At 38.2% G+C, this 57,671-nt stretch carries 44 protein-coding genes (2 of these 44 cut by a window edge); 22 read left to right on the top strand and 22 right to left on the bottom strand.

Going from position 1 to position 57,671, the window contains the following annotated elements; genetic code table 11:
* Positions 1-221, bottom strand: partial view of a LytR/AlgR family response regulator transcription factor gene (locus H7U17_RS10740; RefSeq protein ID WP_186756722.1) — the start only. 457 nt of this gene lie to the left of the window's left edge; only the first 221 of its 678 coding nucleotides appear in the window; the start codon lies at positions 219-221; its stop codon lies beyond the left edge, outside the window.
* Positions 221-1,648 (bottom strand): sensor histidine kinase, encoded by a 1,428-nt coding sequence (locus H7U17_RS10735; RefSeq protein WP_186756721.1) that lies wholly within the window; start codon positions 1,646-1,648, stop codon positions 221-223. Before H7U17_RS10735 ends, H7U17_RS10740 begins: the two co-directional genes overlap by 1 nt.
* A 476-nt stretch (positions 1,649-2,124) precedes the next feature.
* Here H7U17_RS10735 and H7U17_RS10730 point away from each other — a divergent pair, with 476 nt between their 5' ends.
* Entirely contained in the window at positions 2,125-3,150 is a 1,026-nt protein-coding gene (locus H7U17_RS10730; protein ID WP_186756720.1) for a LacI family DNA-binding transcriptional regulator, read from the top strand.
* Between the two features lie 401 nt (positions 3,151-3,551).
* Here H7U17_RS10730 and H7U17_RS10725 read toward each other — a convergent pair whose 3' ends face one another.
* Positions 3,552-4,529: a M23 family metallopeptidase gene (locus H7U17_RS10725; protein ID WP_186756719.1), complete on the bottom strand. Its 978-nt coding sequence runs from the start codon at positions 4,527-4,529 to the stop codon at positions 3,552-3,554.
* Positions 4,530-4,663: 134 nt separating this feature from the next.
* Between H7U17_RS10725 and alaS the strand changes: the two genes are divergently transcribed.
* The 7 genes from alaS (at position 4,664) to H7U17_RS10690 (ending at position 14,542) form a co-directional block, all read left to right on the top strand.
* Entirely contained in the window at positions 4,664-7,294 is a 2,631-nt protein-coding gene (gene alaS, locus H7U17_RS10720; RefSeq protein WP_186756718.1) for an alanine--tRNA ligase, read from the top strand.
* Between the two features lie 91 nt (positions 7,295-7,385).
* Complete coding sequence (gatB, locus tag H7U17_RS10715; protein ID WP_186756990.1) at positions 7,386-8,849, top strand: Asp-tRNA(Asn)/Glu-tRNA(Gln) amidotransferase subunit GatB; 1,464 nt, start codon at positions 7,386-7,388, stop codon at positions 8,847-8,849.
* Between the two features lie 4 nt (positions 8,850-8,853).
* Complete coding sequence (locus H7U17_RS10710; RefSeq protein WP_186756717.1) at positions 8,854-9,972, top strand: TlpA disulfide reductase family protein; 1,119 nt, start codon at positions 8,854-8,856, stop codon at positions 9,970-9,972.
* 225 nt (positions 9,973-10,197) lie between these two features.
* A complete protein-coding gene (locus H7U17_RS10705) occupies positions 10,198-10,662 on the top strand; it encodes a nucleoid-structuring protein H-NS (RefSeq protein WP_186756716.1) in 465 nt (154 codons plus the stop codon).
* A gap of 25 nt (positions 10,663-10,687) precedes the next feature.
* Positions 10,688-11,266 (top strand): hypothetical protein, encoded by a 579-nt coding sequence (locus tag H7U17_RS10700; protein WP_186756715.1) that lies wholly within the window; start codon positions 10,688-10,690, stop codon positions 11,264-11,266.
* Complete coding sequence (locus H7U17_RS10695; protein ID WP_186756714.1) at positions 11,263-12,105, top strand: hypothetical protein; 843 nt, start codon at positions 11,263-11,265, stop codon at positions 12,103-12,105. Before H7U17_RS10700 ends, H7U17_RS10695 begins: the two co-directional genes overlap by 4 nt.
* On the top strand, positions 12,092-14,542 hold the full coding sequence (locus H7U17_RS10690; protein ID WP_186756713.1) for a leucine-rich repeat domain-containing protein: 2,451 nt from the start codon (positions 12,092-12,094) through the stop codon (positions 14,540-14,542). The genes H7U17_RS10695 and H7U17_RS10690 overlap by 14 nt, the downstream gene beginning before the upstream one ends.
* Positions 14,543-14,720: 178 nt before the next feature.
* Here the strand turns inward: H7U17_RS10690 and H7U17_RS10685 are convergent, their stop codons facing one another.
* The 3 genes from H7U17_RS10685 to H7U17_RS10675 all read right to left on the bottom strand — a co-directional run bounded on the left by H7U17_RS10685 (position 14,721) and on the right by H7U17_RS10675 (position 17,558).
* Positions 14,721-15,668 carry a formylglycine-generating enzyme family protein gene (locus H7U17_RS10685; protein ID WP_394353721.1) on the bottom strand — a complete coding sequence of 316 codons (948 nt, stop codon included), beginning with the start codon at positions 15,666-15,668 and terminating at the stop codon, positions 14,721-14,723.
* A 784-nt stretch (positions 15,669-16,452) separates the two neighbouring features.
* Entirely contained in the window at positions 16,453-16,908 is a 456-nt protein-coding gene (locus H7U17_RS10680; RefSeq protein ID WP_186756712.1) for a DUF1801 domain-containing protein, read from the bottom strand.
* 104 nt (positions 16,909-17,012) lie between these two features.
* Positions 17,013-17,558, bottom strand: a complete 546-nt coding sequence (locus tag H7U17_RS10675; RefSeq protein WP_186756711.1) for a ferritin — start codon at positions 17,556-17,558, stop codon at positions 17,013-17,015.
* A gap of 400 nt (positions 17,559-17,958) precedes the next feature.
* Here H7U17_RS10675 and kdsB point away from each other — a divergent pair, with 400 nt between their 5' ends.
* Positions 17,959-18,687, top strand: coding sequence for a 3-deoxy-manno-octulosonate cytidylyltransferase (gene kdsB / locus H7U17_RS10670; RefSeq protein WP_186756710.1), 729 nt, complete (start codon positions 17,959-17,961; stop codon positions 18,685-18,687).
* Here kdsB and H7U17_RS10665 read toward each other — a convergent pair whose 3' ends face one another.
* The 13 genes from H7U17_RS10665 to H7U17_RS10605 all read right to left on the bottom strand — a co-directional run bounded on the left by H7U17_RS10665 (position 18,688) and on the right by H7U17_RS10605 (position 31,044).
* Entirely contained in the window at positions 18,688-19,002 is a 315-nt protein-coding gene (locus H7U17_RS10665; RefSeq protein WP_186756709.1) for a DMT family transporter, read from the bottom strand.
* Positions 19,003-19,075: 73 nt separating this feature from the next.
* A complete protein-coding gene (locus H7U17_RS10660; RefSeq protein WP_186756708.1) occupies positions 19,076-19,636 on the bottom strand; it encodes a Crp/Fnr family transcriptional regulator in 561 nt (186 codons plus the stop codon).
* Positions 19,637-19,638: 2 nt separating this feature from the next.
* On the bottom strand, positions 19,639-20,343 hold the full coding sequence (locus H7U17_RS10655; protein ID WP_186756707.1) for a 16S rRNA (uracil(1498)-N(3))-methyltransferase: 705 nt from the start codon (positions 20,341-20,343) through the stop codon (positions 19,639-19,641).
* Positions 20,344-20,465: 122 nt separating this feature from the next.
* Positions 20,466-22,178, bottom strand: a complete 1,713-nt coding sequence (locus tag H7U17_RS10650) for a DEAD/DEAH box helicase (RefSeq protein WP_186756706.1) — start codon at positions 22,176-22,178, stop codon at positions 20,466-20,468.
* A gap of 450 nt (positions 22,179-22,628) precedes the next feature.
* A complete protein-coding gene (locus H7U17_RS10645; protein ID WP_186756705.1) occupies positions 22,629-23,915 on the bottom strand; it encodes a citrate synthase in 1,287 nt (428 codons plus the stop codon).
* Positions 23,916-24,220: 305 nt separating this feature from the next.
* Positions 24,221-24,640 carry a BrxA/BrxB family bacilliredoxin gene (locus H7U17_RS10640; RefSeq protein WP_186756704.1) on the bottom strand — a complete coding sequence of 140 codons (420 nt, stop codon included), beginning with the start codon at positions 24,638-24,640 and terminating at the stop codon, positions 24,221-24,223.
* A 22-nt stretch (positions 24,641-24,662) separates the two neighbouring features.
* The gene (locus H7U17_RS10635) at positions 24,663-25,007 is read right to left on the bottom strand and encodes a DUF59 domain-containing protein (protein ID WP_186756703.1); all 345 of its coding nucleotides are present in this window, start codon (positions 25,005-25,007) and stop codon (positions 24,663-24,665) included.
* 4 nt (positions 25,008-25,011) lie between these two features.
* On the bottom strand, positions 25,012-25,443 hold the full coding sequence (locus H7U17_RS10630; RefSeq protein ID WP_186756702.1) for a SufE family protein: 432 nt from the start codon (positions 25,441-25,443) through the stop codon (positions 25,012-25,014).
* The gene (locus H7U17_RS10625) at positions 25,440-26,663 is read right to left on the bottom strand and encodes a cysteine desulfurase (RefSeq protein WP_317172736.1); all 1,224 of its coding nucleotides are present in this window, start codon (positions 26,661-26,663) and stop codon (positions 25,440-25,442) included. Before H7U17_RS10625 ends, H7U17_RS10630 begins: the two co-directional genes overlap by 4 nt.
* A gap of 10 nt (positions 26,664-26,673) precedes the next feature.
* Complete coding sequence (gene sufD / locus H7U17_RS10620) at positions 26,674-27,963, bottom strand: Fe-S cluster assembly protein SufD (RefSeq protein WP_186756701.1); 1,290 nt, start codon at positions 27,961-27,963, stop codon at positions 26,674-26,676.
* A gap of 40 nt (positions 27,964-28,003) precedes the next feature.
* The gene (gene sufC, locus H7U17_RS10615) at positions 28,004-28,765 is read right to left on the bottom strand and encodes a Fe-S cluster assembly ATPase SufC (RefSeq protein ID WP_186756700.1); all 762 of its coding nucleotides are present in this window, start codon (positions 28,763-28,765) and stop codon (positions 28,004-28,006) included.
* Positions 28,766-28,863: 98 nt separating this feature from the next.
* Positions 28,864-30,309, bottom strand: coding sequence for a Fe-S cluster assembly protein SufB (gene sufB / locus H7U17_RS10610; RefSeq protein ID WP_186756699.1), 1,446 nt, complete (start codon positions 30,307-30,309; stop codon positions 28,864-28,866).
* A gap of 258 nt (positions 30,310-30,567) precedes the next feature.
* Positions 30,568-31,044 (bottom strand): Lrp/AsnC ligand binding domain-containing protein, encoded by a 477-nt coding sequence (locus H7U17_RS10605; RefSeq protein ID WP_186756698.1) that lies wholly within the window; start codon positions 31,042-31,044, stop codon positions 30,568-30,570.
* Positions 31,045-31,631: 587 nt separating this feature from the next.
* On the opposite strand from H7U17_RS10605, the gene H7U17_RS10600 reads away from it, so the two are divergent.
* Positions 31,632-34,448 carry a S9 family peptidase gene (locus H7U17_RS10600; RefSeq protein WP_186756697.1) on the top strand — a complete coding sequence of 939 codons (2,817 nt, stop codon included), beginning with the start codon at positions 31,632-31,634 and terminating at the stop codon, positions 34,446-34,448.
* Positions 34,449-34,502: 54 nt separating this feature from the next.
* Here the strand turns inward: H7U17_RS10600 and H7U17_RS10595 are convergent, their stop codons facing one another.
* Genes H7U17_RS10595 through H7U17_RS10585 form a run of 3 tightly spaced genes read right to left on the bottom strand, consistent with a single transcriptional unit; the run spans position 34,503 to position 38,458 of the window.
* Positions 34,503-35,921 carry a tagaturonate reductase gene (locus H7U17_RS10595; RefSeq protein ID WP_186756696.1) on the bottom strand — a complete coding sequence of 473 codons (1,419 nt, stop codon included), beginning with the start codon at positions 35,919-35,921 and terminating at the stop codon, positions 34,503-34,505.
* Between the two features lie 15 nt (positions 35,922-35,936).
* The gene (uxaC, locus tag H7U17_RS10590; RefSeq protein WP_186756695.1) at positions 35,937-37,382 is read right to left on the bottom strand and encodes a glucuronate isomerase; all 1,446 of its coding nucleotides are present in this window, start codon (positions 37,380-37,382) and stop codon (positions 35,937-35,939) included.
* A 35-nt stretch (positions 37,383-37,417) separates the two neighbouring features.
* Complete coding sequence (locus tag H7U17_RS10585) at positions 37,418-38,458, bottom strand: LacI family DNA-binding transcriptional regulator (protein WP_186756694.1); 1,041 nt, start codon at positions 38,456-38,458, stop codon at positions 37,418-37,420.
* Between the two features lie 731 nt (positions 38,459-39,189).
* On the opposite strand from H7U17_RS10585, the gene H7U17_RS10580 reads away from it, so the two are divergent.
* From H7U17_RS10580 to H7U17_RS10525, 12 genes are all read left to right on the top strand, one after another.
* On the top strand, positions 39,190-40,428 hold the full coding sequence (locus tag H7U17_RS10580) for a glycoside hydrolase family 88/105 protein (RefSeq protein ID WP_222439191.1): 1,239 nt from the start codon (positions 39,190-39,192) through the stop codon (positions 40,426-40,428).
* An 8-nt stretch (positions 40,429-40,436) separates the two neighbouring features.
* The gene (locus H7U17_RS10575; protein WP_186756692.1) at positions 40,437-41,414 is read left to right on the top strand and encodes a pectinesterase family protein; all 978 of its coding nucleotides are present in this window, start codon (positions 40,437-40,439) and stop codon (positions 41,412-41,414) included.
* 43 nt (positions 41,415-41,457) lie between these two features.
* Positions 41,458-43,092 (top strand): glycoside hydrolase family 43 protein, encoded by a 1,635-nt coding sequence (locus tag H7U17_RS10570; RefSeq protein ID WP_186756691.1) that lies wholly within the window; start codon positions 41,458-41,460, stop codon positions 43,090-43,092.
* A gap of 8 nt (positions 43,093-43,100) precedes the next feature.
* Positions 43,101-44,795 (top strand): glycoside hydrolase family 28 protein, encoded by a 1,695-nt coding sequence (locus H7U17_RS10565; protein ID WP_186756690.1) that lies wholly within the window; start codon positions 43,101-43,103, stop codon positions 44,793-44,795.
* A 2-nt stretch (positions 44,796-44,797) separates the two neighbouring features.
* On the top strand, positions 44,798-45,556 hold the full coding sequence (locus H7U17_RS10560) for a rhamnogalacturonan acetylesterase (RefSeq protein WP_186756689.1): 759 nt from the start codon (positions 44,798-44,800) through the stop codon (positions 45,554-45,556).
* A 17-nt stretch (positions 45,557-45,573) separates the two neighbouring features.
* On the top strand, positions 45,574-46,362 hold the full coding sequence (locus H7U17_RS10555; protein WP_186756688.1) for a rhamnogalacturonan acetylesterase: 789 nt from the start codon (positions 45,574-45,576) through the stop codon (positions 46,360-46,362).
* A gap of 40 nt (positions 46,363-46,402) precedes the next feature.
* A complete protein-coding gene (locus tag H7U17_RS10550) occupies positions 46,403-48,319 on the top strand; it encodes a pectinesterase family protein (protein WP_186756687.1) in 1,917 nt (638 codons plus the stop codon).
* A 416-nt stretch (positions 48,320-48,735) separates the two neighbouring features.
* Positions 48,736-52,023 carry a SusC/RagA family TonB-linked outer membrane protein gene (locus H7U17_RS10545; protein WP_186756686.1) on the top strand — a complete coding sequence of 1,096 codons (3,288 nt, stop codon included), beginning with the start codon at positions 48,736-48,738 and terminating at the stop codon, positions 52,021-52,023.
* 16 nt (positions 52,024-52,039) lie between these two features.
* A complete protein-coding gene (locus tag H7U17_RS10540) occupies positions 52,040-53,845 on the top strand; it encodes a RagB/SusD family nutrient uptake outer membrane protein (protein ID WP_186756685.1) in 1,806 nt (601 codons plus the stop codon).
* 32 nt (positions 53,846-53,877) lie between these two features.
* Positions 53,878-55,524 (top strand): DUF4957 domain-containing protein, encoded by a 1,647-nt coding sequence (locus H7U17_RS10535; RefSeq protein WP_186756684.1) that lies wholly within the window; start codon positions 53,878-53,880, stop codon positions 55,522-55,524.
* 74 nt (positions 55,525-55,598) lie between these two features.
* Positions 55,599-57,083, top strand: a complete 1,485-nt coding sequence (locus tag H7U17_RS10530) for a pectate lyase family protein (protein ID WP_186756683.1) — start codon at positions 55,599-55,601, stop codon at positions 57,081-57,083.
* A 238-nt stretch (positions 57,084-57,321) separates the two neighbouring features.
* Positions 57,322-57,671 carry the 5' portion of a VOC family protein gene (locus H7U17_RS10525; RefSeq protein WP_186756682.1) on the top strand. The gene runs 52 nt beyond the window's last position, so 350 of the gene's 402 nt are visible here — the first part of the coding sequence; the start codon lies at positions 57,322-57,324; its stop codon lies beyond the right edge, outside the window.

The raw sequence follows: 57,671 nt of genomic DNA, 5'->3' as shown, positions 1-57,671 counted from the left end.
ATTGGTTTATTGGCTGGGAGTATTGCAAATTCCGTCCCTGATATATCAGGCATTTTTATATCCAGGAATATCAGGTCTATGGGGTTGTCTTGGAGATAATCCAAGGCTTCAAAGGCATTGGTGAATAATTTTTCAAGTTGGATAAAGTTGACCTTGGAAGCATGGCTTTTTATCACTTCCAAGGCAAGGGGTTCATCATCTATGGCTATGGCTTTTAACATTAGCTTTTTGTCAATTGAATGGATAAATGTACGAAATATTCCAGATCATTTTCTCTTATAACCAGCTCATGCTTATCCGGATAGAGCAGTTTTAACCTTTGTTTTACATTTTGCAGGCCTATTCCTGAAGGGGAATGCTCAGGGTCCTCTGTGCTTTTGCGGTGTATACTGTTGTTGATGTCCAAGTGAAGTGAGCCTTCCAAGCATCTCATATTGATTTTGACCCAGGATTTTTTTTGCAGACTAATGCCATGTTTAAAGGCATTTTCTATAAAAGGAATCAATAACATAGGGGCAATGCTTCCTTTACAATGATCCTCATTTCTGCTGAAGAGTATTTCTATGTTTTCCTGCTCTTGAATCCTTAGTTCCTGTAGGTCCACATAATTGATCAAATAATCGATTTCCCTGTTTAACGGAATACTGTCTTGGGTATTTTCATGCAGCATAAATCGCATCATATCCCCCAGCTTTTGGACACTTTCGGCTGTTTTCTCTGCATTTTCTTGAAGAGAGATTCCATAAATGGTATTCAGGGCATTAAAGAGGAAGTGTGGATTGATTTGATTTCTGAGTTGTTTGAGATCAGTTGTTTTTTCTTCAAGCTGGATATTCAGGTTATCCAACGTTTCAATATAATGTTGATATTTCTTGAACAAGGCGTTAGAAACTGGATTGATGACTAGCATCAAGGCGAGGATGGCTACAAAACCAACAATGAGTGCCTCCTCTTCTTCAGACACGCCCGTAATGAAGATAAAAATCAAGGCAACCAATGAAGGTAAAAACCAATAATAGAATTTGGCCAATTTCACCTTTCCCAATTCCCTGTTCCTATACACCAAGAAATAATTATATAATAGGATTATTAGCAGGGATGGAATGACGAATAGGTAAATAATGGTAATGAAAAAGTGGAAAAACCGATGGAATTTGAATAAAAATATACAAAGGAAAATATAGGCAGTGGAAAGCCTTAATATATTATAGCTAAGGTAGTTGGGGGTATTACTGTTTAAAGTTAGGTTTTTGAAAAAGCTGACCACGATAAAGTAACTAATATATAGGGCTATTCCGGAAAAATAAAATGGAACAAATATATCTCTTCCAAAATCAGCACCAACATAAAAGGCTCCTACTAAAAACCATGAGCTGAAAAACAATAGAGCGCCGAATAAAATTAACTTCCATATTTTCTTCTCCTTATGGTAAATAGGGATGACCTTCATATGCATAAGGTAAAATGCCACAAACATAATAGAAGGTATGAATATATAAGCCAGGTACCTTGCCATATCACTGTGGTCGTGATTGAGATAGTCCAATCCAACTTTGGCTCCAAGGATATTGGATAAGATGATGAAGAAAAATGCAATGGCCACTAGCCATAGCTCAATAGGTCTAAAATTTAATAATTTCTCTTTCATGGTGTTTGTTTAAATAATACTAGGGCAATGATAGGGACTGCAGTAAGCTTCAACAAAAAAATGTGATCAAGCCTTGTATAAATGGGATAAAAAAAGGTGACCAATTGGTCACCTCATAGGGGTTTGATAGGTATGATTTAAATATTTTGAATTCAGGTTTACTAATGTACTTCAAAATATGGGGTATATGCAAGCGCGACATTCTCGCAATCGTTTGTGCAATCAATTTCGTGAGTGCTATTTAAATGTATTCTAAATTAATTAGATGGAGTTTTGTTTAAATGCGGGGGAATATGTATGTTAAAATTAGTTTTGTCCTGCTTGTTTAGTTAAAGGAAATCACCCAAAATACTTGGAATATATTGTGATCGATTAAAAAATATTGATTGTTCAATTATATCTCTAATATCAGCTTAATGACAGACAGGATAAATACTCGCAAGAAATTTTTAGATTTGATAAACTAAAGTAAGTTCATGTCGGAAAAGCATCAATTAACTCTAAAGGACATTGCCAAGGAATTAGGATTGGCAGTTTCTACGGTATCCAGGGCTTTAAAGTCACATCCTGATATAAGTAAGGAAACCATTAAGTTGGTGAAGGATTATGCGGACAAACACCATTATGTCCCCAATCTACTCGCTGTTAATTTTCGCAAGAGTAAAACTTATAATATTGGATTGGTCATTCCCGAGCTGGTACACCAGTTTTTTTCTACCATTATCAGTGGGGTAATCAAGGAGGCCAATGAATATGGTTATAATGTGATGATTTGCCAATCCAATGAACACGTCGATGATGAAAAGAAAGTGGCCAAGGCGCTATTGAATAGCCGGGTGGATGGAGTGATTATTTCTTTGTCCAATGAAACAGATGAAGTCAGCCACCTGAAAGATTTTATCGCAGCAGATATACCGGTGATTCAGGTAGATAAAATAAGTGATCAATTTGATACGCCCAAGGTAATTGTCAATGATTATGCAGGAGCATATCAGGCAGTAAGTTATTTGCTTGATTTGGGATATAAAAGAATCGCTCATATTAGAGGAAGGTTGATTGTACAACACTCAAACGAGCGCTATCGAGGCTATGCTGAGGCCCTTGAAAAACACGGGCAAAGTGTTAATGAGGATTACGTTAAAGTTTGTGATTTATTGACTGAAGACGAGGGATTCCATTTTGCCCAAGAATTAATGAGCCTTCCCGAACCACCAGATGCTTTTTTCTGTGTCACTGATTTGGTGGCACTGGGGGTAATGAAGTATTTGCGTGAAAAAGATATTAAAGTTCCAGATGAAGTTGGCATCATAGGGTTCAGTAATTGGAAATTGGGAGAAATAGTAAGTCCGACACTTTGTACAGTAGACCAGCCAGGTTATGAGATAGGGGAAAAGGCCATGCAATTACTTTTGAATAAAATCAATAATGGCATGGAAAGTCCCAATGAAAGGGTAGTACTTAATGCTGATTTGATCGTTAGGGAATCAGTTAAAAAACAATGAGTTAGGTAATTGATTTTTGTATATTAATTAATGGTAACTTTCGCTTAATCTTTGCTTAATTTAGGGGCTTGATATTAGGGCTAATCTCAAAAGAAATGTAACTTGATGAAAAGTTAAATGGACATGGAGATAGCGTTTACCCTGATAACTCTGACCCTGCTATTTGGACTGAGCTTATTGTCATTTTATCCAGAAAAGTATTTTAGAAAGTTAAGCTACAAATACTCGCATCAGCATTGGCCCGACTATAAAAAGCTACGATTATCCGAACCCTTCTTTTTTTGTTTTTTGGGTGGTTACATCATTGCCTTTGTAGCGGTTTATTTAATCTATTAAGAAAAATCCCCAGCAATTATATCTGTAAACTGCTGGGGATTTTTATGTCTTTGAAATCTTTTGATTTATGATAGGGATTGGTTTTCTCTGGAGGCAAGTTCCAGAATTTTATCAAATTCAGAAGGTTCGATGTCTTTGAAGAAATAGTTAACCGGGTTGATTTTTCGATTGTCCTTGATTACCTCATAATGAACATGGGGAGCCGTTGAGGAGCCTGTATTTCCAACCTTACCTATTTCATCACCTCTTTTGACAGTTTGGCCCTTTCTCACTGAGAATTCATTCAAATGACCATATCTGGTTTTAAAGCCGAAACCGTGGTCAATAATGATGGATTTTCCATAACCACCAAATTCAGTTTTAACCTCCACCACTTTTCCGTCTCCGGTTGCATAGACGGGAGTTCCTTTTGGCGCAGAGAAATCTATACCCGTATGCATTTTTCTTACTTTGAGAATCGGGTGCAATCTCATGCCAAAACCAGAGGCCAACCTGTTGAGGTCTTCATTGTGAATAGGTTGAATGGCTGGTATAGATGCCCAATATTCTTCTTTATTCAGTGCTTTCTCAGCTATCTCATCATAGGAAAGTGACTGCACGTACATTTGTTTTTTGAGCTTGCCTACTTTTTCCAGTACATCTATGATCAATTGCTCTTGTTTTAAGCCCTTCTCTTTTAGTTCAGTGTAACGGTCGCTACCTCCATAGCCAGCTTCCCTAATGGATCTAGGAATAGGTTCTGATTCAAAGATGACACGGTACAAATTATCATCTCTATCTTTCAAATCTCCCATCATACTGTTCAGACGGTCAATTTCGGTATTCATCATTTGGTAATAAAACTTTAGCTCTTCATTTTCCTTTTTCAGCAAAAGTTCCTTTGGACTGTCAAAATAATAACTGAAGACTAATAGGATTCCTACTGCCGTAATGGAAGAAAGAGAAAGAAAACCTAATACCCCCAAAAGCACATCCCATTTACTTTTAGTGTATCTTTCGTATTTACAGGTTTTTGGATCGTAGTAATATTTTATCCTACTCATTATTAAATCAATGGTAATTCTTCTATTTTTGTACCCCTATAGGTGGGTACGGGTGACTTAGTATAAAACGCTCAATTCGCCAATATAGACATATCAATTGTATTATCCGAATATTAATAAGCATAACTCATTACATGGACGCTAAAAGAATAAGAAGTACTTTTATTGAGTATTTCCAATCCAAGCAACATCAATTTGTACCTTCTTCACCGATCGTAGTGAAAAACGATCCAACACTGATGTTTACCAATGCCGGTATGAATCAGTTTAAGGATTATTTCCTTGGTAATGAGGTGCCTGCCTATACTAGAGCAACCAACAGTCAAAAGTGCTTGAGAGTTTCAGGCAAGCACAATGATTTGGAGGAAGTGGGGGTGGATACCTATCACCACACCATGTTTGAAATGCTTGGGAACTGGTCTTTTGGAGATTATTTCAAGAAAGAAGCAATCGCATGGTCCTGGGATTTGCTCACCGAGATTTATAAGCTTCCTAAAGAAAGGTTGTATGTTACCGTGTTTGAAGGGGATGAAGGTGATCAACTTGAAAAGGACATGGAGGCCTTCAGAATGTGGGAGGAACATGTAGAGAAGGATAGGATCCTTTTTGGAGACAAAAAAGATAATTTCTGGGAAATGGGAGATGTTGGGCCTTGTGGGCCATGTTCCGAAATCCATATTGACCTTAGATCGGAAGAGGAAATCAAACAGGTTCCTGGCAAGGATTTGGTCAATATGGATCATCCACAGGTGATAGAAGTTTGGAACTTGGTATTTATACAGTTCAACAGGCAAGCCAATGGTAGCCTTAGTGAATTGCCCGCTAAGCATATCGATACAGGCATGGGCTTTGAAAGGTTGGTAAGGGCTATCCAAAATAAGACTTCCAATTATGATACGGATGTCTTTACTCCATTTATAGAGGCGGTAGAGAAGAAATCCGGTAAGAAATACGGGGAAGATGAAAAGATAGATATAGCTATTAGGGTAATTGTTGATCATATTAGAGCAATCTCTTTTACCATTGCTGATGGTCAGTTGCCATCCAATAATAAGGCAGGCTATGTGATTCGAAGAATTTTGAGAAGGGCTGTTAGGTATGGATATACTTTTCTAGGTTTTCATGAACCTTTCTTGTACGAACTACTTCCGTTGCTATCTGAACACTTTGGCGAGATGTTTCCTGAGATAGCCTCTCAGCAAGAGTTTATTGCCAAGGTGATATTTGAAGAGGAACAATCCTTTTTGCGCACTTTGGATAATGGTTTGAAAAGGCTGGAACATATCAAAGCGGATATGGAAAACAAAGGAGAAAAGGTGATACCTGGACAAGTAGCTTTCGAGCTTTATGATACTTTTGGCTTTCCCCTTGACTTGACTTCATTGATTGCAAGAGAAAATGGTATCTCTGTAGATGAAAAAGGATTTGATCAGGAAATGACCAAGCAGAAGGAAAGATCCCGTGCTGCGGCTGAGCATGAGACGGGAGATTGGATGCTTGTTGGAGAAGACGGAGGAGTACAGTTTGTTGGATATGACAATCTGGAAAGTACCACCCAGATCATCAAATACAGAGAGATCAAAGAAAAGAAATCCACCAAATACCAACTGGTACTGGAGGAAACTCCCTTTTATGCAGAAAGTGGTGGACAGGTTGGAGATACTGGTGTTTTGGTGAATGACAAGGAAAGTATCAAGGTGCTTGACACCAAAAAGGAGAATGACCTTATTGTGCATTTTGTGGAGAAACTTCCCCAAGACCCTACAGCTAGCTTTACGTGCAAAGTAAATAAGAGCAAAAGGGAGCTGACCATGAATAATCATACTGCTACCCACTTATTGCATGCAGCTTTGAAGGAAGTACTGGGAGATCATGTTCAACAAAAAGGATCCTTGGTCAATGAAAATTTATTGAGATTTGACTTTTCGCACTTTAGCAAACTGACTGATGAGGAAATTGCTAAGGTAGAGCATATTGTCAATCAAAAGGTTAGGGAGAATATCCCGTTGAATGAGCAAAGGAATGTTCCTATAGAGGAAGCCAAGAAAATGGGGGCTACTGCTCTTTTTGGTGAAAAATATGGTGAATTTGTGCGGGTAATTACCTTTGGGCCTGAATATTCGGTAGAACTTTGTGGTGGTACCCACGTATCATCAACAGGTAAAATTGGCTTGTTCAAAATTGTATCAGAGGGATCTATTTCATCTGGTGTGAGAAGGATTGAAGCCATATCAGCAAAAGCTGCAGAGGATTTTGTTAGTGAACAGATATCCTTGGTAAAAGAATTGCAGGAGATGCTGAAAAATCCAAAAGACCTGAAGAAGTCCATTGAGGCCCTGATTCAGGAAAGAGGTGATCTTAAGAAAGAAGTAGAAGCTTTGCATCTTAAGCAAGCGGCTGGGTTGAAAGATGAGTTGATTAATGCTCAGGTAAGCAAGGATGGCTGTAATCAGATTATTGCCAAAGTTTCTTTGCCTTCTGCAGATGCCTTGAAAAAGTTAGCCTTTGAGTTGAAGAATGAGGTTGAAAATGTACTTGCCGTGATTGCAGCCGATATCAATGGCAAGCCTCAGGTAGCAGTAGTCATTGCGGATTCTCTTATTGCTGAAAAAGGACTTCATGCTGGAAATACGGTAAGGGAATTGGCGAAGGAAATCCAAGGTGGTGGAGGCGGCCAGCCGTTTTTCGCAACAGCTGGAGGTAAAAATGTAGCTGGTTTGGACCAAGTAGTGGTCAAAGCTAAGGAAATGTTTTCTTCCATATAATAAGTTTTCTCGGGTTGATGATTTGGTTTTGGGGTAAAACTCCACCATTTTTGGAAATCTGAAGCGTTTCATGAAAAATATTTTAATAAAAATGCCATCTAAGGAGATAAAAGATAAATATGAATTAGTCGTTGGACTTGAAGTTCACGTTCAGTTGCTTACCAAAAGCAAAATGTATGCGTCTGATTCAACAGAGTTTGGGAATCTTCCAAACACCAATATTTCAGTAATTACATTGGGTCATCCAGGAACCTTGCCAAAGGTAAACAAGCGTGCAGTTGAGTTTGCCATGAAGTTAGGATTGGCCTGTAATAGTGAGATTACCAGAACTAATATTTTTGCCAGAAAAAATTACTTCTACCCTGATTTGCCAAAAGGTTATCAGTTGACCCAGGATAAAAATCCTGTATGTGTTGGAGGATTTGTACCTGTAACTCTGGAGAAAAAAGGAGAGAAAAGAAATGTAGAGCTAACTAGAATTCATATGGAAGAGGATGCCGGTAAATCCATGCACCTTGCCGGAGAAGTGGATACTTTGGTTGACTATAATCGTGCTGGGGTGCCTCTTTTGGAAATTGTAACTGAACCATGTATCAAATCTTCTGAAGAGGCTTACCAGTTTATGGCAGAGATCAGGAAATTGGTACGTTATTTGGAAATCTGTGATGGAAATATGGAAGAAGGTTCCATGCGCTGCGATGCCAATATTTCTACAAGACTGAAGGGCGAGACTGAACTTGGAAAGAAAGTAGAGGTGAAGAACATGAACTCTTTCCGAAATGTAGCTAGGGCTATTGAACATGAGTTTGATCGCCAAATCGACATGTTGGAAAATAATGAGGAGATTATTTCCGAGACCAGAACATTTGATGCGACGACTGGTTTAACATCTAGTATGCGTACCAAAGAAGACTTGAATGATTACAGGTACTTTCCAGAGCCTGATTTGAGTCCAGTGGTAATTTCTGAGGAATGGTTGGAAAGCATCAAAGTAGGGATGCCTTCATTGCCGAGGGAATTACACAAGAGATTTGTGGAAGAATTTGGATTGCCAGAATATGATGCCAATGTGTTGACGGATTCCAAGGAAATAGCGCTTTATTTTGAGGAACTGTGTGCTGAAACCAAAAATTATAAAGCGGCGTCTAACTGGATGATGGGACCGGTTAAGTCTTATTTGAACGAGCTTACACTGCATATTTCTGATTTCCCAGTGTCGCCAAAACAATTGGCAAGTTTAATTTCATTAATTGATGAAGGGAAAGTAAACTTTTCGGTAGCCTCTCAAAAGATCTATCCTGAAATGTTAAAGGATGCTTCTCAAACGCCTTTGGAGATTGCGCAGAAGTTGAATTTGATCCAGGAAAGTGATGAAGGTTCATTGAAGCCGATAGTAGAAAGTGTCTTGGCTGAGAATGAAGCTAAAGTGGCAGAGTATAGGTCTGGGAAGAAAGGACTTCTAGGCATGTTCATGGGACAAGTAATGAAGAAATCCAAAGGAAAGGCGGATCCAAAAGTGGCGAATAAAATATTATCCGAACTATTAGATAACTAATTATATGAGGAATTACAATTATTATATTGCTTTACTATTTGTGGTATTGATCAGCTCATGTTCTAATGAGGTGAAAAAGTCTGTTTTTGATGGTGAAGTAATAGTGAGCGGTAAGCTCGAAAATCACCCAGAAGGTGATTTGATTTTGTCCAGGTATACTGATAATAGCATTGAAGTAGTGGATACCCTTTCCATTAAACAAAATGGTAAGTTTGAATACAAGTTGACCTTGGATGGGCCGCACTTTTATGAACTGGATTTATTTGGAGAGAAACAAGTGAAGTTGGCCCTGTACAGTGAAGACGTGGATATTGCTTATGACTTCAATAATGAAGAAAGTTTTGCTATCAGTGGTTCATTTGATACCCAGCAGGTAGCTAAGGTAGATCAGTTATCTGAGGATTATCAAGAGGAAATCAACCAGTTGAATTCTGAGTATTATGAAGCCCTTTCTGCAAAAGATGAGGCGGCCATTAAGGCTATCCAAGAAAAGGCAATGAAGCTTGAATCAGAGCATGCCCAGAAAGTAAAAAGTACGATTGATAGTATGGAGGGAAGCTTTGCGGCTTTAGCGGCTGTCGGTATGTTAAATCCAAGAAATGATTTTTCTTATATTGATAGTTTGGTTAGTCAGTTGGATATGAAATATCCTGATACCAAAATGATTTTGGGCTTAAAGCAGGAATTGGATGAAATGAGGGCCTTGTCTATCGGTCAACCTGCTCCTGAAATATCTTTGCCTAACCCAGAAGGTGAAGTCGTTAATCTATCTGATTTCAAAGGGAAATATGTATTGATTGATTTTTGGGCCGCTTGGTGTAAACCATGTAGAGAAGAAAACCCAAATGTGGTAAGATTGTACAATGAATATAAAGACAAAGGATTTGAGGTCTTAGGCGTATCGTTGGACAGAAGTAAAGATGCTTGGGTAGGAGCAATTGAGGCTGATAAGTTAAGCTGGGCACATGTTTCTGATTTAAAATACTTTAACTCAGAAGCGGCTGCTACTTATAATATTAATGCTATTCCGGCTACATATATGGTTGATCCTGAGGGTAAAATCATAGCAAAGGATCTTAGAGGTCCTAGTTTAGAAAATAAATTGAAAGAGATATTTGAATAATGGAATGCTTTTTGTTTAGAGAGCAAGAGCTTAAAAAGAATATCCATATTAAGTAAAAATTGATGATCAGGAATAATCTAATGGCTGAAGTTTTGAGTCAAAGCCATTTTTAATCCAGTTTTTGGTGAAAAAAGACCTTGATTTTCTATAAATTAATTACTGCTTTTATAGTGGATATTTAATCTTACTTAAAATTACCAACTTAAAATAATAATCTATTCTAACATGAAAAAAAGAAGTCTAAAATCACCTATCAGCAGGCTTATGACTTTGGCACTGTTTGGGCTATTGGCAATGGGCGCTTGTAAAAGTAAGAAAAAGGTAGTTGAAGCAGCCCCAGCTCCGGCTCCTGTTGAAGAACCAGCTCCAGCTCCAGCAGAACCTCAACCGACAGCAGAGGAGGTAGCAGTAGGTAAGCTCGAAAATTATTTTTCAGCGGTTGCTAATGCGAGCAGCGTACAAAGTGCAAATAGCTCTATTCAAGAAGCTTTGAGTATGTTCTCAAATCAAAATACTCCTGTTTTGATTGTTATCCACGAAGAAAATGGAATTAAAGATTACGATGAGCCGACCACCATCGTAAAGTATTTGAATTATTTGAAGGATACTAAGAAGAATTTAAATTTCATCAGTGACGTGAGACTTGATGGTAGCGGTAGAATCACTGAACTAGAACTTCGTAGAAGATAATTAACACACAGAAAAGAAACTAATTATGAAAAAGCATATTCAAGCATTTGTTTTATTGTTCTTTGCGACTACGCTTTTTGCTGCTGCGCAATCAGATAATATTAGTCCTCAAAGAAAACAGGCAATTGATTCTTTGGCCTTGGAAAAGGTAAAAGACCTTAGTAAATATATCAGTATCATCGGTAGTAAAGAAACGCAGTTTTCTGAAGCTAACCGAGTAATGGATAGAGCAGAAGAATTGTTTGCTCCAGGAGCAGAAATGGGCGTTTCTTCTATAAATTCTCAAGAAGTAGCCTACTATCCTGTAAGGAGATACTTTGAAAGATTGATGGCGCTTAATTATGATAATGTGAAAATCAGCTGGTATGATATCCATTATATCTCTGATTTGGAGAGGCAGCCTGATGGTCGCTATGTAGGAGTTGTAACCATTTATCAAAGATTTGAAGGGACTTCTGCTGAGACAGGTCTAAATTATAAAGATACTACCAAGAAAGATATCACCATTTACGTAGAGAAGAAACAAACTCAGGTAGCTGGTAGAACTATAGAGTTTTGGGACGTGATGCTGGGTGATATTAGAGTGACTGAAACTTCCGCATGAAGAGATTAAGCTTATTAGTAATTTTAATAATTACATCCATACAATTTGCTCCGGGGCAGGGTTTATACGGCCCCGGACAAATTAAGGATGACGGCAGATTTGCTGCTTCAACCAAACAACTAAACCAATTCTTTCGTCGATTTAACGCAGAAGAAAGCCAGGATGGTCTCACACGATACTATGCTGGTGACGAAGAATACCATAACAGGGAACTTAGGACCAAATACATCAGTTTACTTTTTGATAATCAAACTTCCAATATCCCTGAGAATTTAAAACAGGAATTTAAAGATCAAGTCTTATCTGAAAGCTATCCTCAATATCTAAATTTCCATAGAGGAAATTGGTTTGCAGAAGTTTCTACTGTATTTCAATATAAAGGTAAAAGAGAAGATATTACTCTATTTATGAAGCTTGAAGAGGAAGGGCTTGGTTATGAATGGGTGATTGATAAAGTGACCTTTGATTCCTTTAAACGTTTTTTTGATAAGGCTGATGGAAATAAGAAGCCTTTCTTGCACCCCTTGAGTCATGAGCTCGGCTTCATGAATCTTAGAAAAGCATTGCAGGATAATAAGAAACCAGAATCCTATACACCAGATGAGTTTGAGCCCGATTACCTGACCATATTTCTCTATGAAATAAAAAATGGTAATATAAAGTTTGAAACTGTTAAAGGAGTGAAGTTTCATTTCTTTCAAATAGATAACTGGTATTTTGAGGTTGCACAGTTCAATAGACCGGGTTTTAATACTGGTTGGTTGGTAAGTAATCTCAGTAAGTACAGTGATGAAAAAGAAAAAGAGGTTATCCTAAATTATATTTATGATCAGGAATAAGCATTTTGTTTTCTTTTGGTTCATAATTCTGATTCCAGGAATGGGGATTGCCCAAGACATGGGTGGCTACTCAAAGCAGGAAATCAAAGATTTTAGCCAGAAAGTAGAGGACCAAGTTCAGTTTTTGGAATATTTCCTTAATACGGTAGGAAGTGATGAAACACCTGCGCGTGATAAGGATGTAATCATTACGGAAAGTTATAAAAAGATTTTTAGGGACAGCAAAGTCCAGGTGGAAGACGATTTGGTCCTTGACCGAAAAGTAATCACTAATAAGGACGTAACGGCTTATTTGAAGGATGTTGAATTTTTCTTTAAGGACGCCAGCTTTAAATTTAAAGTGAGGGATGTAAAGCCATTTCTTAGAGATAATGGCGAATTATCATTTAGTGTTTCCATGGACAGGACGCTTTCTGCTACTGGCTTAGATGGAGAAGAGATTGAAAATACTAAACCTAGATTCGTGGAGGTAAACCTTGATAGGCGTTCCAATGAATTGAAGATTGCGAGTATTTATACTACTAAACTTAGTCGGGATAAGGAGTTAATGGAATGGTGGGGTACACTTTCTTTAGAGTGGGAGACTTATTTTAGGGAAAGCTTCGACCTTCATCTTGAAGATTCCATAACTGTTGATCATTTAAATAAAATCAGTGCTATTGATAGTCTGAATTTGTCAGGCAATACTTATATCCAAGACTTAAAGCCTTTGGAAGCATTAAGGGACCTGAAGTATATTGATATCAGTAATACGATGATCAGTGAGTTGGGACCAATAAGTAATGTTACTTTTTTGACCTATTTGGATGTTTCGAATACGCCTGCTCAAGATATACAATTTATAAAATATGCAGAGAACTTACAGTACCTGGATATTTCGAATACGCTTATTCAGCAGATTGATGACCTTCAATATCTGGCTAATTTAAAAGTGTTAAAAGCAGTGAATACACCACTTATGAGTTTTTCTTCATTGAACTCATTTGAAGCCCTGGAAGAGTTGGATTTAGGGAGAAGTGGCTTCAATAATATGGAAAGTATTAATCAGCTTAGACAACTTAAGAATCTTAGCATTCAAGGAAACTATTTAATTAATTTTAATTTTTTAGCAGAACTTGAAAGCTTGGAAGAAGTGAATTTGTCCCAAACCAATATTCGAGATTTGACTCCTTTGGCGGGGCTGGAGCATTTGGAGGTTATCAATATTAACCAAACAGATGTCAGTAGTCTTGAACCAATAGATGGAAACAAAAGTATTCAGAAAATATACGCAGACAGGACTGGGATTTCAGAGGGAAAAGCTGATAATTTTGCTAGAGCAAATAGGAGGGTCCTACTGATCCATAATGTGGAGAACTTACAAACCTGGTGGTCGACTTTACCAGAAGCTTGGAAAGATGTATTGGAGGATAAATTATTGGGCTATCATCAGGGAACACCTTCAGTAGAATCTATCTCAAGAATAGTGAGTGTGGATTCGTTGGATCTTTCAGGTAATGATATTGTCAATCTCCGACCTGTTTTGAAATTTAAAAAGTTGGTGTCTTTAAAGTTTGATGATACAAAAATTAGTGATTTAAGTCCGCTGAGGGAATTGAAAACCTTGAAGCGTATTTCTGGTAATGCTAGTATAGTGACTAATGTAGAGGATTTGGCTGAGCTTTCAGGACTGGAATATATATCCCTAAATAATACCGGTTTAGCGACTATAGCACCTTTAAAGAATTTGTTAAAGCTGGATTATCTGGATGTGGATGGTACAGAGGTGCCTTTATGGGAGGTGCAAGATTTGCTACAGGTAGTTCCGGATGCTAATATCATTTTCAGGAGTGAGGAGTTGAATGCTTGGTGGAATGGTCTGGATGAAGTTTGGAAAGAAATTTTTTCAGAGGTTGGAAACCTATCCGAAGAACCTAATAATCGGGAGCTTCATAAGCTAACCTCGATCCGTGAACTTGATATTGATAAAAAAGGTATAAGTTCTTTAAGACCGTTGGTAGACTTTATTAATCTTCAGTCTTTGGATATTCATGATTCTCCACTCTATGATATCAGCGATATTGTTACTTTTGATCGCTTGAGGAAGGTGGAGATTTCGCAGTCACCAATTACTGATTTGGAGCCTATTGGAAAGGTAGAGGGGCTGGAGCATTTAAATCTTTCTAATACTGGAATTGAAGATTTGCGTCCATTGGAAAATCTAAAGCGTCTTAAGAGTCTGGTTATCTCTGGTACTGGTGTGAAACGTCTAAAAGGATTAGAATCACTCCATGATCTGGAGGAATTGGATATTGCCAGTACTAATGTCCGGAGCATTAATCCGATTGAGGATTTGGTTAATCTTAAACGACTGATTTGTTTCAATACTAGAATCAATAGCCGCCAAATCGATAATTTCAGGGAGTCTAATCCTGAATGTGATGTCAGGTATTACTGATATCAGTTTTTCTTTAATTTGATGTTTTAAATAGATGAATTTACAATGTGTTTTGCTAAAGAGCTTATAGAGATTAAATACATACGGTATTGATTCAAATACTTAAATCATATTGACAATAAAAAAGTCCGGTATCTGAATGATACCGGACTTTTTTATTGTCAATTAATAACTTTTTTTATTTCATTCCCAAGGTTTCTTGAGGAGCATCTTTAACACATCTAAAACCTACATTGGAAGTGCCGCTGTCATAGGCATGTCCCTGTCGTGCGCTAGGCCGGTAATTGATACAATAGTTGTCTGAGCAAAGGAATGACCCACCTTTTATCACCCTTTCTTGGGCGTAAGGATTGGTGGGATTATAACATTGATTCATATTGGAATCCAATAGAGGAGCACTTCCTGATAATCTCTGGAACTTGATGGCATCAAACCAATCATCAGTCATTTCCCATACATTTCCTATGATATCATAAAGACCAAATTGGTTGGGAGGGAAGTTCTTTACCGGTGCTGTTCCCATAAAGCCATCTTCACCTTTATTTCCATTAGGGAAATTCCCTTGGAAAGTATTGGCCATAAAGTTTCCATTTGGCCTTAACTCGGATCCCCAAGCATATCTTGAATTACTAAGACCACCTTTCGCGGCAAATTCCCATTCCGCTTCAGTAGGAAGTCTTTTCCCTGCCCATTTGGCATAAGCTGCGGCATCGTCAAAGGCTATATGAACTACAGGGTGGTTCCATCTTCCTTCTAGGTCCGATCCAGGACCCTCAGGATGCTTCCAACTGGCACCATCAACCCATTGCCACCATTGTGAAATATCACGTTTATCTACAGCCTGTTTTGGGGCAACAAAGACCATTGACCCTGGTTGCAATAAGGATTCATCTGGCTTTGGAGTATCTGGCGGAAGCTGCTTTTTCATTTCTTCCCAATCTGGCTTTTGCTCCGCAACCGTTATGTATCCAGTTTCCTCAACAAACTTTTTGAATTGGGCATTAGTGACCTCTGTTTCATCCATCCAAAAACCATTTACCGATCTTTTTACAGCAGGTTTTTCGGCAGGATAAGCTTCATCCTCATTGGTTCCCATAAGGAATTCACCTCCTGGAATCCATACCATCCCATCCTGTTTCTTTACTGTTTCTTCAGATTTTGGACTCTCTTGGATTTGGCTTACAACTTCTTTATCTCCTGTACTCTTTTCCGAACAACTCATCATAACTCCTAGCATACTTCCTGCTAAAAGAATATTATTAAATGGGGTTCTTATATTTTGCAATAATTGTATCATTCTATGGGGTTAATTTTATTCAAAATAGCCATAACAGCCAATGAAAAGCAATTTATGGTTAAGCGCTATAAATGTAAAGGTAATCATTAAGAATTTTATAAGCGGTTGCTAAACATTTAAAAAAGCATGATGTTTGTCTCGTTTTGGCAGATTTTTTACTAATCCCTGTTAGTATGTAATACAGGCAAGAGATCCAATAAAGTATTCCTTGTATAATTTCGGGATACAGTAATAATAAATTATTGTTAAAACTGGTCTTTGGGATACTGAATGATTGTTCAATTTTGTATTATTGTCTTTGTAAAAAATTGGTTTAATGAAAAAGCGAAGGAAAATTTTAATATCACTTTTGGCATCTGCCTACATGGTTTTGTTTAGTATTTATGTTACAGTAAAAGGAATATATATAGATGATTGGTGGAGAATAGTTATAGGGCTGATTAGTTTTATAGTGTTTATTGTTTTTCTTGTCATTAATGTAAAAAAAATAAGAATGTTAAAAACTTAAGATAAAACAGGAATAATAGATGAAATCAAGAAGCCCTTACTCTAAATAGTTAGGGCTTCTTAGTTTTAATGGCAATGCTTACTCAGTAAATATTTAATATAATATTTACCTTTTGATATTTTTCTCGTAGAGCTCTATCCAATCTTTCACACTCACTTTCTTTACAAGTTCCGCTATGAGTTCATAGGGGATATGCTCAGGCTTTTTGAACCTAATACAACTTTTGCCCATATCCAGTTTATGGTTACTATGTTTAGGGAATTCATTGACAAACCAATCATAGATTTCTTTATCAGCATAAATCCCACTATGATAAAGGGCAATAAAGTTTTTCTGTGAAGCTATATTGATAAAGGGTAGGGGGAGTTTAGGGTCGCAGTGATAACCTGCAGGATAGCGTTCATGGGGAACTACATAACCTACCATCCCATAACTCATGGTTTCCTCAAAACCTTTGGGGAGGTTGTCAAGGATGGTATCCCTTAATTTTGAAAAAGCTATCTTTCTATCTTCAGGGATTTTCTCTAAATATTCTTCAGGGTTTTGGGCTTTTATTTTCATTTTGACTTATATTTTTATTTAATATAAGATCTAAATAGTTGAGATAGAAAAAGAAAAAGCGATCAATTATTGATCGCTTAGGTATTCTTAATGTCTATTTGTCTCTAGGCGTCACCAACTTGATCGTGAAGTTTTCCCAATTCCTGATCAATGGTCCAAAGTCCAACGCCTTCTTCACCGATGATATCAAACAATTCTAGCGCCCTTCTGGCCAAAGATTCTTCTTCTCTCTGTTCAGTAACATACCACTGCATAAAGCTAAAGGAAGCGAAATCTTTAACACCAAAGCAGTGATCCACGATGATATTGATAGATTTAGTTACTTGGATTTCATGCTCCAAAATGAGTTGGAATACTTCTTTCAAAGAATTGAAATGATGCTTTATCCCTGTTATTTCAGGCTGAATTGCGTGTCCTCCTGCTTCATTTATATAATGTAAAAGCTTAAGCATATGTTGTCTCTCCTCTTCTGCATGTGCATATAAAAGTTTAGCAGCATTGTCATAACCCATCATATCACACCACGAAGCCATGGAAAGATAAGAAGCTGAAGAAGTAGCCTCCATCTCAATCTGCTTGTTCAACATTTTTTCTGTATCGTGAAGTAAAGAACGCTGAAGCGTAACAATTTCTTTTTCCTTAGTTTTCATAATCTATGGCTTTTATTTGTATAACAAACATAACCAAATTTTGAAACAATAGTTCAGCATTTATCAGTGAAATCTGAATTTAGAATTGGTATAAGTAAAAATATAAAGAATAAAATTTGGTTAATATTAATTTAAATTAAATATAAATAAACTCAATTTCTAGTTACAAGTACCTTTTATTCTTGATTCGTTTTACTATTGATTCTTCTTTATATTTCCCCAAGCTACCGATAGATTTTACGTTAAAAATTGCTTACTGTTTTGGCTTTCTTAATAGATGATAAGAGTAAAAGATAGAATCAGTCTAGCTATTTCAGCTCCTTTAATGTATAGAAAGCTTTTGAACTTAAATTGTGTCTTTCTTCTGATTTAAGTCAAGTATTTTTTTTAACATTGCCCTATGAAAATTGTAGCAATGATTCCTGCCAGGTACGGTGCTACCCGTTTCCCTGGGAAGTTAACTTCTGACTTATGTGGCAAGGCAGTGATAGCCAGAACATATTTGAGTACTGTAGCCACGGGACTTTTTGACAAGGTCATTGTGGTAACCGATCATGAAATGATAGCAGAGCAGATTCGTGCAGAAGGAGGGGAGGTTTTTGTTAGTAAAAAGGAGCATGAAAGCGGTTCGGATAGGATAGCGGAAGCCATGGCTGATGTGGATGCTGATGTGGTGGTAAATGTGCAGGGGGATGAGCCTTTCCAGGATCAAAAATCTTTGGCCGATTTAGTAAAGGCTTTTGATGATCCAACAGTAAAAGTAGCTTCCATGATGCGTAAAATTGAGGATGAAGTTGAGGTTATCAATCCTAATTCCGTGAAAGTGGTAGTTGACAAATCCAATTTTGCACTCTATTTCAGCCGTTCACCCATACCCTTTGTCAGGGACAAATTCAGCCCTGTTTATTATAGGCATATAGGCGTTTATGCCTATACAAAGGAGATTTTATTGGAATATACTCAATGGGAGAAATCCATGTTGGAAAAAGCAGAAATGTTGGAACAGCTGCGTCTGTTAGAAAATGGCATTAGGATTAAAATGGTGGAAACCGACCATGAAGCTGTGGCAATTGATACCAAGTTAGATTTGGATAGGGCTATAGCTTTTTACCAAAGAACCAATTCCTAGTTAAGCTACAGCCTTTAGGCCTACAATAGAACCAATAAGCAGCATCAAGAAGAAGATTCTTGGCCAGCTAGTAGGTTCTTGGAAAAATAGAATACCAATTATTAGAGTTCCTGCAGCTCCAATTCCTGTCCAGACAGCATAGGCGGTTCCCATTGGTATGCTTTTGATGGCATTGTTGAGTAGTAAAAAACTCAGAATGATGCAGGTGAAGAAGATAATCGACCATTTTAGGTTGGTGAAGTTGTTGGATAGTTTTAATGAAGTGGTAAACCCTACTTCAAAAATACCTGCAAGAATCAATAATAGCCAAGCCATACTTTTTTATCCGTTTTTACAAAAGTAGGTCTAAAGTTCTGTTGATCTTTTTACATAGGTTAAAAAATAGAATTTAATACTGACTTCTTATTCTGCTGAGGGAGACCTGGCTAATTCCTAGGAATGAAGCAATATTGCCCAGTGAAATGCGGTTTAAGATTTCTGGATGTTTACTGATCAGTTCCTGATACCTAGTTGCAGCAGACTTGGTTTGAAAGTCTATCAAGCGTTTTTCAGTTTTGACCAATTCAATTTCGGTTAATTTTCTTGACCAGTTGGCCAATTCCAAACTGCATTTATAAAGCTCATCAAGGTCATCATTTGAGATTCTCCATAGTTGACATCTTTCAAGAGTGCTTATATTTTCATATCCAGGGAGCTTCGATATTTTACTATTATATGAGAATAGAAAATCTCCCTCAAAACCAAACCAAAAATTGATGTCTTTACCGTCATGGTTGAGATGGGCCTTTGCACAACCTTGGAGTATAATGTAGCTGAAATTTTCTGTTTTTCCTTGATGTATTATCGTTTCATTTTTTACAACTTCTACGATCGTACCTTTAGAGAGTAGTTGACTAATAGAATCATTAGAAAGTTGATGTTTTTGAAGGAGGACCTTTTCTATCTCCATGACTAAAAATTCTTTAGACTTAAGCTATGAACGGCTGCTAAACCAGCTGTCTCAGTCCTTAATCTACTGTGACCAAGGCTACATGCTTGGAAACCATTATCAAAGGCCATCTTTATTTCTTCCTCGGAAAAATCTCCTTCAGGACCTATTAGCACCAGATAAGATTGTTTACTTTCAGCTAAATTGAATAAATGGTCCTGGTTTTTCTTATCCACATAGGCAATGAATTTTTGATTATCAAGTCCCTGTGTAGATTTTATAAACTCAGCATAAGTTCTTAAGGGATTGATGATCGGTAACCTGGTTTTAAGGCTTTGCTTACATGCAGAAATCATTTTCTTTTCCAGTCTTTCGGGTTTAAGAAAACTTCTCTCAGAATGGTCTGTCTTCAATAAGCTGAGTTCATGGAAACCTATTTCAGTTATTTTTTCAAGCATCCATTCGATTCGGTCATTATTCTTGGTTGGGGCAATGGCCAAATGGATATGAAAGTGATCAGCGGGGGTTTCCTCCTTTTCTATAATGCTTAGACTTGTTTTCTTAGGACTGATTGCTGTGATCTTACAGGTGAATAAATTGCCCAGTCCATCTGTAAGATGCACCTCATCACCGACTGATTTTCTCAGTACCTTGGCCAGGTGTTTCGACTCTTCAGGAGCTAAAATGATTGGACCATCTTGAATGTCTTTTTGGAAAAATAACTGCATGATAAACTCTTTGCATACAAAAATATAAACTTGGACGGACTTTATAAATGGACAATAATCAAAAAAGCACAAATCATGCGATCTGTGCTTTTTTAAACCTTAATTAACCTTTATATAATAACTTAACCTTTTGAAAGTTCCATGTTTACTGGCTTGCCTTTGATGGTATTGCTCTTCATGACGTTGATTACATGAGCAGCATCTTTAGATGGTACATCTACAAATGAGAAGCTGTCAAAGATATCAATTCCACCAATCTGTCTTCCCGGGATTCCCGTTTCACCAGCGATAGCTCCTACGATATCATTTGGTCTGATTCTGTCTTTTTTACCAAGATTCAAGAAAAGTCTTGACATATTAGCCTCTCTTCTGCCTTTTTCACGAGCCCCGCCTTTTCTGCCACCTCTCTCAGAGCGTTCGAAACGGTCTCTTCCACCTCTTCTTCCGCCTTTGTCAAAACGATCTCTTCCTCTTCCTCCTCTTTCTCTATCTCTGCTTAGGTTCAGATCGAAATTCATTTCAGAAAGCTCTTCAATTGACTTACCGAATTTCAATTTCACCAATGCAAGTGCAATTTCATCCATAGAAAGTCCTTCAGCCAATAACTGGCCTAGAGTAGCTTCAAAGATTTGGTTGTTTTCTTCCTTGGAAATGGCTTCAGAAACTTCTTTTACCAATTGATCCTTTTTCTGATCGATCATTTCAGATACAGAAGGAGGAGTCATTTTGGTCAGACTTGTTTTGATATATCTTTCAAGATCTTTTAATCTGAAAATGTCTTTTCTTCCAGTGATAAAAGAAATGGCCATTCCAGAACGACCTGCTCTACCAGTTCTACCGATTCTGTGTACGTAATATTCTTCATCCAATGGAAGGTCATAGTTGAATACTACTTCTACATTGTCTACGTCAATACCTCTGGCAGCAACATCAGTAGCGACAAGAACGGAACAATGTCCTTTACGGAACTTATTCATTACTTTGTCTCTTTGTGCCTGAGAAAGATCTCCGTGAAGGGCTTCAGCCATAATGCCGTTAGCAATCAGGCCTTCAGTAACTTCATCGGTTACTCTTTTGGTATTACAGAATACTACTCCTAAGTTAAATTGGTGAACATTGATCAATCTAGTGATCAACTCCATTTTAAGGCTAGGCTTAACTTCGTAATATACCTGAGAAATATTTTCTACTGTAAGTTCCTTTTTGAGAATCTTAACGATTTCAGGATTGGTTTGGAATTTTTTGGTCAGGTCCATGATAGGCTTGGCCATGGTTGCTGAGAAGAAGATGGTTTGACGATCTTCTGGCATTTGATTCAATACCGTTTCGATATCTTCTCTAAAGCCCATGTCAAGCATCTCATCTGCTTCATCCAAAACAATGGTTTTTACTGTTTCCAGCTTGATATTACCACGTTTCATATGGTCCATTACCCTTCCAGGGGTACCTACGATGATTTGTACACCTTTTCTAAGGGTCCTGATCTGACGATCAATGGATTCTCCACCATAAATGGCAGTGCTATAAATTCCTTTTTTGTGTTTGGCAAGCTTGCTGATTTCTCCTTCTACCTGAACAGCAAGTTCTCTGGTAGGGCATAGGATCAATGCTTGAGGCTTGTTACTAGACTCGTCAATCATGTCTACGATAGGAATACCAAATGAGGCAGTCTTACCGGTCCCGGTTTGTGCTTGGCCGATTACATCACGACCTTCTAGCATTAGAGGAATTGATTGCGCTTGAATTTCGGAAGGTTGGGTATAGCCCATGTCTTCCACTGCCTGAAGAATTTCTGCTGAAATTCCCAGGTTCGAAAATAATAATTCGTTTTCCATGAAATTTTCCTTACTCCTGTGCCCTGATTTCCTTTAATACATCCCAAAAGCGACCGAGTAAGGAAACTCACGACTCAGAAAAGTTCTGATTAATTAAGCTGCAAAAGTAGGAGGAATATTTTGATAAAGCAAATATCTCATGAATATTTGTAAAATAAATATAAAAATAATCCCCTTTTACTAAAGATTTATTTGGTGAAGAGCGCTGTTTGTTAAATGAAATTTATTTAAAATTTCACACTGTCGTTTTATGAGAATTGATTTTTTAAATTCCATTTATTCCCTTGTGAAGGAATAATATTGTTCTGAAGACTATTATGGGAATATTTTCTAATCTAAGGTAGAATAGGCGCAGACAGGTATAGTTTAAATTGATATTAAAAGTGTACTGAAATAAAAAAAAAGCGGAATACATTCGTATACCGCTTTTTGAATATTGTGAAATATTAATTATCTATCATTCATAGATACATAAGGCCTTTCGTTAGCACCAGTATAAACCTGTCTTGGTCTACCGATAGGCTCACCGTTTTCTCTCATTTCTTTCCATTGTGCAATCCAACCTGGAAGTCTACCTAGTGCAAACATTACTGTAAACATATCGGTAGGAATACCCAAAGCTCTATAGATGATTCCAGAATAGAAATCTACGTTAGGATAAAGTTTTCTATCTACGAAATATTGGTCTTTAAGCGCAGCAGCTTCCAATTCTTTGGCAATTTCCAATACTGGATCGTTAACACCTAGTTTAGACAATACATCATCAGCAGCTTTCTTGATGATTTTTGCTCTTGGGTCGAAGTTCTTATAAACTCTATGTCCAAAGCCCATCAATCTAAATGGATCATTCTTGTCTTTAGCTTTTTCCAAGTATTTTTTAGAATCACCACCATCTGCTTTGATAGCTTCTAGCATTTCAATCACGGATTGGTTGGCTCCACCGTGTAATGGTCCCCATAGGGCGTTGATACCTGCAGAGATAGAAGCATAAATACTTGCCTGAGAAGAACCAACAATTCTTACTGTTGAGGTAGAACAGTTTTGCTCGTGATCAGCATGCAGGATAAGTAATTTGTCCAATGCATTGGCAATAACTGGATCAACCTCAAACTTTTCAGAAGGAAGGGAGAACATCATTTTCATGAAGTTGGCACAGTAGTCCAGACTGTTGTCTGGGTAATTTACTGGGTGTCCCATTTTGTTTTTATAAGACCATGCAGCGAAAGTTGGCATTTTTGCCATCAAACGGATGATGCTGAGGTTAATTTCCTCAGTGGTCCTGTTAGGATCCAATGAAGTTGGATAAAAAGCAGTCAATGAACAGATCAAAGAAGATAATACTCCCATTGGGTGAGCAACAGATGGGAAACCATCTAGCATCTTCTTGATGTCTTCGTGAACTAGTGTATGTGTGGTGATTTCGTTAGAGAATTGTTCGTATTCTGTCTGTGTCGGTAGCTCACCGTAGATTAAAAGGTAAGAAACTTCTAAAAAATTGGAGTTTTCAGCCAAATCTTCAATATTATAACCTCTGTACCTTAAGATACCTTTTTCTCCATCCAAGAAAGTAATGGCACTTTTGGTAGACCCAGTATTTTTGAAACCAGGATCTAGGGTGATTAATCCTGATTGACCCCTTAATTTGGCAATCTCTATTGCCTTTTCATTTTCAGTACCTTCAGTAACTGGTAATTCATACTCTTTACCGTCGAAGGATAACTTAGCTATTTCAGACATAAATTTTACGTTTATCTATTTATGGTTTTGTTCTTATGACAAATCGCTTTTGGCGGCCTTAAGTTAATAAAAACAAGGCTTATTATCATAATGAACGGCATTATTTACATTATTTATAATTAAGTATAATTACTTAATTATTTACTACGTGTTTATATTGCGCTGATTTTGCGCAATTTAAGATTAAACTCCTGAATAAAATCGAATGATTCAGTTGAAAAAAAACAAATAGTAAAATAAAATCCCATATTCAGGGATTTGAAATTATGGTAAATAAAAATAGTCCGCTAATGCGGACTATTTAATTATTTGCAAAAGTGCTCAAATACTTCTACTAGGTGCTCGCCTATGATTTGGGCATTTCTACCTTCAATATGATGTCTTTCGATGAAATGAACCAATTCACCATCTTTGAACAAAGCCATTGCTGGGGAAGATGGAGGGTAAGGCAAACACATTTCTCTCACTTTATTGACAGCTTCTGTGTCATTTCCCGCAAAAACTGTCGCTAAATTACTTGGTTTAGCAGCTGATTTGTCCAAGGCATATACAACACCAGGTCTGGCTGCACCTGCAGCACATCCACATACGGAATTTACCACAATGAATGTTGTGCCTTTGTGATCCTTTAGATGATTTTCTACGTCTTCAGCAGTTTTGAATTCTTGAAAACCTACTTCAGTTAACTCAGCACGCATAGGTGCTACTAATTCTTCTGGGTACATATATTGAGTATTTAAATTATTCTTATAAAAAACCAAGTTCCAATTTGGCAGCTTCGGACATCATGTCCTGGGAATAGGGCGGGTCAAAAGTCAATTCCACCTCAACATCGTTGATGCCTTGTATTTGCTGTATTCTGTCTTTTACTTCAGCAGGAATAGACTCTGCAGAAGGACAGTTTGGCGATGTCAAGGTCATCAATACGTAGACATTGTTAACGGGATAGACGCTGATTTCATAGATCAATCCCAACTCGTACACGTCTACTGGTATTTCTGGGTCATAAACCAATTTAATGGCCTGTACAACCTTGTCCCTAAGATCAGGAACATTTACCTTTTCTTGATCCATTTTAGTTTCTTCAGCCATATAGCTAAACGTTTAATTTTGATTGATATGCCAATGCATATAGTTTCATCTGCTTGATCATGGCAACCAGTCCATTAGATCTTTGAGATCCCAGGATATTGCCCATGCCTATTTTTTCAATAAAATACAGATCAGCATCGACGATTTCTTTTGGATTTCTATCTGAAAGTACCCTTATTAAAAGGCTTATTAGTCCTTTGGTGATATCGGTATTGGAGTCAGCTTTGAAAATAACTTTTCCCTCTTTTTCCTCTGTGGTAAGCCATACTTTTGATTGACAGCCTTTGATTAGGTTTTCATCTAATCGAGCCTCTTCTGGGTATTCGGATAATTTATTCCCCAACTCCATAATATAAAATATGGTGGATTCTCTGTCTCCCTCAAGTATAGTGAATTCGTCTATTATTTCTTCCTGAACTTGCTTTATATCAGTCATTTATTCTTTAGTTTGGCGATTTTGCTTACGCTTTCTACCAGTCTGTCTACCTCTTCTTTGGTGTTATAAACAGAAAATGAAGCCCTAACAGTTCCCTCAAGATCAAATCGATTCATCAATGGCTGAGTACAGTGGTGACCTGTCCTTACAGCAATGCCTGAAGCATCCAGCATCATGCCCACATCAAAGGGGTGCATACCATTGATAAGGAAGGATAGTACACTTACTTTTTTGTCTGCAGTGCCTACAGGAATAAATCCTTTTATATTAGAGAGTTTATCGACAGCATAAGTTAACAAACTTTCCTCATGCGCTCTGATATTGGACTTGCCCAGGTCATTGACAAATTCGATAGCTTTTTGGAAAGCAATTACATCTGCGATATTAGGCGTTCCAGCTTCAAATTTAAAAGGAATCTCATTATAGGTAGTTTTGTCAAAAGTAACTTCCTTGATCATTTCGCCTCCCCCTTGGTAAGGTGGCATGGCTTCGAGAACTTCTCTTTTTCCATACAATACCCCCAAACCTGTTGGTCCATAGATCTTATGGGCTGACATGACAAAGAAATCACAATCCAATGCTTGCACATCAATTTCAAGGTGCGCAGATGACTGTGCACCATCAATCAGCACCCGGGCTCCGATCTTATGTGCTTTTGAAATGACTTCTTCAATTGGGTTGATCGTTCCCAAAGCATTGGAGGCATGAACTATAGAAACCAGTTTTGTCTTTTCGGTGAGTAGTTTGTCAAACTCATCGATTAGGATTTCTCCCTTGTCATTGATAGGGATGACTTTTAAAACAGCTCCTTTTTCTTCACAGAGCATCTGCCAAGGAACAATATTAGAGTGATGTTCCAAAGTAGAAATGATGATTTCATCACCCTCTTTGATGAACTTTCTGCCAAAAGTAGAAGCCACCAAATTGATGCCCTCAGTGGTGCCTTTGGTGAAAATGATTTCCTCTTCTTCCTTTGAATTCAAGAAGGATCGAACAGCGCTACGGGTTTTTTCATAGGTCCTGGTGGCCCTGTCCGCTAAAGTATGCGCTCCTCTGTGAATATTGGAATTGTCATGGGTATAGTAAGAAGACAATGCCTCCAGTACCGCCTTTGGTTTCTGGGTGGTGGCGGCATTGTCTAAATAGATTAGGGGTTTTCCGTTGACCTCTTGGTCTAGGACCGGAAATTGCCCCCGGATATTTTGGATGTCCAAAGTCATGAAAGGTATTTTATAAATTCCCTAATCGTTCTTGAACAAGAGAAATGCAATATTCCTTGAAAGCTTCGATTTTTATATGGTCTAATATTTCACCTGCAAAGGCATAAAGTAAAAGGCCTCTGGCTTCTTCTTTTCCGATTCCTCTTGCCTGAAGATAGAATAATGCTTCATCATCCAATTGACCAGTAGTACAGCCGTGTGAGCACTTTACATCATCAGCCCATATTTCCAATTGAGGCTTGGTATTGATAATGGCATCATCGGAAAGTAAAATATTATTGTTTTGCTGGAAAGCATTGGTCTTTTGAGCATCCTGTCTTACGAATATTTTACCGTTGAAAACTCCTCGTGATTTATCTCCAAGAATGCCTTTATAAAGCTCATTAGAGTCAGCATGTGGCATCGTATGATCCACATTGGTATGGTTATCTACATGACTGTTGCCATCAAGAAGATAAAGTCCATACATGTTTCCTTCACATCCACTATCCAAAAGATTCAAGCTCAAGTTATTCCTGATCATGTCTCCCTGAAGGGATAAGGTAAATGCCGAGAAAGTGGCATCTCTATGGATGTCCGTTACAAAGTTGTTTACTTCAATAGCAGACGTACTTTCATTTTGGATTTTATAGTAATGCAGGTGGCTATTGTCACTTACTTTCACTTCCGTTACAGAATTCAAGAAGTAAGCAGCTTCATCAAGGCTAATGATCTTTTCAATAAAAGTAGCCTCAGTGTTTGCCTCGGCATCAATATAGATTCTTGGGCTGATTACCTGACCTCCATTGGCCTGATTGAAATAAAGCACCTGGAAAGGCTTTTCAACAACTTTTCCTTTGGCAATATGAATATATGTGCCTTGCTCAAAAGAGGTAGTGTTCAGGGCCGCAAAAGGGTCTTTTTCTACCTTGGCAATTGTTCCGATCTTTTGTGCCTCCTCAGCACTTAAATCTGCAAAGCTCTTAAGGGTATAATTATCTTCAGAAAATGAAGAAAGCTCTAGGTCCAATTGGCCATTATTGAATACCAATAAGTGGGCATCCAAGTCTGCAATCAATTCAGCTTTTACTTGCTCAGCATTCAAGCTTGCTTTTGAAGCTGCTCCAAAGTTGGAGATGTTTGCTTCCAGCTTTTTGCTTAAATGGGTGAATTTATATTCTTCTGCTTTTTGGGCAGGAAGTCCTTCGTTTTTCAGGAAATCAATTCCTTTTTGCTGCAGGGCAACCAAGTTTTCAGCTTTGGTTAGATGGGCAGCTTCAAGGAAAGATTCCGTGATTTTATTTTTGGTTAGTGTAGTCATCAATTAAGAAATAAGAGGTTTGACAATGGGATAATAAAGATTAGACAGAAGCTCCGTCTACATCTTCTTTGATCCAGTCATATCCTTTTTCTTCTAGATCCAATGCCAATTCTTTAGACCCGGATTTAACGATTCTTCCTTTGTACAATACGTGTACAAAATCTGGAACTATATAATCCAACAGACGCTGGTAGTGTGTTACCACGATGGTAGCATTGTCTGGAGACTTCAGTTGGTTTACACCATTAGAAACAATTCTCAATGCATCGATGTCCAAACCTGAATCCGTTTCATCCAAGATAGAAAGGGTAGGCTCAAGCATGGCCATTTGGAAAATTTCGTTTCTTTTCTTTTCACCACCTGAGAAGCCTTCATTTAGCGCTCTGCTCATTAATTTTTGGTCAATTTCTACCAACTTCATTTTCTCCTTCATCAATGAAAGAAACTTAACCGCATCTAGTTGTTCCTGACCTCTGTATTCCCTTACCTGATTGACAGCCGTTCTCAGGAAGTTAGTGGTGCTCACACCTGGGATTTCCACAGGATATTGGAATGCTAAGAATACACCTTCTCTGGCCCTGTCTTCAGGATTTAGATCCAAAAGGTCTTTGCCATTGAACGTAACTTCTCCTTCAGTAACCTCATATTCTTCTCTTCCTGCCAAAACAGAAGCTAAAGTAGATTTACCAGAACCGTTAGGTCCCATGATGGCATGTACTTCTCCTGGCTTGATTTCTAGGTTGATTCCTTTTAGGATAGGAGTACCTTCAATTGATGCGTGTAAATTTTTTATCGATAACATGATATGTACTATTTCTTTTTTCAGTATTCGGTAATAATAGGTGAGGGGAGATCTAAACGAACTCCATCACCATCATTATTAAAGATTTGTTTTGTGGATTATCCTACGCTGCCTTCAAGGGTAAGAGCAAGTAGTTTTTGCGCTTCTACAGCAAATTCCATAGGCAGCTGGTTCAATACCTCTTTTGCATAACCATTGACGATCAAGGCTACTGCATCTTCAGTATCAATACCTCTTTGGTTACAGTAGAAGATTTGGTCTTCACCGATTTTAGAGGTAGTTGCCTCGTGTTCCACTTTGGCAGAAGGATTTTGGATATCTATATAGGGGAAAGTATGTGCACCACATCTATCGCCCATTAGCAAGGAATCACACTGAGAGAAATTTCTTGCATTTTGTGCTCTTTTCATCACTTGCACCTGACCTCTGTAGGAATTTTGTGATTTCCCCGCAGAGATTCCTTTGGATACAATTCTTGATTTGGTGTTTTTACCAATGTGGATCATTTTGGTACCCGTATCCGCTTGCTGGTAATTATTGGTTACCGCAACAGAATAGAACTCTCCTACAGAATTATCTCCTTTAAGGATACAAGAAGGATATTTCCAAGTAACAGCAGAGCCCGTTTCTACCTGAGTCCAAGAGATCTTGGAATTGTCTCCTGCACAAATTCCTCTTTTGGTTACAAAGTTGTAAATACCGCCTTTTCCATCTTTATCACCTGGGAACCAATTTTGTACTGTAGAGTATTTTACTTCAGCATCTTTTGCTGCGTAAATTTCCACTACTGCAGCGTGAAGTTGGTTTTCATCCCTTTGAGGAGCTGTACAGCCTTCTAGGTAAGATACATACGATTCATCTTCTGCTACAATTAAGGTTCTTTCAAACTGTCCAGTATTGGCCGCATTAATACGGAAATAAGTGCTAAGTTCCATAGGACATCTTACTCCCTTGGGAATATAGCAGAAAGAGCCATCAGAGAATACTGCAGAATTCAATGCCGCATAATAATTGTCGGTCATGGGCACTACAGAACCCAAATATTTTTTAACCAATTCAGGGTGATCCTTAACGGCTTCGCTAAATGAGCAGAAAATAATGCCCAATTTGCTTAAGGTATCTTTGAAGGTAGTTCCTACAGATACTGAGTCCAATACAGCGTCAACAGCAATACCTTGTAATTTCTTTTGCTCATTTAAGCTAATGCCCAATCTTTCATAGATCTGAAGTAATTCAGGATCTACTTCATCAAGACTTTTAGGTTTGGATTTTTGCTTTGGAGCAGAGTAGTATATTAAAGATTGAAAATCAACCTTTGGATAATGGACATTGGCCCACTCAGGTTCTACCATAGACTGCCATGTCCTGAAAGCTTTAAGCCTCCATTCCAGTAGCCATTTAGGTTCTTCCTTCTTAGCGGAAATCCAATGAATAATTTCTTCATTTAAACCAGCTGGAGCTTCATCAGCTTCAAAATCAACAGACCAGCCATGTTCATATTCTTTTGAGGTGAATTCCTCTAAAATTTGATTGTCTTTGCTCATAAATCGAGTTATTTAGACTAATTACATTTTGTAGCGCAAAGATATAACATTAATCTAAATTATTATGTTCAGACAGTAGTAAAATTCTAGAAAATTAATAAAAAAGGACCTTTTAAGGTGTTGTGATACAGTTGTTTAATGAACCAAAAGTGCTTTGGTGACACTTTTGGTTTTATTTATATAATGATAAAAGTTTCTTGAATGTTTATATAAGTAATTTATTTAGATTTAATCTAAATAATTAGTGGCTCGATAAATTTACTTAGCATCCTGTTCAAACAACTGAATAGGCCTGTTAATGCTTTCTTCAAGTACAATGAGAGTTTCTGTTCTGTCAATGCCATCTACCTTTTGGATTTTATTCAATACATCCCTGAGGTGATTGGTGTCTTTACAGATGATTTTTGCAAAAATGCTATAATTCCCCGTGGTATAATAAGCATTGATGACCTCCGAAATTTCCTTGAGTTTTTCGATTACATTATCGTATAACGAACTTTTTTCCAAATAAATCCCCAAATAAGCAGAGATATCATAACCCAATTTCGAAAAATCAATGTTGAGGGTAGCGCTTTTGACGATGCCCATATCTTCCAGCTTACGCATTCTTACATGGACAGTGCCTGAAGATACATATACCTTTTTTGCGATCTCAGTATATGGCGTTTTAGCATCTTCATTGAGTAATGAGATGATCTTCAAATCAACATTGTCAATATCTAAATTTTTATCCATTATTTATTTATTTGGTTATTGTTATTTAAATAAAGATGCATTTTAATTGTTGAATTGTCAAAATTTCAGCTAACATTTTTTTTGATTTGTAAAATAATGAAAAATGTATTTACTTTGGGATTACATTGTGAATAGAGAGGAATATTTGGTGTTTATTCCATAGGTTTAAAATAATTTTTGGTTTAAAACGAAATCTTATTCTTTTGCAATGGTTTTGAAATCGAAACTTTTAATCTCTAAAGTTATATTTGGGTTTATATTCTGAAAAGGGTCTTGCCATTGGCAGGACTTTTTTGTTTTATTTCCTTTCGAATTCCATGATTTAATTGAAACAGCTTTTTTGGAATGAAATTATCTTTTTATGTAAATTATTTATAAATAATTCGGAATACATTGTGATTAGTTTTTTCTCTTTACCAGATAAGCGTGGGGCTTTTCGTTTAATATCTTTTTTTAGGTGGGATTGTTTTCGCACTGTTTATAATAAAATCTAACCATTGGACTAGGATTGTTTGTCGAAAATTGATGGATATTTATAATTTGTCAATCATCAAGTTATTTACCGAAAATATTAACCCTTCTTAAATATGACGAAAAGGATTGCAATTGTTTTTTCATTATTCATTTTAGCTGTTTCAGCCTTTGGTCAACAGAAAAGGCCGCTCACTCATAAAGATTATGATCAATGGGAGGCAATTTCTTCAACCAAAATTACAGATGATGGCCATTGGGTAGGATATGAAGTGAACCCACAAGATGGAGATGGTCGGTTTGAGGTGGTGTCCCATGATCATCCAAGTAAGATGATTACAGTATCCAGGGGTACAGATTTCAATTTTTCTAATGACGGTAAATGGGCTGTAGGCATAATAAAAGCTGAAAAGGATTCAATCCGGTCATTGAAATTAAATGAAGTCGGGTCAAAGGAAATGCCCAAGGACAGTCTTTTTATTTTGAATATGGAAAAGGAGGCTGTAGAGAAATTGCCTGAGATAAAATCTTATAAGGTAGCAAAAAAGAAAGGAAATTGGTTGGCTATCCATTTTCATCAAGAAAAAGATATCAAAGATAGTACAGCAAGCGATTCTGTAAAAAAAGCTGATAAACATAAGAAGCTGAAGACAGATGGGACGAAGTTGGTGGTGAGGAATTTTGAAGGAAGTATTACGTATCAATTTGATAGGGTGAATAAATATGGCTTTTCAGAGGAGGGAGATTGGTTGTATATGATAAATGCAAAGGAGGATACCCTTAACAATGCTGGGATTTCTCTTTTGGATTTGGAGAATGGAGAAGAAATAACTGTTGACACAGGTAAAACCAAGTATGGAAATGTGGCCTTGTCCAAGGATTTGAAAAGATTTGCTTTTACAGCCACTAAAGATTCGGCAAAATCCGAAGAGCCTTATTATCAGTTATTCCTTTTTGACATTAGAAAGGAGACGAAGAAAGAGATTGTAAGCAAGGATACTGAGGGGATATTACCTAAGAGTAGAGTAGCAGAAAATGGAAGGCTTCAGTTTTCTGAAAAGAGTGATAAACTTTTTTTTAGTTTGAAAGAGGATTATAAGAAATATGCCTATGAAGAGGATACCACTATCTTGGATGAAGAGAGGGTTTCATTGGATATTTGGTCGTGGAATGACTTAGAGATCCAGCCAATGCAGTTGAAAAATAAATCAAGGGACGAAAACAAGACCTTCCTAGCTGTTTATGAATTAAAATCAGGTAAGGTGGTGCAATTGGCAGATAGGCAGTTGGAGAATATAAATTTGGACCGTAGGGCAAAGCTTGATTTGGCCATTGCAACAGATGATAGTCCTTATCGAATTAATTATAGTTGGGATATACAGATTGGTAGGGATTTTTATCTCGTGGATATTACAACTGGCGGAAGAAAGTTAATCGTTGAAAATGCCAGCGGATATCCAAGTTTGTCACCTGAAGGAAAGTACGTAAACTGGTATAGTTATAGGGATAGCGCTTGGTTAGCTTATGATATTGCTGAGGATAAATTGATTAACCTTACCGATGGTATTGGAGGAGATTTCTATGATCAATTACATGATAGTCCGAGCATGCCAGGTTCCTATGGTTTTGCGGGTTGGATGGAGAAGGATGAGGCTGTTATTGTCTATGATCAATATGATATTTGGAAAATAGATCCCAAATCAAAGCAAACCCCAGTTTGTTTGACAAAGAAGCTTGGAGAAAAGAAGCACATTGTTTTTAGAAGAGAAGTACTGGATAGCGAAAAGAATTATATAGACCCCAAAGCTCCCTTTGTTCTGTCTGCATTTAATGATAGAAATAAAAAAAGTGGCTATTTCTTAGGGGATATCAAAGGAGACTTGGAGCCGAAGGAACTGATATATTCGGATCATCGCTATTTTGGTTTGGATAAAGCGAAAAATACAGACGATTTAATTTTAAGAAGGTCTACGTTTCATGAATATCCGGATGTATATGCTACAAAATTGGGGAGTTTTAATCTGACTGAACTTTCTAATGCCAATCCACAGCAGGAAAATATCAATTGGGGAACAGTTGAGCTAACAGAATATATGACCTTAAAAGGCGATTCTTTACAAGGTTTGATTTATAAACCGGAAAACTTTGATGGAAATAAACAATATCCGATGATGGTTTATTTCTATGAAAGAAGGTCAAATAGTCTTCATAATTATATCAGCCCAGCACCTAGTGCCTCGATCATCAATATATCTTATTTTGTAAGTAATGGCTATGTGGTTTTTGTTCCTGATATTAAATATGAAATAGGTTTGCCGGGACCAAGTGCCTATGATTGTGTAGTCCCGGGGGTACAGTCTGTCGTAGCCAAAGGATATGTGGATTCAGAAAACATAGCTATTCAAGGTCAAAGTTGGGGTGGCTATCAAGTAGCTTATTTGATCACCCAAACAGATATGTTCAAGGCTGCCGGTGCAGGTGCTCCTGTGTCCAATATGACATCGGCCTATGGAGGGATTCGCTGGGGCTCGGGAATGAGTAGGATGTTTCAGTATGAGCAGACGCAGTCAAGAATAGGAGGGACCCTTTGGGAAAAGCCTATGCATTATATTGAAAACTCGCCTTTATTTTATGCTGATAGGGTCAAGACACCTGTTTTGATCATGCATAATGATGCAGATGGTGCAGTTCCTTGGTACCAAGGGATTGAATTTTTCATGGCTTTAAAAAGAAATAGGACACCTGCTTGGTTTTTGGTCTATAACGGGGAAGATCATAACCTGAGGAAAAGAAAGAATAGAAAGGACCTTTCGATCAGGCTTTCACAGTTTTTCGATCACTATCTCAAAGGCGCTCCTGCTCCTTTATGGATGAAGGAAGGAATTCCAGCAGTTGAAAAGGGGAAAACTTTAAAATATGAATTATCAGAATAGGAAAAGGGAGGTTCAAAGCCTCCCTTTCTTTAGTGCCTACTGAAGTGAAACTTATTATTTTACTTTTTCCAACTCACTGATTAGGTTCATTTGCTGGATTACTGCAGCTTCGAGACCTTCAATGGTACTTAAATCAATATCCCAAAGTTCAATATTCCTTAGGGCTTCGTGGGCTACTTTTTCGAGATCATCAGATTCCCAAATATTCTTGAAAAAGCTCATAATTTCCTCATTATCGTTAACTGGAGTCTCTTCACCATTAAATGTTCCTTTATAGAAAAGAAGTAATGCTGCAAGAGAATGTATTAAATTCTGAGGAAGTTCGTTTTTTCGTTCTTTGTATTCCAATAATGATGGAAGTACCCTTACTTTGAATTTAGAAATTGAATTCAGGGCAATGGAGCTTAGAAGGTGTTTTACAAAAGGGTTTTTAAAGCGGTCCATGACATCATTGGCAAATTGCTTCAGCTCTTCTTTGGGTAGATCTAAAGTTGGGATGATTTCATTCTGAATGGTGTCGTTGAGAAATTTTCCTACTTTTGGATCTTCCACTGATTCCCTTACTGTTCTTAAGCCATTTAAATAGGCTACAGGTACCAAAGAGGTATGGGCTCCGTTCAAAATTCTTACTTTTCTCGTTCTGTATGGGCTTTGGTCTTTTACGAAAATTACGTCCAAACCGGCCTTATCAGCTGGGAAATCTTCTTTGATTGCTTCAGGTCCTTCGATCACCCATAGGTGGAAAGGTTCAGCCTTAACAACCAAGTTGTCTTCATAGCCAATATCGCTTTGGATTTCTTTTATCGTTTCTTTCGGAAACCCAGGGACAATCCTATCTACTAAGGTGTTTGAAAAAGTATTGCTCGCATTTAACCAATCGATAAATCCTTTTGGTAGTTGCCAAAGTGAAGCATATTGCAATATGGTTTCTTTAAGCTTCTCTCCATTTTTATCTATGAGTTCGCAGGGGATGATATGCAGCCCTTTTTCCTTGCCCCCATTGAAAACTTCAAATCTGTGATATAACAGCGCTGTTAATTTACCAGGAAAAGAGTCGGGAATTTTGTCTTTACTGTCATCATTAGGGTTAAACGAAATTCCTGCTTCAGTGGTATTGGAGATAATGAATTTCAAATCAGGGTTTTCTGCCAATTTCAAATAGGCCTGATAGTCCTCATATGGATTTAGCACCCCCTTCACACAGTTGATAAGACGGGTAGATTCTTTGGCAATGCCATTTTGAATACCACTTAACTGCACATGGTAAAGTCCCTCTTGTTGATTGATAAGATCTCCCATTCCTTGAGGAATGGGTTGGATAATTTGAACATCACCATTGAAATCTGTTTTTTCATTCATGATATCAATAATCCAGTCTACGAAACCCCTTAAAAAATTGCCTTCTCCAAATTGAAGTACCTTAACGGGCCTTTCAGGAAATTGAGGGATATTTTGTCTATTGAGTGTTTTCATGGTTTATATGAGTTTCTATTGTTCAAACTGAAAGTAATTTTTTGCATTGTAATAACAGATGTCACTGACAATTTTACCTAGCCATTTTTCATCCGCTGGAAGTTCTCCGTTCACCACATCATTTCCAAGAAGGTTGCATAATGTTCTTCGGAAATACTCATGACGAGGGAAGGAGAGGAAACTTCTGGAATCAGTAAGCATTCCTACAAAACAACTTAAGAGCCCCATATTGGATAAGGCATTCATTTGTTTTTCCATGCCATCCTTTTGATCCAAGAACCACCATCCTGATCCAAACTGGATTTTTCCTCTTACAGAACCATCATTAAAATTACCTATCATCGTAGCCATGACCTCATTGTCTGCAGGGTTCAGGTTGTAAAGTATGGTCTTTGCCAATTGGTCGGTACTATCCAGCTGGTTTAAAAAGCTGGCAATGGCTGCTGCTTGGGAGAAATCCCCTATAGAGTCAAACCCGGTATCTGGACCAAGTATGCTCATCATTCTATCATTTGTATTCCTTAATGCCCCTAAATGGAATTGCTGGGTCCATCCTTTAGCATGATACATTTTGCTTAAATGGAGCAGGGTTTCAAATTTAAAGTAATTGATTTCTTCTTGTGTCAATGATTGATGGGATTGGAGCTTAGAAAATAACTTGTCAGTATTGTATTTGCCCAATTTGAAGAAGTATAATTGTTCCAATCCATGGTCAGAAAGTCGGCCACCATGCTGATGGAAAAAGTCAACCCTGTTTTCTAATGCCTGCAACAGGTCATTATAGTTTTTGATTTCAATACCAGATGCTTCCTCCAACTTTTGGATATAATCTAGGTAGTCGTTCGGATTTTCAACAGCATAAGATTTATCAGGTCTAAATGCTGGAAACAAATTAGGTTTGATACCTTCTTTTTTTGCTTTCACATGAAATTCAAGGCTATCAACAGGGTCATCTGTGGAACAGACTGTTTCTACATTCATTTTTTCTAGTAATCCTTGGACGCTATAAGAAGAAGTTTGAAGTAAGGAAGATGCCTTTTCATAGATGCTTCCAGAAGAATCTGAACTTAATAGAGTGTCAATCCCAAAGTATCTTTTTAGCTCAAGGTGTGTCCAGTGGTATAGAGGATTCCTTAAAGTGTAGGGGACAGTATCTGCCCACTTCTCGAATTTCTCTTGGTCGGTTGAAGCTTTCCCTGTAATGTATTTTTCGTCCACACCAAGTGTTCTCATAGCTCTCCATTTATAGTGGTCACCAGCCAGCCAAATTTCTGTTAGATTCTTAAACTGTCTATTTTCAGCGATGTCTTTAGGGGAAAGGTGACAATGATAATCGATGATTGGTAGATCTTTTGCATAATCATGGTAAAGGGTACTTGCAAATTCACTTTGCAGTAAAAAATCCTCGTCAAGGAAGTTTTTACGTTTATCATGCAATCGATTGCTCACTTCGTCCAACATTTTTCTTCTTTTTATTTAGATGTGAATAATATTTCTTATTTGACTTGTGTGACTTTTCTGGTCGAGGAACCGCGGATGATTAGCTCTGGCTTGAGCACTGTTTTTTGTGGAACAAACTTTTTAGGATCAGCCTTCAACAGTTCAAAGAATAATTCTGCGGCCACGTTGCCCATGGGAATACTGACTTGGTCAACGGTGGTCAACGAAGGGGTGGTAAAAGATGTGAAAGGTTCATTTCCAAAGCCGGCAATCCCTACATCTTCCGGTACTTTTATGCCTTTGTCTTTAAGGATTTGTAAGGCTCCCATAGCAGCATAGTCACTGGATGAGAATATGGCGTCAAAATCAATCCCTTCCTCTAACATCTTTAAGGTGCTTTGCTGTCCATCTTCCAGCTGCATATTACTTTCGATGATCAAGTTTTGATCAAAGGGGATTCCATTTTCTTTTAGAGCATCAGCATAGCCTCGAAGTCGTTCACTATAAATATTTATTTTTCGGGGATTGGTAAAGTGTGCGATTTTGGTAAAACCATTTTGGATTAAGTGTTCTACAGATTTGTAAGCACCGATATAATCATCAATCACTACCTGGTTAACGGCTACTTCTTCCGTGATCCTATCAAACAAAACAAGGGGAATGCCTTTTTCAACAACTCTTTCCAAATGCTCAAAATCATCTGTATTTTTTCCAATTGACATGATGATTCCATCCACCCTTGCACTCAATAATGCATCAACAGTTTGAGTTTCCTTTTCAAAATTTTCGTAAGATTGACAAATGATTACTTTGTAATTGAGTTGGTTGGCAATTTCCTCAATACCTCTGACTACCGATGAAAAGAAATTCCTGTTGGCCGTTGGAACTACGATACCAATCAATTTACTCCTTCCATTTCTAAGGGCAGCGGCTATATTATTAGGTTGGTAATTTACTTCTTTGGCAGCTTTTTGAACCAGTTTTTTAGTCGCATCGCTGATTCTTGGATGGTTGTTTAAGGCCCTTGAGACAGTACTTGCAGTTATGCCGAGCTTTGAAGCTATATCATGGATGGTCGCTTTTTTTCTTTTGTTCATCGCTTTAGTCTGGTTGCCAAAAACTCAAATGTACTACTTAACTTTAACTTAAGTCATATAAATTTTATTGACTGTCCACTCAAAGCTTTTTGGCATTATATAATAATGGGTAATTGCATTATTTTACATCTATACTAATTTATTGATGTAATCGTTTGCGCAATATAGCTCATTTATTCCTCCTATGTCAAGAAAAATAAATATATTTTTTTACTGTTTTAAGCTGTATTTTAAGTATAAAGACTTTGTATGATCAAATATGTCGACTTGTTTATGGTTATTTTGTCGATTTTTTAGGATAAAATTTTAAAGTGTCATAAAAAATAATTAACTATGCAATCGATTGCTCATTGTTGTGTACAAATTGAGTAATCATCCTTTTGATAGGTGAGTGTTTTCACTTTCAGAGGGATAATTAAGAATTGTATATAATTAGTTTAGGGTTAATGATACGAAATGTCTCCTTCGCTTGAAGGAGATATTTCTGTTTGATTTGAAAACCTAGGCTTCTTATAAATAGTCAATTAAAATCCCAAATAACATGAATACATCCAATGATATTATAAAGGTTCTTGCAGCATTTTTTGGACAAATTCATTTGAATTTTATTTTTTTAGACGTCGTTTTGTCTCCCATAACAATTAGAAACGACTAAGGTGTTGGATTTAAACAATCCCCGTAAAAGACCTTATAGTTAATGATTTTAGAAAAATAACCTTTTTCCTATGTATATGACCCAAAAACCAGTTGTTTCGAAAAAAATATTTCTTGCATTATCGCTTATAGTGGGATTATTTTCCTGTCAGTCAAAAACCGTTGAAGAAAATAGAGGGGAGGCCAAGAGTACTGAAAAAGAAGCCAATACCCAAGTGTATTCTACTTGGATGGCTGATTCAGAAATTAAAAGAAACCCCAAGGGGTGGACATTGGACTTCAACGAAAAACCAAAGTGGGAATACACCCATGGACTTATCATGACAGCTATGGAGAAGGTTTATGAAAAGACTGGTGAGGAAAGATTTTTGGATTATATTTTGAACTTTGCAGATTTCATGATCAATGATCAAGGTGAAATCAAAACCTATAAAAAGTCAGATTTTAATATAGACAGGGTAAACGGAGGGAAATTTTTGATTGGACTTTACGAAGAAACAGGCAAAGAAAAGTATCAACTGGCAGTAGAGGAATTAAGGGATCAGATGAGAAAGCACCCTAGAAATTCTGAGGGAGGTTTTTGGCACAAAAAAGTATATCCACATCAAATGTGGTTGGATGGATTATATATGGGATCTCCATTTTTAGCAAGATATGCTGCAGTATTTGATGAGTCGATGCTTTTTGATGATGTCGCCAATCAAATCTACGTAATGGATAAATATGGTTACAGTGAAGAAACTGGTCTGTATCATCATGCTTGGGATGAAAGCAAAGAGCAAAGGTGGGCGGACCCAGAGACTGGTCTTTCAAAAAATTATTGGGGAAGGAGTATAGGTTGGTTTAGTATGGCGGTGGTTGATGTTTTGGACTATTTACCGGAAAATCATCCTAAGCGAAATATGATTATTGATGTAGCTAAGAAAATAGCTGCAGGAATTGTGAAATACCAAGATGAAACGGGTGTTTGGTACCAAGTCGTGGACCAAGGTGATCGTGAAGGAAACTATTTGGAATCTTCATGTTCTAGTATGTTTGCTTATTTCCTGCTAAAAGGATCTTCCAAGGGGTATTTGGATAAAAAATATAAAGATGCTGGAATAAATGCCTATAATGGTTTGATAAATGAATTTATTCGGGAAGATGAGGATGGAGGGATAAGCATCACCAATGTTTGCGGTGTTGCCGGATTAGGTGGGGATCCTTATAGGGATGGTTCTTATGAATATTATATTAATGAACCGATAAGGATTAACGACCCCAAGGGAGTAGGCCCATTCATCCTTGCTTCTTTGCAGTATGAAATGATCAAATAACCCAACTTATGAAGATTTTATTTAATGTATGTTTCCTGATTTCCATGATGTTCAGTCACTTGGTAAGTGCTCAGGATTTTGACATTGTGGTAGCCAAAGATGGTTCTGGCGATTTTAAAAGCATTCAAGAAGCTTTTAATAGTATACCTGATTTCAGGAAGAATATTACCAGGATTCATCTAAAGCCAGGGACCTATAAGGAGAAATTGACTTTAGCAGCAACTAAAACCAATGTACATCTTATAGGGGACAATGTTGAAGAAACAGTGGTGACCTATGATGATTTTGCCTCAAAGAAAAACAGTTTTGGAGAAGAACTAGGAACTACGGGTTCATCCAGTTTTTTTGTTTTTGGGGATAACTTTTATGCCAAGAATATCACTTTTGAAAACTCTTCAGGCCCAGTAGGGCAAGCTGTGGCAGTAAGAGTAGATGGAGATAAAGTGTTTTTTGAAAATTGCCGGTTTTTGGGATTTCAGGACACATTATATGTGCATGGAAAAGACAGCAGACAGTACTATAAGAATTGTTATATAGAAGGCACAACTGATTTTATTTTTGGATGGTCAACTGCAGTGTTTGAAGACTGCGAAATATATTCCAAAGAGGGTGGACACTATATAACAGCAGCATCAACAGATAAAAAGAGCCTACATGGTTTAGTATTTATTAATTGTAAACTCACGGGTGATGCTCCCGAAAATAGTGTTTATCTAGGCAGGCCTTGGCGAGAGTATGCCCAAACTGTATTTATTAACTGCGAACTAGGAGCTCATATCAAACCAGAAGGTTGGCATAATTGGGACAAACCAGCGGCGGAAGAAAACTGCTTCTATGCTGAATACAGGTCGGTCGGGCCTGGAGCAGCTCCAGATGAAAGGGTTTTATGGTCGTGGCAGCTCACTTCAGATATTGGGGAAGCTTATACGATACATAATATTTTAAAAGGAGATGATGAATGGGAGCCTTTGAGTCTAGTTGATTAATGATCAATTTTTATCGTCCATTAATAACCTTAACCCCAAAATAATGAAATTCAGTAAATTCTTCTTAAACATCCTATTGTTGACTTTTTGGTTTTCTTTTTCGGCTAAATCCCAAAATGCTAAAATATCAGATGTTTGGGTAGCTGATCAAGGTGATGGTACTTTTATTAATCCAGTTTTACATGCTGACTATTCCGATCCAGACCTTTGTAAGGTAGGAGATGATTTTTATATGACAGCTTCCAGCTTTAATGCAAGTCCTGGCTTGCCAATATTACACTCAAAGGATTTGGTAAACTGGAATTTAATAGGCTATGCTTTGGATAGGTTGCCACCATTTGACCACTTCAGTAAGCCTCAGCATGGCAATGGCGTTTGGGCGCCTGCTATAAGGTTTCATGATGGCGAGTATTATATTTATTGGGGAGATCCGGATTTTGGGATTTATATGGTAAAAACCAAAGACCCCGCAGGAGATTGGGAAGAACCTGTTTTGGTAGAAGCAGGGAAAGGATTGATTGACCCTTGTCCTTTATGGGATGAAGATGGGAAAGCGTATTTGTCCCATGCTTTTGCTGGGAGTAGGGCAGGGATAAAAAGTGTGCTTGTCGTAAAACCACTTAGTCCTGATGGGACCAAAACGATAGGACCAGGGAAATTGGTTTTTGATGGTCATGAAAACCATCCAACCGTGGAAGGGACAAAATTCTATAAGCGAAACGGATACTATTATATTTTTGCCCCTGCCGGTGGTGTTTCTACTGGTTGGCAATTGATCCTGCGCTCCAAAAAACCTTATGGTCCCTACGAAGAGCATATTGCCTTGGCACAAGGAAATACAGAAATCAATGGGCCTCATCAAGGAGGTTGGGTTGAATTGGAGAATGGGGAAAATTGGTTTTTGCATTTTCAAGATAAAGAGGCTTATGGTCGAATCGTGCATATGCAGCCTATGTTTTGGGAAAATGATTGGCCTACCATGGGTGAAGACCTTGATGGAGATGGTACTGGTCATCCTGTAATGCAATATAAAAAACCAGATGTAGGGAAGTCATATCCATTGGCGACACCAACCGATACCGATGAATTTGATGGCAATGATTTAGGGCTGCAATGGCAATGGCATGCTAATCCCAAAGCTACTTGGGCATATACCAACCCTTCGAAAGGATATTTAAGGTTATACACAGATCAGGCTCCAGAAGGAGCTAGGAACCTTTGGGAGGTGCCCAATCTTTTGCTTCAGAAATTCCCGGCAGAAAGCTTTACGACTACAACAAAATTGACTTTTTACCCTAACAAAAAGCTGATAAATGAAAAAGCCGGATTGTTGGTGATGGGGATGAGTTATGCTTATCTCGCATTGGAAAGTCAAGAAGATGGGCTTTACCTAAAGTATGTGGAATGTGAGGACGCCGAACATGGTAAGCCAGAAAAGGAAACAGTGATTAAGAAGCTTTCAGGCAAGTCCATTCAACTTAGGGTTGAAGTACAGGAAGGCGCCGCTTGCCAATTCAGCTATAGTGAAAACGGAAAGAGGTTTGTTGAAATCAATGAGGAGTTTACAGCAGTTCCCGGCAAATGGATTGGAGCCAAAGTAGGCTTGTTTGCAGTTAGAAATACCAAAATCAATGATTCAGGTTATGCCGATATAGATTGGTTTAGATTTACAAAATAATATACCCAATGAAAAATACCTATTATATAGCTTTAATGGTAATAACCTGTTTAGTTAGCACTTTACAGGTTAAAGCACAGAAAATCGCAGGTATCGACCCGAGTCTTTATGAGGGGGTTGAGTTTGATATGCCAAAAGTCAAATTGCCTTCTTTTCCAGACAAGACAGTGAATATTGTAGACTTTGGGGCAAAAGGTGATGGCATGTTTAAAAACACAGCAGCTTTTAGGCAAGCTATTCTAGCGCTCAGTCAAGAAGGCGGTGGGAAATTGGTTGTACCCAGAGGAATTTGGTTAACTGGTCCGATCACCTTAAAAAGCCATATAAACCTTCATTTGGAAGAAGGAGCTTTGCTTTTGTTTAGCAGTGAATTTGATGATTATGACTTGATTGAAACAAGTTTTGAGGGCTTAAATACAGTGAGGTGTGAGTCTCCAATTAATGCATTAGGAGCTGAAAATATAGCGATTACCGGTGCTGGAGTAATTGATGGAAACGGCGATGCTTGGCGTCCTGTTAAGAAAGGAAAAATGACGGATAGTCAATGGAAAGCCCTAAACAAATCTGGTGGGGTGCTATCGGAAGATGGTAAAATCTGGTTTCCGAGTGAATCTTCCAAAAAGGGGTATATGAGCAGCACCAACTTCAATGTCCCAGATTTAATATCACAGGATGAATTGAATTCGGTAAAAGATTTCCTTAGACCAGTAATGGTGAGTTTGGTCAAATGTAAGCAGGTGTTATTGGATGGGCCAACCTTTCAAAATTCTCCAGCTTGGAATATACATCCTTTAATGTGTGAAGATTTGGTCATAAGGAATCTCAGTGTAAGGAATCCTTGGTACAGCCAAAATGGAGATGGATTAGACTTGGAGAGTTGCAAAAACACATTGATCTATAATAATACCTTTGATGTGGGCGATGATGCCATTTGTTTCAAATCAGGAAAAAATAAAGACGGAAGGGATAGAGGTATCCCAACTGAGAATGCGGTTGTAAAAAATAACACTGTCTATCACGCACATGGCGGTTTTGTAGTAGGGAGTGAGATGTCAGGAGGGGTAAGAAACGTCCATGTATCCGAGTGCACATTTATCGGTACAGATGTGGGCTTGAGATTTAAAAGCACCCGAGGTAGAGGTGGAGTAGTCGAAAATATTTTTATATCAGACATTGATATGATCAATATTCCTACTGAAGCCATAAGATTTAATATGTTTTATGGCGGGAATTCTCCGATTCTGGAAGAAGATCAAGATGCCTCAGACGAAGCTCGGGACGAAACTTTGGTGACAGTGACAGAAGAGACGCCTGCTTTCAGAAATATATTTATGAAGAATATCACAGCAACCGGTTCAGGTAAGGCTGGTTTTTTTATGGGGCTGCCAGAAAAAAGTTTAGAGAATGTCCATCTAGAGCATGCTTTGCTAGAAGCTAAGCAGGGAATCACAGTGATCGATACTGATGGTTTGACATTGACTGATGTCAAAGTAATCGCGGAAAAAACCTCAGCCCTAACGATCTATAACAGTCAAAATGTGAAGGTAAAAGGTTTTGCCTTTAATGAAAATGGTAAAAAGCCTGTTCGGGTTTTAGGTAAGCTGAGCCGTGATATTCATTTTGACATTAATGATTTTAAATCCTACAAGGATCAATTGACACTAGGGAAGGAATTGCCTAAAGATGCTGTAAAAGTTCAATGATTATGAAGAGAATATTATTTGTAATTGGTTTACTGTTAGTAGTCGTCGGTATAAGCTCCTATAAAGGGAATGAGAAAGAAGAGATTACTATTTTTTTGATTGGCGATTCCACATTGGCCAACAAACCTTATTCCGGAAGCAATCCTGAAAAAGGTTGGGGGCAGGTATTTGGTCTTTATTTTAAGGATGGTGTAAAAGTAGAAAATCATGCGTTGAATGGACGTAGTACTAAGAGTTTCAGGGATGAAGGGCATTGGGACAAAGTTTATCAGAGTATTCGACCTGGTGACTATGTTTTGATAGAGTTTGGCCATAATGATCAAAAAGAGAAATCACCTGATCGATATGCTGCTCCCGATACAGATTATAGAAATAATTTGATCAGGTATATCGAAGAAACCTATGAAAAAGGAGGAAAGCCAATTTTGGCCACTCCCATTTCCAGAAGAAGTTTTGATGAAAATGGGCTGCTCCAGGATACCCATGGTCGGTATTCGGAGGTAGTGAGAGAGGTTGCAGAGGAATTTAGCCTTCCTCTTTTCGATATGCACAAAAAGACCATTGAAGTATTGGAGCAATTTGGCGTGGAGAAATCCAAGGAATTGTTTTTGCATTACAGGCCGGGGGATTATGCTAAATTTCCAGAAGGAAGATCAGATGATACCCACCTTTCTCCAACAGGTGCATTTAAATTTTGCGACCTTGCTGTGGAAGAGCTCAGAAGGGAATTACCAGAGCTGGTGATTTTCTTGAAAGATTAGGAACGAAATTTAGATTTATGAAATACATTAGTTTTTTGCTCATTATTGTGTTTTCGGCCTTTTTAGGGTTTCGACCAAAGGAAAAGGTTGTCAAGGTATACCTGATTGGCGATTCAACTGTTGCAGACTATAGTGGTGATTATGATCCTGGAAAGGACTATATGAAAACCAGGTATCCGGTAATGGGGTGGGGTCAGACCTTTCAAGCATTTATGAGCAAGGGAAATCTTCCCAATTTGAATGGTTTGATACAAGGAGACTCGGTGCTGGTGGATGATCGAGCAAGAGGAGGAAGAAGCACCAGGACTTTTTTTGAAGAGGGACGTTGGAGAAAAGTTTATGAAGAACTTGAAGCGGGAGATTTGGTCCTTATGCAATTTGGTCATAATGATGCTGCAGAAAATAAACCAGAGCGGTATGTAAACATTGAGGGCTATATGGAGTACATCAGACTTTATGTGAGTCAAACCAGACAAAAGAATGCAATTCCAATTGTTTTGACCCCCGTCAATAGGAATTATCCTTGGAAAGAAGGAAAGCTTCAAAATGTACATGGCGCTTATTACGAAGCCGTAATAGAAGTAGCAGCAGAACTGGATGCGTTATTGATTGACCTTACACAATTGTCCATGGATCATTTTACCCAGAAAGGGAAAGCGTATGTCACTGAGCATTATTTTATGAATTTTGGTCCAGGTATTTATGAGGCTTATCCCGAAGGGAGTAATGATAATACTCATTTTCAACCTGAAGGAGCCAAAGCAGTGGCAGGACTGGTCTATCAGGCCATGACTCAATTGAAATAGACCAATTTAAGCAATCACTACATATTTAAAGTAAAATAAGATGAGGTTAAAACTTGTGAATAGTATAAGGCTGACTTTTTTAATTTTACTTATCGGAGGCTTTGTCCAAGTTGGTTTTTCCCAACATGTCAATTCTTATCCCAAAGATGGCAAAATCAAAGATCTTAAAGGAAAAGTACAGGAAGATATCGTAGTAGCTAAAGATGGTTCTGGGGATTTTTTGTACATCGCGGATGCCTTGGAGGCCATCAGGGTATATCTTCCAAAACCAATAACGGTTTATATCAAAGAAGGAGTTTATAAAGAGAAGTTAGAGATACCTGGTACCATAACCAATGTTACTTTTAAAGGGGATGGTCCAGACAAAACCATCATCACCTATGATGATCATACCGGAAAAAATTATATGGATACTTTTGATTCCTATACACTTTTGGTTTGGGGCAATAGTTTGATTTTTAAAGACCTGACGATACAAAATACCGCTGGAAGTGTGGGGCAAGCAGTGGCTTTGCATGCTGAGGGAGATCGACTACTGTTTGAAAACTGTCATTTTAAAGGAGATCAAGATACCATGTTTGCTTCAGGTGAAAATAGCAGGCAATATTACAAGGACTGCTATATAGAAGGTACTACCGATTTTATTTTCGGGTCTGCTACTGCCTTGTTTGAGAATTGCGAAATTCATTCCAAATCCAATTCTTATATCACAGCAGCATCAACACCTAACTGGGTGGATTATGGGTATGTATTTAAAAACTGTAAGCTCACGGCCGCAGATGGAGTAGACAAGGTTTTTTTAGGCCGGCCATGGAGGGATTATGCCCAAACTGTTTTTATTGATTGTGAAATGGGTAAACACATCGTTCCAGAAGGTTGGCATAATTGGGGTAGTCCAGAAAAGGAAAAGACTACTTTTTATGCAGAATATAATTCTACTGGTGAAGGATCCAATATGCAGGCAAGGGTGGATTGGGCCCATATGCTCACTGATGAAGAGCTGGAGGATTTTACCAAAGAAAAAATTTTTAGTGGTAAGGGTAAATCTGTGAACGCGTATGGTTTTCCTTGGTATGGGTATCAAAAAGATACCTCTTATACATTAAACAGTGCTTATAAGAAGTATCTAAAGCAACTGACTAATATTAAACCGGTCCATGCTGAAAGTATAGGTGGAGTTAAAGAAAGAATGAATATTCCATATAAGGATCTGGGCTATCGGGAACTTCAGATGGATGTTTTTTACCCCCAAAAGCAAAGAAATAAAGCTCTTCCTGGTATTCTGTTTGTACATGGTGGGGGCTGGAGATCAGGAGATCGTTCATTGCAAATCCCACTAGCCAAGGCGCTGGCGGCAAGGGACTATATTACGGCTGTGATGGATTATAGATTGTCCTTGGAAGCTCCTTATCCTGCAGGCGTACATGACATAAAGGATGCCATAAAATGGATAAAGGATCATGCCCATCAATTTAATTTAGACACTTCAAAAATAGCTGTGTCCGGAGGCTCTGCAGGCGGACAGTTGGCCGCATTGGTGGGTACGACCAATGGTTTGCAGAAATATGAATCGGATCTCAGCGTGTATCAATCAAGTTCGGATGTGCAAGCGATCATAGATATGGATGGTGTATTGGCTTTCTATCACCCCGAATCTGAAGAGGGAACTGTCGCTGCAGAATGGTTAGGAGGGACTTATGCTGAGGTACCAGAGACCTGGGATGATGCATCAGCCTTATATCAAGTAAGCGCTAGGGCTGTCCCAGTATTATATATCAATAGCCAATATCCAAGGTTCCATGCTGGCCAGGATGATATGATCAAAAAGTTAGCGGAGTTGGAGGTGTATACTGAAGCACATGCTTTTCCTGATTCACCACATCCGTTTTGGCTTTTTGAGCCATGGTTCACTCCAACAGTCAATTTTGTCGATCAATTTTTAAGAAAAATTTGGTAGGGAAAAGGCTTTTTTTGGCTGATTTACGGAATCGTTTGCGTAAAAGGTAATCGATTGCACATAATTTAATCGATTTAGTGTTTTTATTCTAAATCGATTAATTGATATAGATTTTTTATTTGGTATTTAATCAGTATAGTATGTTTATATATTGATTATTATTAATAAGTATAGAATTTACTTGTATATAAAATTTTAATTAATTAATATGCAATCGATTGCGCAACATTAAGCAAATTGCACAATATAGATAGTTACTAAATAAATAAACCCTTAATAAATTAATATGGAATCCCACCGCATTACACCCCCTCCCTAGGTATAGATGATTCTTGTTTTACCATTATATGTAAAAGAAGATCTATAGAACTCAATGATTACTAATAATTAATTAACAAAACCCAATTATTATCGAAATGATGCTTACCAAAAACCTATCGGGCACTTCCCGATATCTCTCGCTGTTTTTGCTGCTCATGATATTCTCCATGGTTGAGCTTTCCGCCCAATCATTGACGATAACAGGAGTAGTGAAGAGCTCAGATGGTGAAACCGTTCCGGGTGTCACTGTATTGTTAAAAGGAACTGGCACAGGTACAAGCACCGATATGGACGGTGCCTACACATTAGCCGTTGATGATCCCAATGGAACTTTGATTTTTTCATCCATTGGGATGATCAAACAAGAAATTGCAATTGAAGGAAGGAGCACCATAGATGTGACCATGGAAATGGATGTGGCGCAATTGGATATGGTAGAGGTGGTGGATTATGGTTATGGAACTGTTAAGCGAACTGACATGACCGGTTCTGTGGCTTCAATGTCTGGTAAAGAGCTGGCCAAAATTCCTGTTGCAAGCGCGGCACAGGCAATTACCGGCCGACTGCCAGGTGTCAATGTACTTACTACTGATGGTTCTCCAGATGCTGAAGTTGTCATCAGGGTGCGTGGAGGTGGATCTGTGACCCAAGATAATGCTCCTTTGTATGTAGTGGATGGTTTTATTGTGGGAAGTATCCGTGATATTCCACCTACGGATATTGAAACAATTACAGTATTGAAAGATGCGGCAGCAACAGCTATTTATGGTGCCCAAGCTGCCAATGGAGTAATTGTGATTACTACAAAGACGCCAAAAGCAGGAAAAACAACTGTTTCCTATAATAATTTCTTCCAATGGAAAAGTCTTCCTAAAGATAGAAAATATGAAGTGCTGGATCCTTATGAATATGTTTTGGCCAATTACGAATATGCCAAATTACAATCCGATGCAGCAGTAAGGAACTTTGAAAAGTTTTATGGAGTATATGATGATTTAGAACTTTACAAGCAAAAGCCAGGTACTGATTGGCAAGATGAGCTATTTGGTGACCCGAAACTCAGCCAATACCATAACCTGACACTCACGGGAGGTACAGAAAAGACCAAGTTAATGCTCAGTCTGAGTAATAATACGGATGAGGGCTTGATGTTGAATTCTGGATACCAAAGGAATGTGATCAACTTTAAGCTGAACCAGACCATCACTGATAGGTTACAATTTGATGCTGGAGCTAGGATTACCCATACTGTTGTGGATGGAGCAGGAACTTCCGGCAATGCCCAAATCAATATCAAAGAGGCCGTTCAGACTAGACCTGTAAATGGTATCGCTGATGAACTGGATATTGATTTGACACAAGTAAATTCAGAAGATGATTTTCAGTCATTCTTGTTGAGCTTGGTGAGTCCCGTAGAATTGGCCAAGCAGGATTGGAGAAAAAGAACTGATTTCAATTATATATTTAATGCAGGCCTGACCTGGGAAATAATTGATGACCTTAACTTTAAATCCACATTTAATGGGGCCAGGGGTTTTAGAGAGAACCTTAGGTTTTATGGTCCATTGACAGGAGAATCCTTTAATAATGGAGGTAGTCTTCCGCTTGGTGTAAAAGATGAGAATACCTCACATTCATATAGATGGTTAAACAGTGTATCATATAAATTTGATAACCTTGGAGACCATGATCTTGATTTCTTGGTGGGGCAGGAAATTTATTCTACAGGTGGCAAAAGTGATATGGTCAGGGTGGAAGATTTTCGTCTGTCCATTACTCCTGAGGAGTTGTTTGCCAATATGACTTTTGGACGTGTGGATCGTCACGAAACTAGTGAGTCAATCGCTGCTAATAGGTTCTCCTTATTTGGAAGAGCTAATTACCAGTTCATGAAAAAGTACTTGTTTACTGCCACTGTTCGTTCTGATGCTTCCAGTAAGTTTGCCAAAGAAAACCGTGTAGGTATTTTCCCAGCCGTTGCAGTGGGGTGGAAAATTTCAGAGGAGGATTTCTTGAAAGCTTCATCTTGGGTGGATGAATTGAAACTAAGGTTAAGTATCGGGGAGACTGGAAATGATCGTATCAGGACCGATGCTACCAAATTCTTATTTGAAGGATCTACCAACAGGGGGCCAGGTTTTGGAAATGTAGATAATGTATACTATACTCCAAGCAGTAGCACGCTTTATAATCCAAACTTGGTTTGGGAAACGACTGTAACCAAAAATGCCGGTTTGGACTTTACCCTGTTCAAGGCCAAAGTGGAAGGTAGTTTGGACTTTTATGAAAACACTACCAGGGATTTGTTATTGACTTCTGATATCCCATCAAATACAGGTTTTAATACCCAATGGAACAATGTTGGTAGTACTTCTAATAAAGGGGTGGAATTGGGGATAAATGCATTTGTTATAGACAGACCTGACTTTTCGCTATCTGTAAATTTCAATACTGGTATCAATAGGTCGAAAGTAGTTGCTTTGGATGGCACTGATGAACGTTTTTTTAGGTCCAACTGGGCAAGTACTGATCTCAACAATATCAATGATTTCTATTTGAGAGTAGGAGGCAAAGTAGGAGATATGTATGGTTATGTAACTGATGGTTATTATACAACGGATGATTTTGAAGGATACGATGCGGTTGCAGATGAATATATTTTGAAGGAAGGAGTCTCCAATTCTTCCTCTGTGGTTGGAAACACCAATATTAGACCTGGTTTCTTGAAATTGAAAGATCTTAATGGCGATGGAGAAATCAATGCTGATGACCGTCAGGTAATCGGTAATGCACTTCCTAAAAACCAGGGTGGTTTGGGGATCAATGCAAGGTGGAAAGGCTTTGATGCAGCTATATTCTTTAATTATCAATATGGAAATGATGTTTATAATACCGGCAAAATTCAATATAACCAGTTCAGAAGGGTGAGCTACGGTAATATGTTGACTACGATGTCATCGGAAAACCGCTTTACTTATTTGGATGTGGATGGTAGTTACACTGGTACTCCAGGAGAAATCGTCACTGATCTGGGACAACTTGAAGAATTGAATGCAAATAAGAACATATGGTCACATAATAGTTATGGTATCGCCGGGGCAGTGATTCACTCTTGGGCTATTGAAGATGGTTCTTATATCCGTCTGAATAACCTTACAGTGGGGTATTCATTGCCAACTGAGTTGATTTCAAGAATAGGCATGTCTCAGTTTCGTATTTATGCGACAGGAAATAATTTGAAACTATGGTCAAATTATTCAGGATACGATCCGGAGGTAAGCACTTCCAGAAGCAGTAGTTATTCAGCGCTGACGCCTGGGGTGGATTATTCTTCATTCCCTAGAAGCAGGTCTTATACAGTCGGTATCAATGTGACATTCTAAAAGAGATTAAAGTATCATGAAATTAAAATATCTAATAATAGCAGCAGCGGTTTCTTTAATGACTTCATGTGATAACTTCTTGGAGCCGGAATCGCTTTCAACCTTCGATACCAATTATGTGTTTTCGAATGTTGACGATGCAAGAAAAGGGGTAAATGCGATTTATTCGCATTTTGGTCAGGATGCTTTCCGTTCTAGGTTATCCAATAATATGACAGGTAATACAGATATAGAGCGCCAAAGTGGGTGGAATAGCAATGGAGACCGGTACCAAATTTGGAATTTGGATGCTTTGGAAAGTAACCGTGATTTGGAAATCGTGTGGACTTATGCATATCGGGCGATCAGGGATGCGAATATTGCCATTGAGGGTCTGTTGGCTAGTGGCAAGCTGGAATCATCCGATTTGGCAGAGGCAAATACCATGAACCAATTGTTGGGCGAGGCCTATACTTTGAGAGCATATTGGTACAGTATGTTGACCTATTATTTTGGAGATGTGCCTTATATCACTGAAGCACCCAAAGCCGGAAATGAATTTAATCAGCCCAAGGAAGACAGAAATGTGATTTTGGCTGCTGAAATTCAAAACTTGATAGATGCAGAGGCAAAGATGCTTTGGGCCGATCAAGTGCCTTTTGGTATCGAACAGGTCAACAGAGAATATACTTTGGGTATGATCGCCAGATTGTCCCTTCAAAGGGGCGGATATTATCTGCAGCCAGACCTGAACATGGCCAGGGAGTCTGATTATTTGGATTACTATCAGATTGCCAAGGATTATACAGCGAAGTTAATTTCTCTCAAGGACCGTGAATTGCCAGAAGACTTTAGACAAATCTTCATGAACCAGTGTACTTTCCAAGCGCCTGTGAATGAGGATGTCTTATTTGAGGTGCCGTTTGCGATCGGCAATGGTGATGTGGCTTGGAATATTGGTGTAAGAGTGGAAGGTGGACCTACTGCAGCACACAGTTTTGGGTCTGGAAATAATTATATGTCCATTCCACCTACATATTATTTATCATTTGACACCTTGGATATAAGAAGGGATGTCACTTGTTCATTGTATAAAATAAATACCAGTTTCGAATACGAATTTGTCAACGGAGGTTTGGATATCGGCCAGGGAAAATGGAGCCGTCATTTCTTGCCTAACCCTCCAGGACCATCTTCCGCCAAAGGAACAGGGATCAACTGGCCGATGATGAGATATTCCGATGTGTTATTAATGTATGCTGAGGCTGAAAATGAATTGAACGGCCCAACCGCTGAAGCTCAGGAAGCGCTGAAAAGAGTAAGAAGGAGGGCCTTTGATCCTCAATACTGGGCTAGCAGGGTGGATGCATATGTTTCTCAGGTATCTGCAGGCAAGGATACATTCTTTGAAGCCATTGTAGACGAACGTGCTTGGGAGTTTGGTGGTGAGATGATCAGAAAGTATGAATTGATCCGTTGGGGAATCTATTCTGAAAAGATGGCTGAAACGGTCGAAGGACTTAAGGAACTGGCCGATGCAGCATTTAATGGCACTACTCAATACCCTGATTATATGTATTGGAAAGTAGATGAAACTGGAAACTTTACCATTCTCAATCCTAATCGACGAGTAGTGGCTCCACCGGATGATACTTGGACCCAGCAGTCTTTCCTACTTGCCCTTCATAGTGATCAGTATACTTATCAGGAGTGGATTACAAAAGATTGGGAGAACCATATTAATGGGCCGAAGCCAGGTGTGGTAAGATATATCTTCCCTATGCCGGCATCAGCGATCGCCAGTAGCCAAGGTACCTTGTCGAATGATGGGTATGGATTTTAAGAATTAATCATCAATTCAAAAAATGAGAAGCAATGAATAATAGAATCAAAAATATATACCTGAGCATCATCATGCTTTCGGTGGCCTTGGTGGCTTTTAGTGGGTGTGAGGAGGATGATGAGATGTTTGATAGAACGAGGCTGTTTAGGCCGGTATTGACAGAGGATCTGTTCTCTGAAGAAAATACCATAATAGTCAATATGGGTAAGATGAAAGAAGCGTTATCCTATACCATCGAGGTGAGTAGGGATACGTTTAAAACTACCGATTATGTCATAGAGACAGATACTAGCTATGTGGTAATTAATGAAGAATTGGTAGGAGAGACGCTCTTTTGGAATACGCTTTATCAAGTGAGGGCAATTGCCCATGCGGATGATCCTATGTATGATAGTAAAATTTCCGATTTGGGAAATGTCCGAACCCAACGATTTCCTACCATCCTGAATGTGCCCAAAAGCTATGATGTGATAGATGTCGCCGCCAGGGTAACATGGACCAGAGCAGGAGCTCCGGTGACGGGAATCAAAGTTTTTGCTTCCACGGATCTACGCTTAACAGAGCCTCTAATGGAACAATCAGTAAGTGCTGAGGAAGAATTTGCTGGAGAAACAATAGTTACCGGATTGGAACCTGAGACGGAGTATCAGATTGCCATTTACAGTGATGGTGGACTTAGAGGATGGGTGAATTATACCACCTTACCATTGGATATAGACCCTACGGGACCTGGAGTGATCGATATTCGTGATAATGAAAGTCTATCAGCAGTCTCGGATGCAGTGGCTGCTGCTCCTGATGGAGCTACTATTTTGGTGAAGAGGGGAGTGACCTATGATTTCCCAAGTGATAATCTTAATAAGTCAATCACCATAAGAGCGGCTTATGGTTTTGGAGAGCAAAAGGCCAAATTGTATACCACAGGTAACTGGGACATAGATGATGGATCGCAAATAGGCCATATACGCTTCATAGACCTAGAACTTAGGGGAGCTGATTATTCTGGAGATTATGTGTTGAATCCAAATAGAGACAATGTGCATGTGGGAGAGTTGAGTTTTGAAAATTGCGAGATTGGAACTTTTAGAGGAATTCTAAGGGTAAGATCTTCTACAGTAATTGACAATTATATCATCAAGAATAGTGTGGTGGACAGTATAGGTGGTTACGGGTTATTTACGGTAGACACTGAAGCTACGGCAATGATCAAGAATATACGTTTTGAAAACTCCACCTTTAACAAGGTTCAGTTTGGGGTGACATCAAGAAGTCAATCCGAGTCGTTTGTAATTGAAAGCTGCACCTTTGCCAATTTTATCAAAGGTGGAGGAGGATTCTTCCGATATAGAGGAGGAGAGGGGCAGGACAATGTAACTAATGGCATCTCAATTAAAAATAGCATTTTCGGCCATGGATGGGATGAGTCAGGAGGAGAAAACTATAGCATCCGAGGGATTTATGATGGACTGGAGAATACCAATTTTGAGGTTGTGAATGTTTATTCTACTGGAGACTTTAGTTTCTCCAGTGGAGAAATACCTGGTTTCCCTTTAGGAAATTACTCAGGAGGACAGGGAGATCTTTGGGTAAATCCTGCCCAGAACGATTTCAACTTTAAGGACAGGGGATTTGCCGGCAGGTTTGACTCTGGAGATCCTAGATGGAGAATAGTGCTTTAGTGAATGATTTTCATAACCGATTTTAAAAAGGTGCGGCCAGCTTGGTCGCACCTTTTCAATAAACCTCAAATACCATGAAATTAAAGTGTCTTTTTTTTCAAATATTCATTGTTTTTGGACTTTCTGCTTTTTGTATGGCTTGTGACAATTCAGATTCACAACCCGATCCTGAAGAGGAAGAAAAAGAGGAAGTTTATGATGGTCCTGAATATGCATTCCCTGGGGCAGAAGGATACGGACAATATACCACAGGAGGAAGAGGAGGTAAAGTTTATTATGTCACTAAATTATCAGATGATAATAGTCAGGGAACTTTGCGCTATGCCCTTAACCAAAGTGGATCTCGGACTATCATATTTAATATAGGCGGTACCATTGAATTGAATTCAACTTTATCCATTTCTCGTGGGAATGTAACAATAGCTGGCCAGACTGCGCCTGGAGATGGAATTACCTTAAGGAATTACCCGGTCACCATCAATGCTGATAATGTGATCATCCGCTATTTGCGCTTCCGGATGGGAGATACTGCCCAGCAGGAGGGAGATGCTTTAGGAGGACGTTTTCACAAAGATATTATCATTGACCACTGCTCTATGAGTTGGAGTACTGATGAATGTGTGTCTTTCTATGCCAATGAAAACTTTACCTTACAATGGAGTATTATAGCAGAAAGTCTTAGAAACTCACTGCATGAAAAAGGAGCTCATGGTTATGGAGGTATATGGGGAGGAAAATATGCTTCTTTTCATCATAATCTCTTGGCGCATCATGATAGCAGGAATCCACGGTTGGGAGAGGAAGCAGGAAAAGCCTTTGCCCTTACCGATCTGGTGGATTTGCGCAATAATGTACTTTATAACTGGGGAAATAATGCGGCTTATGGTGGGGAAGCAATGAATGTGAATATAGTCAACTGCTATTATAAACCAGGGCCCGCTAGCCCCTCGGGAAGTAAGCGAAACCGAATTATGTCTATTGATAAGAATAAGGTGGAGGGTACTGAGGTATATGATATTTGGGGCAAGTTTTATATTGATGGCAATATGGTAGATGGTAGTAACCAAACTTCTGAAGATAATTGGACTTATGGAGTGTTTAATCAATTTCATGGTAGTTATGGTACCGTAAGTGATGCTGATAAAAAAAGTATGAAAATGGATGTTCCCCATGAGGAGGAAGGATATACTGTGACCACTCATTCTGCGATAGAAGCTTATGAATTGGTGCTTGATTATGCCGGTGCCAATTTAAAACGGGATGCGGTAGATGCAAGGATCATTGCCAATGTTAAAAATGGAGATTATGATCAGGAGGGATCCAATGGAAGCACCAATGGTATTATTGATTCCCAAAGTGATGTGGGTGGGTGGCCAGTATTGGAAGTAGGCGAGCCTGTTACAGATAGTGATGGTGACGGAATGCCTGATGAATGGGAATCAGCCAATGAGCTTGATCCAAATAATGCTGAAGATGGTAAAAAATTAAAATCAGGAACTCCTTATACTTATTTAGAAGTCTATCTTAACAGCTTAATCAAGGATTTTCCAATTCAGTAAATTCATAGGTGATTATACCAAGATAAAGTATTTGGTTACCTGAATAGTAAAATAGTTCTAAATGAGGTGCTGTTACTGTTATGAACTCTAAGGTCAATAGCGATAGATCTATGATTTACAATTGTAACTTATTATGGGCAAGATTTCTTCTACGGAAACTGGAAGCGGATGGGCCTGAATAATTCTTCCCTTAAAGGCACTATATATTTATCTGAACCATAAGAATAAATTTAAAATTATGAAGTTTGAGCATTTTGCAATTAATGTCGCACAACCTAGAGCAATGTCTGATTGGTACGAAAAGCATATTGGGTTAAAAGTCGTTATGAAAAAGGATCAAAGTCCTTATATGACGTTTTTAGCTGATGACAGTGGGACCATTATGATTGAAATATACAGTAATCCCAATGCACCAATTTTGGACTTTGAAAATCAACATCCATTGGTTTTACACTTGGCATTGGTGTCTGAAGACCCTGCAAAAGACAGGGATAGATTGATCAAAGCAGGTGCGGAATTGATAAGCGATGACATCTTAGGGGACGGCTCACATTTGGTAATGCTAAAAGATCCTTGGGGTTTGGCCTT

It is taken from the genome of Echinicola salinicaeni, from assembly GCF_014280965.1.
GTDB classification, from domain to species: domain Bacteria; phylum Bacteroidota; class Bacteroidia; order Cytophagales; family Cyclobacteriaceae; genus Echinicola; species Echinicola salinicaeni.
Note: the sequence above shows the minus strand (reverse complement) of the source record. Positions and strands in the feature narration are given on the sequence as shown.

Bases quoted from the DNA above. Each gene is read 5' to 3' on its own strand.
- H7U17_RS10735 (WP_186756721.1), bottom strand. From the start codon at position 1,648: ATGAAAGAGAAATTATTAAATTTTAGACCTATTGAGCTATGGCTAGTG.
- H7U17_RS10730 (WP_186756720.1), top strand. From the start codon at position 2,125: ATGTCGGAAAAGCATCAATTAACTCTAAAGGACATTGCCAAGGAATTA.
- H7U17_RS10725 (WP_186756719.1), bottom strand. From the start codon at position 4,529: ATGAGTAGGATAAAATATTACTACGATCCAAAAACCTGTAAATACGAA.
- alaS (WP_186756718.1), top strand. From the start codon at position 4,664: ATGGACGCTAAAAGAATAAGAAGTACTTTTATTGAGTATTTCCAATCC.
- gatB (WP_186756990.1), top strand. From the start codon at position 7,386: ATGCCATCTAAGGAGATAAAAGATAAATATGAATTAGTCGTTGGACTT.
- H7U17_RS10710 (WP_186756717.1), top strand. From the start codon at position 8,854: ATGAGGAATTACAATTATTATATTGCTTTACTATTTGTGGTATTGATC.
- H7U17_RS10705 (WP_186756716.1), top strand. From the start codon at position 10,198: ATGAAAAAAAGAAGTCTAAAATCACCTATCAGCAGGCTTATGACTTTG.
- H7U17_RS10700 (WP_186756715.1), top strand. From the start codon at position 10,688: ATGAAAAAGCATATTCAAGCATTTGTTTTATTGTTCTTTGCGACTACG.
- H7U17_RS10695 (WP_186756714.1), top strand. From the start codon at position 11,263: ATGAAGAGATTAAGCTTATTAGTAATTTTAATAATTACATCCATACAA.
- H7U17_RS10690 (WP_186756713.1), top strand. From the start codon at position 12,092: ATGATCAGGAATAAGCATTTTGTTTTCTTTTGGTTCATAATTCTGATT.
- H7U17_RS10685 (WP_394353721.1), bottom strand. From the start codon at position 15,668: ATGGTATGGATTCCAGGAGGTGAATTCCTTATGGGAACCAATGAGGAT.
- H7U17_RS10680 (WP_186756712.1), bottom strand. From the start codon at position 16,908: ATGAAAATAAAAGCCCAAAACCCTGAAGAATATTTAGAGAAAATCCCT.
- H7U17_RS10675 (WP_186756711.1), bottom strand. From the start codon at position 17,558: ATGAAAACTAAGGAAAAAGAAATTGTTACGCTTCAGCGTTCTTTACTT.
- kdsB (WP_186756710.1), top strand. From the start codon at position 17,959: ATGAAAATTGTAGCAATGATTCCTGCCAGGTACGGTGCTACCCGTTTC.
- H7U17_RS10665 (WP_186756709.1), bottom strand. From the start codon at position 19,002: ATGGCTTGGCTATTATTGATTCTTGCAGGTATTTTTGAAGTAGGGTTT.
- H7U17_RS10660 (WP_186756708.1), bottom strand. From the start codon at position 19,636: ATGGAGATAGAAAAGGTCCTCCTTCAAAAACATCAACTTTCTAATGAT.
- H7U17_RS10655 (WP_186756707.1), bottom strand. From the start codon at position 20,343: ATGCAGTTATTTTTCCAAAAAGACATTCAAGATGGTCCAATCATTTTA.
- H7U17_RS10650 (WP_186756706.1), bottom strand. From the start codon at position 22,178: ATGGAAAACGAATTATTATTTTCGAACCTGGGAATTTCAGCAGAAATT.
- H7U17_RS10645 (WP_186756705.1), bottom strand. From the start codon at position 23,915: ATGTCTGAAATAGCTAAGTTATCCTTCGACGGTAAAGAGTATGAATTA.
- H7U17_RS10640 (WP_186756704.1), bottom strand. From the start codon at position 24,640: ATGTACCCAGAAGAATTAGTAGCACCTATGCGTGCTGAGTTAACTGAA.
- H7U17_RS10635 (WP_186756703.1), bottom strand. From the start codon at position 25,007: ATGGCTGAAGAAACTAAAATGGATCAAGAAAAGGTAAATGTTCCTGAT.
- H7U17_RS10630 (WP_186756702.1), bottom strand. From the start codon at position 25,443: ATGACTGATATAAAGCAAGTTCAGGAAGAAATAATAGACGAATTCACT.
- H7U17_RS10625 (WP_317172736.1), bottom strand. From the start codon at position 26,663: ATGACTTTGGACATCCAAAATATCCGGGGGCAATTTCCGGTCCTAGAC.
- sufD (WP_186756701.1), bottom strand. From the start codon at position 27,963: ATGACTACACTAACCAAAAATAAAATCACGGAATCTTTCCTTGAAGCT.
- sufC (WP_186756700.1), bottom strand. From the start codon at position 28,765: ATGTTATCGATAAAAAATTTACACGCATCAATTGAAGGTACTCCTATC.
- sufB (WP_186756699.1), bottom strand. From the start codon at position 30,309: ATGAGCAAAGACAATCAAATTTTAGAGGAATTCACCTCAAAAGAATAT.
- H7U17_RS10605 (WP_186756698.1), bottom strand. From the start codon at position 31,044: ATGGATAAAAATTTAGATATTGACAATGTTGATTTGAAGATCATCTCA.
- H7U17_RS10600 (WP_186756697.1), top strand. From the start codon at position 31,632: ATGACGAAAAGGATTGCAATTGTTTTTTCATTATTCATTTTAGCTGTT.
- H7U17_RS10595 (WP_186756696.1), bottom strand. From the start codon at position 35,921: ATGAAAACACTCAATAGACAAAATATCCCTCAATTTCCTGAAAGGCCC.
- uxaC (WP_186756695.1), bottom strand. From the start codon at position 37,382: ATGTTGGACGAAGTGAGCAATCGATTGCATGATAAACGTAAAAACTTC.
- H7U17_RS10585 (WP_186756694.1), bottom strand. From the start codon at position 38,458: ATGAACAAAAGAAAAAAAGCGACCATCCATGATATAGCTTCAAAGCTC.
- H7U17_RS10580 (WP_222439191.1), top strand. From the start codon at position 39,190: ATGACCCAAAAACCAGTTGTTTCGAAAAAAATATTTCTTGCATTATCG.
- H7U17_RS10575 (WP_186756692.1), top strand. From the start codon at position 40,437: ATGAAGATTTTATTTAATGTATGTTTCCTGATTTCCATGATGTTCAGT.
- H7U17_RS10570 (WP_186756691.1), top strand. From the start codon at position 41,458: ATGAAATTCAGTAAATTCTTCTTAAACATCCTATTGTTGACTTTTTGG.
- H7U17_RS10565 (WP_186756690.1), top strand. From the start codon at position 43,101: ATGAAAAATACCTATTATATAGCTTTAATGGTAATAACCTGTTTAGTT.
- H7U17_RS10560 (WP_186756689.1), top strand. From the start codon at position 44,798: ATGAAGAGAATATTATTTGTAATTGGTTTACTGTTAGTAGTCGTCGGT.
- H7U17_RS10555 (WP_186756688.1), top strand. From the start codon at position 45,574: ATGAAATACATTAGTTTTTTGCTCATTATTGTGTTTTCGGCCTTTTTA.
- H7U17_RS10550 (WP_186756687.1), top strand. From the start codon at position 46,403: ATGAGGTTAAAACTTGTGAATAGTATAAGGCTGACTTTTTTAATTTTA.
- H7U17_RS10545 (WP_186756686.1), top strand. From the start codon at position 48,736: ATGATGCTTACCAAAAACCTATCGGGCACTTCCCGATATCTCTCGCTG.
- H7U17_RS10540 (WP_186756685.1), top strand. From the start codon at position 52,040: ATGAAATTAAAATATCTAATAATAGCAGCAGCGGTTTCTTTAATGACT.
- H7U17_RS10535 (WP_186756684.1), top strand. From the start codon at position 53,878: ATGAATAATAGAATCAAAAATATATACCTGAGCATCATCATGCTTTCG.
- H7U17_RS10530 (WP_186756683.1), top strand. From the start codon at position 55,599: ATGAAATTAAAGTGTCTTTTTTTTCAAATATTCATTGTTTTTGGACTT.